Annotated in this window: 46 protein-coding genes and 1 pseudogene; 18 read left to right on the top strand and 29 right to left on the bottom strand. The window is 68.4% G+C overall.

Annotated features, from left to right (window positions below):
• Positions 1-190: 190 nt before the first annotated feature.
• The 5 genes from ACFYML_RS18615 to ACFYML_RS18595 form a co-directional block, all read right to left on the bottom strand.
• Positions 191-577, bottom strand: a complete 387-nt coding sequence (locus ACFYML_RS18615) for a hypothetical protein (protein WP_071098609.1) — start codon at positions 575-577, stop codon at positions 191-193.
• Complete coding sequence (locus ACFYML_RS18610; RefSeq protein WP_387421775.1) at positions 574-759, bottom strand: hypothetical protein; 186 nt, start codon at positions 757-759, stop codon at positions 574-576. The genes ACFYML_RS18615 and ACFYML_RS18610 overlap by 4 nt, the downstream gene beginning before the upstream one ends.
• A gap of 333 nt (positions 760-1,092) precedes the next feature.
• Entirely contained in the window at positions 1,093-1,665 is a 573-nt protein-coding gene (locus ACFYML_RS18605) for an SRPBCC family protein (RefSeq protein ID WP_387421774.1), read from the bottom strand.
• Positions 1,666-1,713: 48 nt separating this feature from the next.
• On the bottom strand, positions 1,714-2,523 hold the full coding sequence (locus ACFYML_RS18600; protein WP_387421773.1) for a methyltransferase domain-containing protein: 810 nt from the start codon (positions 2,521-2,523) through the stop codon (positions 1,714-1,716).
• Positions 2,520-4,118 (bottom strand): radical SAM protein, encoded by a 1,599-nt coding sequence (locus tag ACFYML_RS18595; RefSeq protein ID WP_387421772.1) that lies wholly within the window; start codon positions 4,116-4,118, stop codon positions 2,520-2,522. The genes ACFYML_RS18600 and ACFYML_RS18595 overlap by 4 nt, the downstream gene beginning before the upstream one ends.
• 290 nt (positions 4,119-4,408) lie before the next feature.
• Here ACFYML_RS18595 and ACFYML_RS18590 point away from each other — a divergent pair, with 290 nt between their 5' ends.
• The gene (locus ACFYML_RS18590; RefSeq protein WP_387421771.1) at positions 4,409-4,879 is read left to right on the top strand and encodes a hypothetical protein; all 471 of its coding nucleotides are present in this window, start codon (positions 4,409-4,411) and stop codon (positions 4,877-4,879) included.
• A gap of 69 nt (positions 4,880-4,948) precedes the next feature.
• Here ACFYML_RS18590 and ACFYML_RS18585 read toward each other — a convergent pair whose 3' ends face one another.
• Positions 4,949-5,287 carry an ArsR/SmtB family transcription factor gene (locus tag ACFYML_RS18585; RefSeq protein ID WP_387421922.1) on the bottom strand — a complete coding sequence of 113 codons (339 nt, stop codon included), beginning with the start codon at positions 5,285-5,287 and terminating at the stop codon, positions 4,949-4,951.
• Positions 5,288-5,441: 154 nt separating this feature from the next.
• On the opposite strand from ACFYML_RS18585, the gene ACFYML_RS18580 reads away from it, so the two are divergent.
• Positions 5,442-7,379, top strand: a complete 1,938-nt coding sequence (locus ACFYML_RS18580) for a heavy metal translocating P-type ATPase (protein WP_387421921.1) — start codon at positions 5,442-5,444, stop codon at positions 7,377-7,379.
• On the top strand, positions 7,376-7,762 hold the full coding sequence (locus ACFYML_RS18575; protein WP_387421770.1) for a (2Fe-2S) ferredoxin domain-containing protein: 387 nt from the start codon (positions 7,376-7,378) through the stop codon (positions 7,760-7,762). Before ACFYML_RS18580 ends, ACFYML_RS18575 begins: the two co-directional genes overlap by 4 nt.
• 122 nt (positions 7,763-7,884) lie before the next feature.
• On the opposite strand, the gene ACFYML_RS18570 is transcribed toward ACFYML_RS18575, so the two are convergent.
• The 4 genes from ACFYML_RS18570 to ACFYML_RS18555 form a co-directional block, all read right to left on the bottom strand.
• Complete coding sequence (locus ACFYML_RS18570; protein WP_387421769.1) at positions 7,885-9,546, bottom strand: multicopper oxidase family protein; 1,662 nt, start codon at positions 9,544-9,546, stop codon at positions 7,885-7,887.
• Positions 9,539-10,021, bottom strand: a complete 483-nt coding sequence (locus ACFYML_RS18565; protein ID WP_387421768.1) for a hypothetical protein — start codon at positions 10,019-10,021, stop codon at positions 9,539-9,541. Before ACFYML_RS18565 ends, ACFYML_RS18570 begins: the two co-directional genes overlap by 8 nt.
• Positions 10,022-10,359: 338 nt before the next feature.
• On the bottom strand, positions 10,360-10,557 hold the full coding sequence (locus ACFYML_RS18560) for a hypothetical protein (RefSeq protein WP_387421767.1): 198 nt from the start codon (positions 10,555-10,557) through the stop codon (positions 10,360-10,362).
• A 44-nt stretch (positions 10,558-10,601) separates the two neighbouring features.
• Entirely contained in the window at positions 10,602-11,033 is a 432-nt protein-coding gene (locus tag ACFYML_RS18555) for a YybH family protein (RefSeq protein ID WP_387421766.1), read from the bottom strand.
• A gap of 72 nt (positions 11,034-11,105) precedes the next feature.
• On the opposite strand from ACFYML_RS18555, the gene ACFYML_RS18550 reads away from it, so the two are divergent.
• On the top strand, positions 11,106-12,023 hold the full coding sequence (locus ACFYML_RS18550; protein WP_387421765.1) for a LysR substrate-binding domain-containing protein: 918 nt from the start codon (positions 11,106-11,108) through the stop codon (positions 12,021-12,023).
• 50 nt (positions 12,024-12,073) lie between these two features.
• Here ACFYML_RS18550 and ACFYML_RS18545 read toward each other — a convergent pair whose 3' ends face one another.
• Positions 12,074-12,703: an LUD domain-containing protein gene (locus tag ACFYML_RS18545; RefSeq protein WP_387421764.1), complete on the bottom strand. Its 630-nt coding sequence runs from the start codon at positions 12,701-12,703 to the stop codon at positions 12,074-12,076.
• A 153-nt stretch (positions 12,704-12,856) separates the two neighbouring features.
• On the opposite strand from ACFYML_RS18545, the gene sigJ reads away from it, so the two are divergent.
• Together sigJ and ACFYML_RS18535 are read left to right on the top strand one after the other, a co-directional pair.
• Positions 12,857-13,810 carry an RNA polymerase sigma factor SigJ gene (sigJ, locus tag ACFYML_RS18540; RefSeq protein ID WP_387421763.1) on the top strand — a complete coding sequence of 318 codons (954 nt, stop codon included), beginning with the start codon at positions 12,857-12,859 and terminating at the stop codon, positions 13,808-13,810.
• Positions 13,811-14,026: 216 nt separating this feature from the next.
• Positions 14,027-16,519 (top strand): glycogen debranching N-terminal domain-containing protein, encoded by a 2,493-nt coding sequence (locus tag ACFYML_RS18535; RefSeq protein WP_387421762.1) that lies wholly within the window; start codon positions 14,027-14,029, stop codon positions 16,517-16,519.
• Between the two features lie 114 nt (positions 16,520-16,633).
• On the opposite strand, the gene ACFYML_RS18530 is transcribed toward ACFYML_RS18535, so the two are convergent.
• Together ACFYML_RS18530 and ACFYML_RS18525 are read right to left on the bottom strand one after the other, a co-directional pair.
• Complete coding sequence (locus ACFYML_RS18530; protein WP_387421761.1) at positions 16,634-17,605, bottom strand: hypothetical protein; 972 nt, start codon at positions 17,603-17,605, stop codon at positions 16,634-16,636.
• 128 nt (positions 17,606-17,733) lie between these two features.
• Positions 17,734-18,231: a SigE family RNA polymerase sigma factor gene (locus ACFYML_RS18525; RefSeq protein ID WP_387421759.1), complete on the bottom strand. Its 498-nt coding sequence runs from the start codon at positions 18,229-18,231 to the stop codon at positions 17,734-17,736.
• A 1,224-nt stretch (positions 18,232-19,455) separates the two neighbouring features.
• Between ACFYML_RS18525 and ACFYML_RS18520 the strand changes: the two genes are divergently transcribed.
• The 3 genes from ACFYML_RS18520 (at position 19,456) to ACFYML_RS18510 (ending at position 24,122) form a co-directional block, all read left to right on the top strand.
• Positions 19,456-22,068: a M14 family zinc carboxypeptidase gene (locus ACFYML_RS18520; protein WP_387421758.1), complete on the top strand. Its 2,613-nt coding sequence runs from the start codon at positions 19,456-19,458 to the stop codon at positions 22,066-22,068.
• A gap of 254 nt (positions 22,069-22,322) precedes the next feature.
• Entirely contained in the window at positions 22,323-23,618 is a 1,296-nt protein-coding gene (locus tag ACFYML_RS18515) for an asparaginase (RefSeq protein WP_387421757.1), read from the top strand.
• Positions 23,619-23,921: 303 nt separating this feature from the next.
• Positions 23,922-24,122, top strand: coding sequence for a hypothetical protein (locus ACFYML_RS18510; RefSeq protein WP_387421756.1), 201 nt, complete (start codon positions 23,922-23,924; stop codon positions 24,120-24,122).
• Positions 24,123-24,148: 26 nt separating this feature from the next.
• On the opposite strand, the gene ACFYML_RS18505 is transcribed toward ACFYML_RS18510, so the two are convergent.
• Positions 24,149-25,285 (bottom strand): RNA-guided endonuclease InsQ/TnpB family protein, encoded by a 1,137-nt coding sequence (locus ACFYML_RS18505; RefSeq protein ID WP_387421755.1) that lies wholly within the window; start codon positions 25,283-25,285, stop codon positions 24,149-24,151.
• Between the two features lie 98 nt (positions 25,286-25,383).
• Here ACFYML_RS18505 and ACFYML_RS18500 point away from each other — a divergent pair, with 98 nt between their 5' ends.
• From ACFYML_RS18500 to ACFYML_RS18490, 3 genes are all read left to right on the top strand, one after another.
• Positions 25,384-25,566 carry a SpoIIE family protein phosphatase gene (locus ACFYML_RS18500; protein ID WP_387421754.1) on the top strand — a complete coding sequence of 61 codons (183 nt, stop codon included), beginning with the start codon at positions 25,384-25,386 and terminating at the stop codon, positions 25,564-25,566.
• Positions 25,567-25,991: 425 nt separating this feature from the next.
• Positions 25,992-27,521, top strand: a complete 1,530-nt coding sequence (locus ACFYML_RS18495; RefSeq protein ID WP_387421753.1) for a ricin-type beta-trefoil lectin domain protein — start codon at positions 25,992-25,994, stop codon at positions 27,519-27,521.
• Between the two features lie 162 nt (positions 27,522-27,683).
• On the top strand, positions 27,684-29,267 hold the full coding sequence (locus ACFYML_RS18490; protein ID WP_387421752.1) for a beta-1,3-glucanase family protein: 1,584 nt from the start codon (positions 27,684-27,686) through the stop codon (positions 29,265-29,267).
• A 372-nt stretch (positions 29,268-29,639) separates the two neighbouring features.
• Here the strand turns inward: ACFYML_RS18490 and ACFYML_RS18485 are convergent, their stop codons facing one another.
• The 7 genes from ACFYML_RS18485 to ACFYML_RS18455 all read right to left on the bottom strand — a co-directional run bounded on the left by ACFYML_RS18485 (position 29,640) and on the right by ACFYML_RS18455 (position 37,218).
• On the bottom strand, positions 29,640-31,934 hold the full coding sequence (locus ACFYML_RS18485) for a TIM barrel protein (protein WP_387421751.1): 2,295 nt from the start codon (positions 31,932-31,934) through the stop codon (positions 29,640-29,642).
• Positions 31,935-32,227: 293 nt separating this feature from the next.
• Positions 32,228-32,845, bottom strand: a complete 618-nt coding sequence (locus tag ACFYML_RS18480) for a lactate utilization protein C (protein WP_387421750.1) — start codon at positions 32,843-32,845, stop codon at positions 32,228-32,230.
• A complete protein-coding gene (locus ACFYML_RS18475) occupies positions 32,842-34,296 on the bottom strand; it encodes a LutB/LldF family L-lactate oxidation iron-sulfur protein (protein WP_387421749.1) in 1,455 nt (484 codons plus the stop codon). The genes ACFYML_RS18480 and ACFYML_RS18475 overlap by 4 nt, the downstream gene beginning before the upstream one ends.
• Entirely contained in the window at positions 34,293-35,027 is a 735-nt protein-coding gene (locus tag ACFYML_RS18470; RefSeq protein WP_387421748.1) for a (Fe-S)-binding protein, read from the bottom strand. The genes ACFYML_RS18475 and ACFYML_RS18470 overlap by 4 nt, the downstream gene beginning before the upstream one ends.
• A gap of 87 nt (positions 35,028-35,114) precedes the next feature.
• Complete coding sequence (locus ACFYML_RS18465; RefSeq protein ID WP_387421747.1) at positions 35,115-35,945, bottom strand: amidohydrolase family protein; 831 nt, start codon at positions 35,943-35,945, stop codon at positions 35,115-35,117.
• The gene (locus ACFYML_RS18460) at positions 35,942-36,910 is read right to left on the bottom strand and encodes an aldo/keto reductase (RefSeq protein WP_387421746.1); all 969 of its coding nucleotides are present in this window, start codon (positions 36,908-36,910) and stop codon (positions 35,942-35,944) included. Before ACFYML_RS18460 ends, ACFYML_RS18465 begins: the two co-directional genes overlap by 4 nt.
• On the bottom strand, positions 36,907-37,218 hold the full coding sequence (locus tag ACFYML_RS18455) for an L-rhamnose mutarotase (protein ID WP_357447099.1): 312 nt from the start codon (positions 37,216-37,218) through the stop codon (positions 36,907-36,909). The genes ACFYML_RS18460 and ACFYML_RS18455 overlap by 4 nt, the downstream gene beginning before the upstream one ends.
• A gap of 326 nt (positions 37,219-37,544) precedes the next feature.
• On the opposite strand from ACFYML_RS18455, the gene ACFYML_RS18450 reads away from it, so the two are divergent.
• Entirely contained in the window at positions 37,545-38,222 is a 678-nt protein-coding gene (locus tag ACFYML_RS18450) for a FadR/GntR family transcriptional regulator (protein WP_387421745.1), read from the top strand.
• Positions 38,223-38,306: 84 nt separating this feature from the next.
• Here ACFYML_RS18450 and ACFYML_RS18445 read toward each other — a convergent pair whose 3' ends face one another.
• From ACFYML_RS18445 to ACFYML_RS18430, 4 genes are all read right to left on the bottom strand, one after another.
• Positions 38,307-39,065 carry an SDR family NAD(P)-dependent oxidoreductase gene (locus tag ACFYML_RS18445; RefSeq protein ID WP_387421744.1) on the bottom strand — a complete coding sequence of 253 codons (759 nt, stop codon included), beginning with the start codon at positions 39,063-39,065 and terminating at the stop codon, positions 38,307-38,309.
• Positions 39,062-40,399, bottom strand: coding sequence for an L-fuconate dehydratase (locus ACFYML_RS18440; RefSeq protein ID WP_387421743.1), 1,338 nt, complete (start codon positions 40,397-40,399; stop codon positions 39,062-39,064). The genes ACFYML_RS18445 and ACFYML_RS18440 overlap by 4 nt, the downstream gene beginning before the upstream one ends.
• A gap of 1 nt (position 40,400) precedes the next feature.
• Complete coding sequence (locus ACFYML_RS18435; protein WP_387421742.1) at positions 40,401-41,252, bottom strand: fumarylacetoacetate hydrolase family protein; 852 nt, start codon at positions 41,250-41,252, stop codon at positions 40,401-40,403.
• A 266-nt stretch (positions 41,253-41,518) separates the two neighbouring features.
• Complete coding sequence (locus tag ACFYML_RS18430; protein ID WP_387421741.1) at positions 41,519-46,027, bottom strand: Ig-like domain-containing protein; 4,509 nt, start codon at positions 46,025-46,027, stop codon at positions 41,519-41,521.
• A 433-nt stretch (positions 46,028-46,460) separates the two neighbouring features.
• Between ACFYML_RS18430 and ACFYML_RS18425 the strand changes: the two genes are divergently transcribed.
• A complete protein-coding gene (locus ACFYML_RS18425) occupies positions 46,461-47,597 on the top strand; it encodes an RNA-guided endonuclease InsQ/TnpB family protein (protein WP_387421740.1) in 1,137 nt (378 codons plus the stop codon).
• A gap of 120 nt (positions 47,598-47,717) precedes the next feature.
• Here the strand turns inward: ACFYML_RS18425 and ACFYML_RS18420 are convergent, their stop codons facing one another.
• Together ACFYML_RS18420 and ACFYML_RS18415 are read right to left on the bottom strand one after the other, a co-directional pair.
• Positions 47,718-49,832 carry an alpha-galactosidase gene (locus tag ACFYML_RS18420; protein ID WP_387421739.1) on the bottom strand — a complete coding sequence of 705 codons (2,115 nt, stop codon included), beginning with the start codon at positions 49,830-49,832 and terminating at the stop codon, positions 47,718-47,720.
• 50 nt (positions 49,833-49,882) lie between these two features.
• On the bottom strand, positions 49,883-50,911 hold the full coding sequence (locus tag ACFYML_RS18415) for a LacI family DNA-binding transcriptional regulator (RefSeq protein ID WP_357447120.1): 1,029 nt from the start codon (positions 50,909-50,911) through the stop codon (positions 49,883-49,885).
• 277 nt (positions 50,912-51,188) lie between these two features.
• On the opposite strand from ACFYML_RS18415, the gene ACFYML_RS18410 reads away from it, so the two are divergent.
• Genes ACFYML_RS18410 through ACFYML_RS18400 form a run of 3 tightly spaced genes read left to right on the top strand, consistent with a single transcriptional unit; the run spans position 51,189 to position 54,263 of the window.
• A complete protein-coding gene (locus ACFYML_RS18410) occupies positions 51,189-52,478 on the top strand; it encodes an ABC transporter substrate-binding protein (RefSeq protein WP_387421738.1) in 1,290 nt (429 codons plus the stop codon).
• Position 52,479: 1 nt separating this feature from the next.
• The gene (locus ACFYML_RS18405; protein ID WP_387421737.1) at positions 52,480-53,439 is read left to right on the top strand and encodes a carbohydrate ABC transporter permease; all 960 of its coding nucleotides are present in this window, start codon (positions 52,480-52,482) and stop codon (positions 53,437-53,439) included.
• A gap of 59 nt (positions 53,440-53,498) precedes the next feature.
• Positions 53,499-54,263, top strand: coding sequence for a carbohydrate ABC transporter permease (locus tag ACFYML_RS18400; protein ID WP_387421736.1), 765 nt, complete (start codon positions 53,499-53,501; stop codon positions 54,261-54,263).
• A gap of 239 nt (positions 54,264-54,502) precedes the next feature.
• Here ACFYML_RS18400 and ACFYML_RS18395 read toward each other — a convergent pair whose 3' ends face one another.
• Entirely contained in the window at positions 54,503-54,820 is a 318-nt protein-coding gene (locus ACFYML_RS18395) for a hypothetical protein (protein ID WP_387421735.1), read from the bottom strand.
• Positions 54,821-54,999: 179 nt separating this feature from the next.
• Positions 55,000-56,460, bottom strand: coding sequence for a hypothetical protein (locus ACFYML_RS18390; RefSeq protein ID WP_387421734.1), 1,461 nt, complete (start codon positions 56,458-56,460; stop codon positions 55,000-55,002).
• A 238-nt stretch (positions 56,461-56,698) separates the two neighbouring features.
• Here ACFYML_RS18390 and ACFYML_RS18385 point away from each other — a divergent pair.
• A pseudogene (locus tag ACFYML_RS18385) lies at positions 56,699-57,573 on the top strand (IS5 family transposase).
• Positions 57,574-57,671: the final 98 nt, after the last annotated feature.

Raw genomic sequence — 57,671 nt, 5'->3', positions numbered from 1 at the left:
GGCACGGCTCTACCCGTACCTGACTGAACGTTGCAATGCAGGGGAAGGTCAAGGCGCGACGACAGGAGGCACCAGATGCGGATCGGGGAACTTGCGTGATGCTGGAGATGGTGAGCCGGCCGCGTTGGCCGGTGCACAGCGGGCCTGGCTCGCCGTCGCGGTGGCGGACCCGCGCCGTGTAGTACCTGGGTCAGATTGGGATGACCGGGCCGCCGCCGGCGATGCCGCCGTACAGGCCGGGCTGGCCGGTCAGCACGCTGCAGCCGAGGTCGATCGCGGCGAGCACTGCGGTGGCGGCGTCGACCCTGCCGACCGTGTCGAGGGTGACGGCGAGGGCCTCCCAGCTGTCCGGCGGCGGCGAGAGGATCTCGGCGATCGGGTGGTTGACGAGCAGCTGCAGGCGGTCCGTGTCGACGACCATCCGGGCGGCTTCGGCCACGCACAGTACCGGCAGCCCGAACACGCAGTTCTCTTCGTCGGCGACCTCGGCGATCACCTCACCGACGTCGATCGACCCTCGGGTGAAGGCGATGATCGCGGAGGCGTCGAGGACGACCCGGACGGCCGGTTCGGTCACGCGGCGCGGGCCGGCAGGCCAAGCTGCTCGCGAGCCTGGGCGTCGAGCTCCGCCGTCCACCGCTCCCGGGCCTCGTCCAAGCGGCGGCGCGCGCGAGCCTTCCCCTCGTCGGAGACGACGATGCCGGCGGCGGCGAGGATCTCCTCGCTGCGGGCGCCGGTGTCGGGGCTCCTGTCGGCCATGCCCGCAGAATACCCCCTGGTAGGCGCGGGAGTCACCAGCACGCCGCCGGCAGTGCTGCCGGGCGCTGGGGCTGCTGGTGCTGGTGCTGGTGCTGGTGCTGGTGGGGCAGTTGAGCGCGCGGGCTGGAAGTGGTCCACGAAGTTGTTTGTCGGGCACGGCCTGGGCAACGACAAGCCTCGCCGCTGCGAACGTCGCGGCAACGCCGCTGCCCCTGACGAGGCACGTCGTGCGATCCGGGCGCCAAGCAGGGGCGGCTGAGCCGCCGCCGCAGCAGCGCAGCCCCGACGTCTAGCGCCAGACGGCTGACGTTTGGCCGCCGAGCCCGTACGGCCCTAGCCCTGACCGTGTTCGTGCCGGCGTTCGGCCTCGGATTTCACGGTGGCCAGCGCGTCGGCGACCGTCGCCTCCCACCGCCGCGCGACCACCGCCGCCCACCCGGCGCCGAGCGCCCAGCCGTCGGTGCCCATCTCGCCGGTGTACTCCAGTCGGGTGTGGCCGCCGTGGTCAGTGATGGAGAAGCGTTCCCGAACGTGCGGCACGGGGCCGCGCACGAGGCGGAAGTCGACGGTGTCGGGGCGGGTGAGGGTAACCGTCTCGACCGTCTGGGTGACCATGCCACGGCCGACGGGCGTGCGGTGGGCGGCCAGGACCATTCCCTCTCCGCGTTCCAGCACCTGGATCTTCTCCCGTTGGGCCCCCGTGGGCCGGCCGAGGTAGGGCTGGGCGATCACGTCGAAGACCAGCTCACGGGGTGCCGCGATGTCGAGCACCTGCGGCCCGAGGGCGCGGGTGCGCCAGCCGATACCCAGCTCGAGGGTGAGCTGGCCGGAGACCAGCGCCCGGTACCCGAGCACGCCTGCGGCCGCGGTGATGGCCGCGATGGTCCAGCCGAGCCGTGCTGCCATGATCGCCTCCGATCTCCTGTTCGGCGCCGGGGAGGTCACCGTTGGCTGTCAATGCGGTTTCACGGCTGTCAGCAGGGCGTAGCCGAGGACATGGTCGGCGATGGCGGCTCGGGCGGCGGCCAGCACCGCCGGGGCGCGGTCGAAGTCCACGCCGAGGGCCTCGGCCCGCGCTCGTGCGGTCATCCGCACGAGAGCCAGGCGGGCCTCGATCTGATCGATCATGGCCACCATCGCGTCGTCGCGGCGTTCGGTATGGGTGATGGTCAGCCCCGCCCCGTTCAGCAGGGCCGCGTACCCGTCGAGAGGGCGGGCGTCGGCGACACAGGCGACCCGCGCCCCCAGCCCGGCGAGCTCGGGTGGGAGCCGTTCGGCATTGACGGTGACGTCGGTGATGCCGAGCCGGCCGCCGGGGCGCAGCACCCGGGCGAACTCGGCGGCGGTGGTGGGTTTGTCGGGGAAGGTGCAGAAGGCGCACTCGCACACCACCGCGTCGACCGACTGGGCGGCGGCGGGTAGCCGTTCGGCGTCGGCTATCTGGAACCCGATGCGGTCGGCGAGGCCGGCGGCCTGTGCGGTGTCGGTGGCGAGGGCGACGTTGGCGTCGGACAGGTCCACGCCGGTGACGTCGACGGCGTACTCGGTGGCGAGCGCGAGAGCGGTGGTCCCCCGGCCGCTGGCGACATCGAGGACGATCTCCCCGGGGCGCAGGTCTAGCCGGTCGGCCAGCCGGCGGGTGAGGGCGAGGCCACCGGGATGGTAGGAGTCGCCGAGCAGCAGGGCCACCACATCGGAGCCGTAGGTGGCGGCGCAGCATGCTTTGGCCTCGGCGGCCGTATGCGGCTGGATCGGGACGCTCATCGGATGCCTCGGCCGACGTTGGTGCGGTCCGGCGCGATGCGGCGTTCGCCGTCGGGGCGATGCCCGGCTCCGGTTCTGGCGATCTTCGAACCGTAGGGCGAGTCGATGAGGATCGGCTGCAGCGGCTGGGCGTTGGGCACCACGTCTGCCACTGTTACGCCGGACATCTGTTCGCGGACCTGTTCGCGGTAGCCGACGGAGTTGTAGGCGCAGAACGGTATCAACCTGCCGTCTGGGGTGATCTCCTCGACGCAGCATTTCATCAGCTGCTTGACGTTGAGGGTGTACGGATCCTGGAAATCCTGGATGACGATCATGAAGGCGCGGTCGGTGAGGTTCGCGACCGCCTCGGGCAGGTTGATGCCGCAGGCGTCGGCGCAGTCCAGAGCCGCGGCGGTCTGAGCGAGGCGGTCGCGCGTGGTGTCGGTGCCCATGAACGCCGACGCCGACCACAACTTCTCGAGGGCCTCGCGTATCGCGTAGTCCGGCACGACCCGGTTGGACACGTAGTCGAGGTAGTCCTCGACGTTGAGCAGCCTCGGGATGGGTACGACGGTGAAGTCCGCCGTGCCGGGGGCGCCTTCGGTGAGCAGGTAGGTGATGGATCGGCAGGTCGGGAAGCAGCACGGCACCGGGAAGAAGTCCTTAGCCTGGAACCAGTCGGGCAGCTGCTGCGCGATGAGGTGGATGATGTCAGAGTTGGTCAGCCGGGTCAGCGGGTCGAAGGTGACGTGCCGGCCGGAGTGGGTGACCGGCTGGAATGAGACGCTGCGCACCGCCGGGTGGGCCAGGCCGTAACTGATGATGGCGCCGAGTTCGTGGTTGTTGAGGCCGCGTTCGACCGCGGCGACGAGGGTGACGGTCAGTCCGACGTCGGCACAGTTGTCCAGGGCCTGCTGCTTGATGGCGCGTAGGTCCCGGCCGCGGATCTCCCGGTGGGTGCGCTCGTCGAACCCGTCGAACTGCAGATAGATGTTGACCGGCCGGCCGGGCCGGTTGCGTTCCCCCAGCGCGGCCACAAATCTCCGGTCGGAGGCGAGGCGGATGCCGTTGGTGTTGAGGTTGACCGCCTTGATCGGGCGAGCCTGGGCGGCGTCGATGAAGTCGAGGATCTGCTTGTGGATCGTGGGCTCGCCGCCGGAGAACATCACCACCTCGGCCTCGCCTTCGCTTTCCACGAAGACATCGAGCATCCGCTCGCACTGCTGCAGGCTGATCGAGTACCCGTCTGGCTGGTGGCCGGAGTCGGCGAAGCAGATCGGGCAGTCCAGGTTGCAGCCGGTGTTGACCTCGATGATGCCCAGGCAGGCGTGCTGCTTGTGCTCCGGACACAGGCCGCAGTCCGAGGGGCAGCCGTCGCGGACCTCGGTCTGGAAGGTCAGCGGGATCGTGCCGGGCTTGTTGAACCGGGCGCTGTCGAGATACATCTGCGCGTCGCCGTACACCAACGCCTCGAACAGGCCATGCTCCGGGCAGCGCTTTCGCAGGTACACCTTGTCGTCGCGGATGTTGACCTGGCCATCGACGACGATCTTGCACACCGGGCAGATCGACTTGGTGTACTCAACGAACACCTCGTCCCGGTCCCGCTTCACCGATGACACGGAAGGAACGGGGACGGGTTCAACAGCGGCCATGACTGCTCCTCGCGGCGTGCCTGCCATTGTCGCCAGCCCACTCTGCCTCTTTGCCGGCCCGTCAACCGGTCACACTGCCATGCCGCGACGGCCGTACGTGCCAAACCAGGCGGACTCACACCGATGAACAGCTGAAGAGCAGCCCGCGCAGCGCGGATGCCGATCACCCTGCAAATGCCGAACCACGTCGGAGGGAAACCGGCAAACCGCCTGACCACCGGTCCACGCCTGGCACTGCGATCAGCGCGGTGGCCACCAGAATGAGGTGGACCAGCGCCTCGATGAACCAGAACTGCGCCCTCCGGCTGGTCGGGCAGTTCGGCGTAGAACCGGCAGAGCTGATCGGTGCCCGGTGCCAGCGGGTCGGTGGCGGCGCGGCGAGGGCGCGTGCCGCCACCAGGTCGGGCTTGCCGTTGGCCTGCCGGGGCAGGTCGGCCGGCAAGTGGGCGCGGACCACGCGGATCGGCAGCCTGGCCGCGTCGGCGGCCGGCCGCCGCAGGGTGGCCGCCGGTCGCGGCCACCGCCACCTCGCGGTCCGCGCCGACGCAGTTCGCCTCGACGCCCGAGCGCCGAAGCTGTTCCTCGATGCCGCACGGGTCGACCCGCAGGCCGAAGAGCTTCATGAACCCGCCGACCGGGCCGACGATCTCGTAGAGGCCGTCCGGCTCGCCGCGCGGCCTCGGCGATTAGGCTGCGGCGGCACCCCGGCCGACCGATGAGTTCGCCCTGGCTCGGACGAGGGTGCGACCGGGAACGGGTGTCCCGACGACCTCCAGGCTCAAGGCCCGTTACGGGGTGATGGCGTGGCTGTGCGGGCCGCCGTGGTCGGGCAGGTTGTGGTCGGTGTGGTCGGCGTGGAAGAGCGCCTCGGCGAGCAGGGCCCGTACGTGGGTGTCGGCGGCGGAGTAGTGCACGAAGGTGCCCTCGCGTCGACCGCGGACGAGGCCAGCCAGGCGGAGTTTGGCGAGGTGTTGGCTGACGGCGGTGGGGGCGGCGCCGACGATTTCGGCGAGGCATGCGACCGATGACTCGCCCTGCAGCAGGGCCCAGAGGATTTTGATGCGGGTGGGGTCGGCGAGCAGCCGGAAGCTCTCGGCGGCGAGATGGACCTGCTCGTCGTCGGGCATCTGAAAGTCCGGCAGCGAGGTATGCACCTGCCAATAGTACTGGAGGCTGCGTAGTCAGCCACCCACCTGACTAGCTATCTGCGTAGCTACGCAGGTAGTGTTCCTCGTCGTGACCGCGACGACGACTTCACCCGGCCCGACCGCCACCGCGCCGATGCCGGCACCCCGGCGGTTGGCCGCCTGGGCGCTGACCGAGGTGCGCTGGGCAGCTCTGGCCACGATGCTGTTCGCCGCCGGCGGGGCGGCGCAGCTGCTGGGCGCGCCCGCGCCGGTGTGGTGGGCGCTGTATCTCGCCTGCTACGCCGCCGGCGGATGGGAGCCGGCCCTGGCGGGGCTGAGGGCGCTGCGCGAACGGACCCTGGACGTCGACCTGCTGATGATCGTGGCCGCGCTCGGCGCGGCGGGAATCGGGCAGGTGTTCGACGGGGCACTGCTGATCGTCATCTTCGCCACCTCCGGCGCGTTGGAGGCGTTCGCCACCGCCCGCACCGCCGACTCCGTCCGGGCACTGCTCGACGTCGCCCCAGAGAAGGCAACGCACCTGGACGCCGACGGCAGCGAGACGGTGGTGGACACCGTCGAACTGTGTGTCGGTGACCTGGTGCGGGTACGCCCAGGTGAGCGGGTCGGCGCCGACGCGGTCGTCGTCGAAGGCGCCAGCGAAGTGGATCAGGCCACCATCACCGGCGAGCCGCTGCCGGTGGCCAAGTCGGTGGGTGACGAGGTGTTCGCCGGCACCCTCAACGGCACCGGCGCCATGGTCGTCCGTGTGCACCGCGAAGCGGGCGAGTCGGTCATCGCCCGCATCGTCGCCCTAGTCGAGCAGGCCTCGGCAACCAAGGCCAAGACACAGCTGTTCATCGAGAAGGTCGAACAGCGGTACTCGATCGCCGTCGTGGCCGCCACCCTGGCGCTGTTCACCGTCCCCCTGGCCTTCGGCGCCGACCTGCGATCGACGCTGTTGCGGGCGATGACGTTCATGATCGTGGCATCGCCGTGCGCGGTGGTCCTCGCGACGATGCCGCCGCTGCTGTCCGCGATCGCCCTTGCCGGTCGTCACGGCGTCCTGGTCAAGTCCGCCGTGGTCATGGAACAACTCGCCGATACCGATCTGGTGGCGTTCGACAAGACCGGCACCCTCACCGAAGGCCACCCCCGCGTCGTCGACACCCGCCCCATCGGCGACGCGCACACCGACGAGGTGCTGCGGCTGGCCGCCGGGGCGGAACACGCCAGCGAACACCCGGTCGGCGCCGCGGTCCTCGCGGCCGCCCGGGACCGCGGGCTGCCGGTCCCGGCAGCGAATGACTTCACGTCCGTGCCCGGGCGGGGCGTGCGGGCCGTGGTCGACGGCCGCCGGGTGGCCGTGGGCGCACCCGCCCTGCTCGACGAACTCACGCCTACCGCCGGTGACACGGCCCTGGCCCAGGCCCGGACGGTGGCCGCTGACGCGCAGGCCGCCGGGCGGACCGCCGTGGTAGTGCTCGTCGACGGGGCGCCCGCCGGGGTGCTCGCCCTCGCCGACCGCATCCGCACTGACGCCGCCGACACCGTGACCGCGCTGACCCGTCTCACCGGGGCCAGGCCGATGCTGCTCACCGGCGACAACCCCGGTGCCGCCGGGCACCTCGCGGCAGAAGCCGGCATCACCGACGTGCACGCCGGGCTGCTGCCCCAGGACAAGGTCGACCGGGTACGCGCCGTACAGGCCGACGGCCGTCGGATTCTGCTGGTCGGCGACGGCGTCAACGACGCCCCCGCCCTCGCCGCCGCGAACCTCGGCGTCGCCATGGGCCGCGGCGGCTCCGACCTTGCCCTGCACAGTGCCGACGCCGTCCTGGTCCGCGACGACCTGCCCACCCTGCCCGCGGCCATCGCCCTGTCCCGACGCGCCCGCCGCCTCGTCAAGGCGAACCTGATCATCGCCGCCACCTTCATCACCGTGCTCGTCGCCTGGGACCTGTTCGGCAACCTCCCCCTCCCCCTGGGTGTGGCCGGGCACGAAGGCTCCACCGTCATCGTCGGCCTCAACGGCCTACGACTGCTCGCCTCCTCCGCCTGGCGACGCGCCCAAACCGAAGGGGCGCCGTGAGCCGCCGCAGTCGCGACGGCGGCGCGACAGCCGGATGCACCGTCACGGTCTGTCGGGGGTGCTGCTGCGGCACCGCCGCCGGGTTCGACCACGCCGGTCAGCTGACCCAACTACGCAAAGCGGTGGCAGACGCCGCGGTGGTACGCGTCAGCGACTGCCTCGACACCTGCGCGCACGCCAACGTCATCGTCGTGCAACCCTCCCCCGCCGGCCGCCGCGCCGGCGGGCGCCCGGTCTGGCTCGGCCTCGTCAACGACACCGACGCCGCCGACGACATCGCCGCCTGGATCCGCGCCGGCGGCCCCGGCCTGGCCGACCCACCCGGCGTGCTCGACCTTTACGCATTCACCCCGCCCCGCCGCATCCGGCAACACCTCACCTGAGACGTATGACAGACCAGAAGTAAGGGCCGGGTGACGGTCAGACGCCGACAAGAAACAGCACTCCGGCGGCGATCAGACCGGTTCAACCGGACCACCGTAACGGCGACGCCTCCGCCAGGGTGTCAGCCGATCTCGAGGTTGGCCATCATCCCCATGTCTTCGTGTTCTGCGTTGTGGCAGTGGAAGAGGTACCGGCCGCGATAGCCGTCGAACCGGGTGATGATCTCCGCCGATTCGCCAGGCCGCAGCGAGATGGTGTCCTTCAGGCCCGCGTCGTGAGCGAGCGCCTGCCGCCCGCCGCGCGAGAGCACTTGGAAGCCGACCAGATGCAGGTGGACGGGGTGGTGGACGTCGGCGATCAGCCGCCACACCTCGATGTCGCCGAGGTGGACCGTCACGTCGGTGCGGGCCGGGTCGAACGGTTGCCCGCCGATCAGCCAGCCGTGGCGGCCGCGCATGCGCCCGGCGCGGAAGGCGAAGTCGCGCACCCGGACCGCGTCCGACCGGCGCCACGCCGGCACATCGCGCGCCAGGACGTGCGGGATGCGGCTGTCGTCGGAGGCCTTGCGGGCGACCTGGAACGCCATCACGTCGTGGGTGCGGCCGGAGCCGAGCCGGTTGAGGATCCTGACGCGGCCGCCGACGGGGACGTCCGCGAAGTCGACGATCACGTCGTAGCGTTCGGCCGGGGCGATCGGCAGGGACCGGTGGGTGATCGGTGCCGCCAGCAGGCCCTGGTCGGCGCCGATCTGGACGAGGTGCAGCCGGCGTCCGTCGTCGGTGACGGCTTCGATCTCGTAGTGCCGGGCGTTGGAGGCGTTCAGGATGCGCAGCCGGTACCGGGCTGCGTCGACCTCGTGCACGGGCCACGGGGCGCCGTTGACCAGGATCACGTCGCCGAGGACTCCGGCGAGGTAGGGCTCGCGGACACCCGGCCGGTCCCGCAGGCTGGGGTCGAGGGCAGGGTATTGGAGGTTGCCGTCACCGTCGAACGCGCGGTCGGCGATCATCAGCGGCACCTCACGTGCGCCGGCGGGTAGGCCGAGCCCGTCTTCGGCGTCGTCGCGCACGAAGTGCAGCCCGGCCAGTCCCCGCCAGATCGCGGGTGCGGTGAAGTCCATCCGGTGGTCGTGGTACCAGAGCATCGTCGGCCGCTGGTCCGTCGGGAACGTGTAGTCCCGGGTCAGCCTCGTCACCACGGCTCGCGGGTCGCGCATCCCGGCCATGTGGTCCATCCCGCTCGTGCCGTCCATAGAGTCCATGCCATCCATCCCGGGCATCTCAGCCATCTGATGCATGTCCGACGTCCCGCCGACGGGCTCTGGCCAGCCTTCGGGCAGGACGAGGTCGGTCGGGTATCCGTCGGAAGTCGGCGTGTTCCGCCCGCCGTGCAGGTGCACGACCGTCGGGACGGGGAGCTCGTTGCGATGCGTCACGGTGATCGGCCGGCCGCGGCGCGCCTCGATCGTCGGCCCCGGGAACGTCCCCTCGTACGTCCACATCGGTGTCCTGACACCGGGGAGGATCTCCACCTTCGTCTCGCGCTGCGTCACCTCATACCGGTCGACGCTGCCGGAGGTGCTGACCGGCTTCAGCACCGGAGGAAGCGGCAACGGTGTGCGGAACGCGGCCGGCAGCGGGATGGCGCTGCGCAACTCGGCGCCGGTGGCCGCCGGGCGGCGGGACAGCGCGGCCGCGGTCGACAGCCCGGTGGCCGCCGTCAGCCCGAGTGTGCCGCCGATTCCCAACAGCCGGCGCCTGGTCATTCCAGGGTTCTCACTCACTGTCGTCCTCCTCGCGCATGGCCGGCGCGGCCAGCCCGATCGATGTGACCGGGGCGGCCGGCCCGATCGGCCGGCTCCACACGGCGATGAACTGCACGACGAGCCCGGCGATGGTCAGCACCCCCAGCGGAAGGTGCAGCCACAGCGCCCCGTCCATCCCGGCGAAGTACTGCACCGTCTCGGCCGCCGCCAAGGCCAGCGTGGACAGGCACGGCCAGGCCTGACGCAGCCGGGCCCAGACCACGATCGCCGCGATCAGCTGCAGGTAACCGAGGGAGGTGACGATGTTGGCGCCGACCTGGTGCCAGCGCAGGCCGTCGAAGTCGCCGCTGAGATAGATGCCGGCGAACACGGGTTGCCCGAAGATCGCCACCACGTGCGCGCTGACTATGCTCCGCAGGACCCGTGCGGCGGGGCTCATCCGGTGCGCGGCGTCGGTGCGGGCCGGGCCGATGTGCTCGGCTGCGGTCGCCATGAGGCGCCCTCCTGATTTCGTTCTCGATTCGTTCGATGGGACCGATCGCGCCCCGGGAGGGGATCCGGGGCGCGATCCGATGGAAGGCCGTCAGACCAGTGCCGGGTCGAAGGCCGCCGCACAGGCGGCCCACTGCTCGTAGGTGAAGGCCGGTCGTCCGGTGATCTCCTCGACCGCGGGTGAGATGTCCGCGACCTTGCCGTCCCGGGGCTGCCGGCCCGGCGACGAGCTGGTCGATGACGGAGGCGAGCATGCCGTGGTAGAGCATCTGCTCCCGGTAGTGCTCCGGGGGGTACCTCCTCGAAGCGCAGCGGTCGCCCGATCGCCTCGGCGATGATCTACGCGCGCTCGATCTGGGTCAGTGACTGCGGCCCGGTGAGCACGGGGGCCTTCCCGACGCGCCGTTCGAGCAGGGCGCGGACGGCGACCGCGGCGATGTCGCGCGGATCGACCGGCGCCATCGCGGCGTTCCCATACACCCCGCGGACGACTGCACCGTTGCCGGTCTGCGGCGCCCAGGCCAGGTCGTTGGTCATGACCGCGCAACCAGGATCATGATGAGAGTTCTCCCGTTTCCGGCTCAGGGCTCAAGGTCGACGACTCCGTTGCCGCTCTGGATGTCCAGCGGCACGGAGACGTGGTCGTGGGTGATGAGCCAGGCGCCGTCGGTCTTCCGGAAGCCGTAGGTAACCCGGACCCACATGCCGTTCGTCGCCGCCCCGTTCTTCAACGTGCCGCTGAGGCGGGCGAAGGCGTATCCGAGCGCGAGGTCGTCGCCGAGCACGAGGCTCAGGTCGCGGACTTCGTACGTCGCGCGCTCGAAGACCAAGAACACGTGCGCCCAGTTCTTGAGCTTCGCCTCGATCCCCAGGTGCTGGAGCGGTGGCTCGATGTCGTAGGACACGACGTCCGCGGCGTAGACCTGTTTCAGGCTCTCGAGATCCTTAGCGCCGATCGCTTCGGCGATGGCATCGATCTGGCGGCGGATCGCATCTTCTCCGTGGTTTCCCATGCCGTCGACACTATGACTTGTGGGTTATTCCGTCTAAGATCAGTATTGCTATGACGTTATGCCCAGGGAGGCATGATGGAGCTGAACTCGCTCCGGCAGTTCCTGGTGGTGGCGCGGCTGGAACACCTGAGCCGGGCAGCCGACGAGCTGCGCGTGGCCCAGCCGTCCCTGAGTCGCACCATCGCCCGTCTGGAGAGCGAACTGGGGATGCCGCTGTTCGACCGGAGCGGACGGCTCCGGCTGAACGACACCGGCAAGCTCTTCCGCGATCACGTCGAACGCGCCCTGGGCGAGCTCGATGCCGGACGACGTGCCGTCTCCGAAGCCACCAGTGAAGGCCTGGGTACCGTGCGACTGGCGTCGGAGACCTTCCTCACCCTCACCGGGCCGCTGGCGGCGTTCAAGCGCGCGCACCCCGCCATCGAGATCGAACTCCACTGGTCGCCGTCGGAGGACATGGGCCGCCGCCTGCGCGCCCAGGACGTCGATCTGTGCATCGCCTCGCAGCCGATCCATGCCGAGGGACTGGAGTCGACGCACCTCTTCGACGAAGCGGTATCGGTGGTCGTGCCGCTCGACCACCCGCTGGCGGCCCGCACGACGGTGACCGTCGACGAACTCGCCGACCAGCCCTTCATCACCGCCCGCAAGGGACATTGGCTACGCCGGCTCCTCGACCGCCTCTTCGCCACCCACGGCCTCACCCCGAAGATCGTCTGCGAAAGCGACGAGCACAGCGCCATCGCCAGCCTGATAAGCGCCGGACTCGGCATCGGCCTGGTCCCCGCCTTCGCCCGCTGCACCGCCCCGCACGCCCCGGTCGCCTGGATCACCGTCGACAGCGCCGACTGCCGACGCACGGTCACCCTCTACTGGGGCACCCACAGCCACCTGTCAGCCGCCGCCCGCGTGATGCGCACCACGATCACCCGCTGGGACTGGACGACCGGCGCGCCGCAAGGCGAACGCCCCTTTCACGTGCCGGGGTGACGAACAGCCCCTACGCTACCTTTCCGCAGCGTAGGGGCCGTTTCTTGCTCTCAGAAGCCGATGGCCTCGCGGATCAGCAGGACGTTGCCGCGCCCGGGTTCGATTTCGGCGTTGAGGATGAGCACGCGGTTGAGGGAGCTGGGCTTCCCGTAGGCCTTCAAGGCGCGCTCGTTCTCCAGCGGGAGGCAGTGCTCCTCGACGCGGCGCAGTGCGGCGGGCAGGTCGGGCACGATCTTCTGCGCCCCGACGACCCAGATCGCGCGGGCGGCGGCGCCGGCGTAGCCGGGCAGCTGGCTTCCACTGGCGGAGCCGGCCACCAGGGAGCCGGTCTCGGTGACCGCGGCGACGCTGCCCACGATGAAGTCGGGGACCGACAGCGCCCGCCAGATCTCATTCCTCTGGGTGGCCCGATCCATGCGCACCCCCCGTGACTTGACCGAGTCGTACCGGCCGCTGATGTTGATGTCGTCATCGATGCCCGACAGGCGAAGCGTCTCGCTGGCCCCGGTGAACACGGCGGCGCCCTCGGGAATCAGCTCTTGGACGCGGGCCCGCGCGGCCGCGGCGTCATCGAGGATCTCGACGACGAAACCGTGTTCCGTCAACGCGGCGGCCACCCGCTCCAGGCGCTGCGCGGGCGCCGGGTCGGTAAAAAGCGATGCCGGAATCGGGGTGGTCATGATGTCTCCTGTTCGCCAGATGATGTGCTGGGGTCTTCATCAGGTCGACAACGCAACCCTCCGGAATGTGAGGCGGCGCGCCCACCTCACGTTTCGGCGCACTGTCTTGTCGGACTGGAGAGGGCAGATTCGACCGAAGGAGCCTGCGGCACCATGACCACCCGAACCGGGCCAGACACCGCTGATTCAGGGCGGGACCGATCCGAGCCGGACCTGGACGTGGTCATGGGCGAGCGGCGGCAGCTGATCAATCTCACCTACCGGCTCCTCGGCTCCCTGGCCGAGGCCGAGGACGCCGTCCAGGAGACCTACGCCCGCTGGTACGCCATGTCCGCGCAGCAGCGAAACGCCATCGAATCACCCGGCGCCTGGCTGACGACGGTCGCCAGCCGCATCTGCCTCAACCTGCTCGGCTCGGCACGGGCCCGGCGGGAGACCTACGTGGGCGAATGGCTCCCCGAGCCACTGCCCGGACCTGCCGAGTGGACGAGCCTGCGGTCGGGCGGCACCGCCGGCGACCCGGCCGACCGGGTGACCCTCGACGAGTCGGTCAGCATGGCCTTCCTCGTCGTGCTCGAATCGATGACCCCGGCCGAGCGCGTCGCTTTCGTCCTGCACGACGTATTCCGCTACCCATTCGCCGAGGTGGCCGAGATCACCGGCCGCACCTCGGCGGCCTGCCGCCAACTGGCCTCCTCAGCCCGCCGCCGCATCCGCGCGGCGCAGGCACCCGCGACCCCGGCGGTTCGGAAGGCCGGCATCGTCAGAACCTTCAAGGCAGCATGGGAAGCCAAGGACATCGACGCCATCATCGGCCTGCTCGACCCCGACGCCACCGCGACCGCCGACGGCGGCGGCCTCGCGCTGGCCTTCCTGGACCCCATCGAAGGCGCCGAGCAGATCGCCCGCGCCTGGATCGAGATCGCCAACCGCACGCAAGGCACCACGACGTTCCTGGAACGCACGGTCAACGGCCAGCCCGGTCTGGTGGCCGAGCAGGAGGGCGTCACCGTAACGGTGTTCGCGTTCGATGTCGCAGACGACCGGATCAAGCACATCTGGGTCATCCGCAACCCGGAGAAACTCCGTCCCTGGACGACGGGCTGACGTGATGCCGGCTCGTGGTGTCTCGGCAACCCGGCAGACAGGAGTGGACATGACCATCGTCAAGACGTACGCCCGGCTCTGGGCGGACGACCTGGACGCCTCGCTGCCGTTGCTTCGGACCTGATCGACGCGTGTGATCGCCGGGAAATCGGGTAGCCCCGGCACGGCCAGCCGTCCGAGGTGTCGGGCCGGCCACGGAGCGGGAGGGCGTGCCTGATGGTGGGGCTGACCGATGAGTTCTTCGACGAATTCACCAGCCGGGCCTCCAGGGCGCTGCGCGCCCACGAATCCGGGACGATCCGACTCGACGCCAGCGCAGACGGCCAGACCGACCACTGGTATCTCACGGTCACGAATGGAACCGTCACGGTCAGCAGGGACAAACGGCCCGCCGACTGCGTCATGCGCGCCGACCCGGAGTTCTTCAAGGCGCTGCTGACCGGGCGGACCAACCTGGCCGCCGCAGTGCTGCGGCGCCGTTACACGTTAGAGGGCGACTCGACGAAACTGTACTTGCTGGAACGGATGCTGCCTGACCCGCCCGGTGCCCGGGACCCCCGGGTCCTGGCTCCCACCGCCGCCGCAGCACCGGAGTATCTGGCCGACCGCTTCCAGCGGCGGACACCCGTGAGGGAGGACAGCAAGAGGAGACGCCACCGGCAGTTCGGCATCCTCGATGGCAACACCTTCGCGGTCAGCGACGGCCACGGCGACATCGTCCCGTCGCCGGACTATCTGACCGGGCTGTACTCGTTCGACACCCGGTTCCTGTCGGTGTGGCGGCTGACCGTTGATGGCGAAGGACTGCATTCGCTCTCGGTGGACAACCTGCAGTACTACCAGGTGCGGTTCTTCCTGGTGCCCGGCGAACCGACGCAATACGTCAATGCCAAGGTGACGGTGATCCGGGACCGCTCGCTGGGCGGGAGCATGCAGGAGCGGGTGACGGTGCTCAACCATGACGCCAAGCCGGTGCGACTACGGGTCCGAATGGACATCGAAAGCGACTTCGCGGACCTCTTCGAAGCCACGAGCGTGCCGGCGAAGCCGGGCCGGACGACGGCCGAGGTCACCGACGGCCAACTGCGCCTGAGGTACGACCGGGAGAAGTTCACCCGTGCGACGATCGTCTCGTCGTCGGCCCCGGCCACCATCGACCAGCGCGGGATGACCTTCGACATCCAGGTGGAGCCGCACGGCGCCTGGGCCACCGACCTGCAGGTGGAGGCCGTGGTGACCGGGGCGCACGGTCGGGACATCCGGGAGAGCCTGCGCAGCTACGCGAACCGGACCCAGAAGCAGATGCGCCAGCAGCTAGACGAGTGGCTCGCGGGGGCACCCCGCCTGCTCGCCGATTCCCGGCCTTTGACGGTGACGTACGAGCGGAGCCTGGTCGACCTGGCGGCCCTGCGCTACCGGACCCTCCTCTTCTGGGAGCCGGTGCCGGTCGCCGGATCGCCGTGGTTCATGACCATGTTCGGCCGGGACAGCATCCTCACCTGCCTGCAGGCGCTGCCGTTCAAGCCGGAGCTGGCCGGCCCGACGCTGCGGGTGCTCGCCACGAACCAGTCCACCAAGCTGGACGACTTCCGGGAACGGGACCCGGGCAAGATCATGCAGGAGATTCGGTACGGGGAGCTGGCGGCCTTCGAGGAGGAACCGTACGCGGTGTACTACGGGGCGGCGGACACCACATCGCTGTTCGTGGTGCTGCTCGACGAGTACGAGCGGTGGTCCGGCGACGTCGAGCTGGTGAAAGGCCTCGAAGAAAACGTTCGGGCGGCGCTCGACTGGGTCGACACCTACGCCGACGTGCTCGGCAACGGCTATGTCTGGTATCAGCGGCGGAACACCCGACACGGGTCACCCAACCAGTGCTGGAAGGTCTCCTGGGACGCGATCTCCTACCGGGACGGCCGGCTGCCGGGCTTTCCCCGGGCCACCTGCGAACTGCAAGGCTACGCCTACGACGCGAAGATTCGGGCGGCTCGGCTGGCGCGGGAGTTCTGGGGCGACCCGGAGTACGCCGACCGGCTGGAACGCGACGCGGCGGAGCTGAAGGAACGGTTCAACCGGGACTTCTGGGTAGCCAACGGGGAATACTACGCGCTGGCCCTCGACGCGGACGGCTCCCAGGTCGACGCGCTCGCCTCGAACATGGGGCACCTGCTGTGGAGCGGGATCGTCGACGACTCGCGGGCGGCGCGGGTAGCCGAACTGCTGATGAGCCCACGGTTGTTCTCCGGCTGGGGGGTGCGAACGCTGGCGACGGACCAAACCCGGTTCAACCCCGTCGGCTACCACGTGGGCACGGTCTGGCCGTTCGACAACTCGTTCATCGCCTGGGGCCTGCGCCGGTACGGCTTCCACGAGGAGGCCGCGCGGATCTCTCGGGCGATGATCGACGCGGCAGAGCACTTCGGGGGCCGACTGCCGGAGGCGTTCGCCGGTTACGACCGCGCCCTGACCAAGGACCCGGTGCAGTATCCCACTGCGTGCAGCCCGCAGGCCTGGTCCGCGGGGGCACCCCTGTTGCTGCTGCGCACCATGCTCGGACTGCAACCGCTCGGGGAGCACCTGATGATCGATCCCGCAATGCCAGAAGGGCTGGGCCGCATTGAGTTGATGGATATCCCCGGCCGGTGGGGGCGGATCGACGCCCTGGGGCGCAGCCGTGCCGGCGCCGACAAGCAGCGATCGGTCACCTGAGTTGGCCGGCGGTCGGCCCGGACTGGAATCTTGTGGGAATGACGACGGAGGCCGGCCCGAACGGGACGGCCTCCGTGAACGGAGATCCGGATCCGAGTAGCGGGCGACCGTGGGTCAGCCCCGCGCTGACGGGTCCTGGAACTCCGAGCGCAGCTCGGCCAGCCACGGCCCGGTGGCGTGCTGGGCGGTGACGGTGACGGTGACGGTGTCACCGTCCTTGACGGATTCGAGTTGGGGCAGGCAGCTGCCCTTGTCCGTCCGTTTCACCTGGCAGGAGACGTTCGGACCGTTACCGGAGTAGTCATAGACCTCTCCGCCGAGCACAGGCATACCGTTGACCGAGACCTGGTACATGCCGGGCGTCTGGGGCACCACGGTGAAGTCGAAACCCCGGTGCCAGGTCAGCCTGGTGGTGACCGGCTTGTTCGGATCAGCCGGGTCGCTGCGCATCACCTTGGTGCCGGGCTCGTCGGCCATGCCGTCGGGTTTCGGCGGCGCCAGCTTGGCCGGGCGGGGCGGCAGGGGGTACTGCGTGAACGGCACCTTCTCGGCCACCGCGACGTACATGGTGCCCTCGGTGGGAATCGTCGGCAGGTGACCGTTGCGCTGTGCGCCGCTCACCGTGTAGGTGACCGTGACCGTGTCGCCGACGCTCGCTCCCGGCGGCGCCGTCGGGCCCGACGGCGAGCCGTGACCACGGCGCGGGCCGTAGGGGGAAGGGTCGTTGTGCAGCTCCGAGTTGCAGCCGGTGGTGTAGCCGGCGTCGCTGCCGTTGATCGCCAACTTGAGGTCGAGCGACGTGTCCTTCGGCAGGCCGGGGCAGTAGGTCAGGAACGCCACGTCCGTCGCGTTGACGGCCCAGGTGAATTCCACCTTCTTCGAGCTCACGGGCGCCTTGCCGAAGGCGACGACGTGGTAGCCGCGAACGTATTCGGTAAAGGGTCCGACCTTGCGGCCCGCCACCGGCTTCGGGGCAGCCGGCGTGCTGGCCGACGAAGTCGCCGATCCGGCGGCGACCTTCGGGGGCTGGGCCAGTTCGCCACCGGGAATGGTGACGTAGGTCGCCAGGGCTGCTATCAGCGCCATGGCGCCCGCTCCCCCGGCCGCGGCTCGCTGGCGGCGACGCACGGCGATCCTGCGCCGGACCTCTGCCAGGCGGTCGCCCGACGGTACGGCGTGGGCCGAGCGCTGGTCCATGAGTTCCCTGAGGTCGATCATCGGTGCGCTGCCTCCAACATCAGCGACTCATCCAGTCGCAGCTTGGCCAGTGCCTTCGTGGCCTGACTCTTGACGGTGCCCACCGAGATGCCCATCGCCTCTGCGATCTGTGCCTCCGTCATGTCCTCGAAGTAGCGCAGCACCAGCACCGTCCGCTGGCGTCGGGGCAGTTTGCCGATCGCCTGCCACACCTGGTCCCGCTGGTCCACGTGCGACAGTTCGTCGGCCGTCGGTCGTTCCGGAAGCTGTGACGTCGGCTGTTCGACCTGGCGCCACCTGCGCCGCCACCAGGAGGCGTAGACGTTGACCAGGATTCTTCGTACGTACGGCTCCGGGTCGGCGTCGATCCGCCCCCAGGCGCCCCACGCGCGTACCAGCGCCGTCTGCAGCAGGTCCTCCGCGTGCGCCCAGTCATGCGTGAGCAGATAGGCGGTACGCAGAAGCCGAGCTGATCGGGCCGTCACGAACTCCGCGAACGTGTCGCTGGGTGCCACCGGCTCTCCTTCTTAGTGGGTCGCCGGGTACTACCCGAGGGCCGATCCAGAAGGTTGCCCCCGCCGGGCGGATTTCCCGAGGACGCGCCACCGAACGACCGCCTGTCGATGCTACGACTCCGGGTGATGCCCCCAATGCCAAACGAGCTGCCCGACATGGTCCCAGGCCACCACGGCCAGGAACTCCTCCGGGGTGTCCTCGTCGAAGGGCCAGTCAGGCGGCATGATAAGCGATAGGCAGGCCGGACCGGTCTACGGCTTCCAGCCGGGTGGACCGCATCGGTTACCACCATCCAAACAGCAGCGGAATTCGGATTGGCACGCTCGGACGGCCATGGGCGCCCCCGCTCATCGGCTACGTCGGGAGGCGAGTCAGCCCGGAGAACTGCCACCGAACGTAACGAGCGCTTCGCGGCTAGATCTGTGCATCGGCCACAGCCAGGCCGGAACTGACGAGGCGCTTCAAGAGCAATCTGGGTGGCAGTGACGCTGGGCGGACCCGGCCCGCCCGGGTTACGTTGGCCGCGTCCCAGACCGGTCTGGTCCCGCCGTGGCGGCTTGGAACAGCGCAGCTGTTGACCTGTAGTGGGCGGCCAGCTCCGCCGGGCCGCTGACTTCGAACGGCAGCTCGATGCCGCACCACCGCCAGCGGCGATCCTTCCAAGCGTTCAGGTTCGGCACAGCCACCTCGCCCTCGCCACGGTCCACGTAGGAAGGGCCCCGGACCACGCCCGTTTGCTCCTGGTTAACCCGATTTGGCAGCTCCCGTTGACGACCACGCCGGTGTCATCAACAGGGCGCCGCGCACCCGCTGGGCCCGCCACGTGAAGCTGGCCGACTTGGCCCGCAACAGCTGGGCGGGGAGGGGTCGCGAAGCGGCCACCGGCGGGCGGCGCGCTGCTCGCCCTGCACGGTCCAGAGGCCGTCGTGGCGGGCCTGCTGCACGACGCCGTTGAGGGTCAGCCGCGTCACTCACGCCCAGATGCACGCCGCCGTTCGTCCGGCGAGCGGGCGGCCCGAACGGCGAACCTCAAGTAATGCTCAAAAAGTTGACCTGGCCTTACACATTCTGATATTTCTATACATGAAAGGGGGTTAAAATATTCGGTTCTCGCAGTGATTGACCCTGCCCGGAATTCGACACTCGTCGGAACTCCGAAAGAATCACCCTTGTCCGGGATTCGACACTCGTTCAGCACGGCGACAAGCACAAGGAGAATGTCCATGCGTACCTGGAAGAGGAGAGGTCTGCTACCCGCAGCTCTCCTTGCATTGGCCCTGCCCTTAAGCACCAGTCTCGTTCTGAATTCGACCGCCCTCGCGGCCCCGCGCATCACCACACCCGAGCAGTTCTTCGGCTTCCCACTCGGCACCGAAGGCAAGCTCGCCCGCTGGGACGACCTGGTCAAGTACTACAAGCTCGTCGCGGACAAATCCCAGAAGGTGCTTTACCAGGAGATCGGCAAGACGGCGACAGGACAGCCCTTCCCGCTCCTCACGGTCAGTTCGCCGGACAACCTCAAGAAACTCGACCGGATCAAGGAGAGCAACCAGCGACTGGCCGATCCGCGCGGCCTGACCGAGGCGGAGGCCAAGAAACTCGCCGCGCAGAGCAAGTCCATCTTCCTGCTGGAAGCCGCGATCCACTCAACCGAGGTGGGCACCGCACAGGCCATTCCGAACATTCTCCACCGGCTCGCCGACGAGAAGTCGACCACCGTTTCGGAAATCCTCGACAACGTGGTACTGCTCATCATTCCGGCACAAAGCCCAGACGGCACAAAATGGGTGGGCGACTACTTCAACAAAACCGCGGGAACGAACTACGCTCGCACCTATCCCGACCTCTACCAGAAATACACCGGGCACGACGACAACCGCGACTGGTTCATGATCACGCAGCCCGAGACGCAGATCAGCGTCGCCCTGCAGAACGAATGGAAGCCGCAGGTCGTCCAGAACCTGCACCAGATGGGCAACAGCCGGGGCCGGATCTTCATCCCGCCGTACCTGTCGCCGAACGACCCGAACATCGACCCCATCACCGTCCAGCAGACCAACTCCCTCGGCATGGAGATTTCACGGAGCCTGACCGCCGAGGGCAAGAAGGGCGTGCAGTGGGGCTCGACCTACGACTACTGGACGCCGTCGCGCCAGTACATGACCTACCACGGCGCACCGCGCATCCTCGTCGAGGCGGCGAGCGCACAGGACCTCGCCTACACCTACAAGAGCAGCAACGGTGGCCCGATCGGTCCGCAAGAGCCCGACACCAACTTCATCGAGCCGTACGACCAGTCCACCTGGACGCTGGCGCAAATCGTGGACTACCTCGACACGGCGGTCTTCGGCGCGCTGAGCAACGTCGCCAAGTACAAGACTGAGTGGCTCTACAACTTCTACCGCACCCAGCGCAACGCGGTGGACCCGAGCGCCGACAAGCCGTTCGCCTACGTGGTTCCGGCCCGTCAGCGGGATCCATTCGCCACGTACGAGCTGCTGAACACCCTGCAGACCGGCGATGTCGAGATCGAGCAGGCCACCTCCGCCTTCACAGCCAACGGCAAGCGGTACGAGGCCGGTTCCTGGGTCATCCGTTACGCACAGCCCTACGGCCGGTTCGCCAAGACCTTGCTGGAGGTGCAGCGCTACCCGGACCTGCGGGAGTACCCGGGCGGCCCGCCGCAGAGCCCGTACGACGTGACGGCGCAGACCCTGCCGATGCTCCTGGGCGTCCACGTCGACACCGTCGCGAAGCCCTTCACCGCCTCGACCACCCAGGTCAAGAAGGTGCAGCCAGCCAATCCGGCGTTCCCCGGCGACCCGGGAGGCAACGGCGCCTACCTGGTCAGCCCGGAGTCCTACGGCACGGCGATGATGATCGCCGCGCTGCAAAAGGCCGGTGCGGGAACCTTCCGTGCCAGCACTGAGTTCTCGGCCGGCGGACGTACCTACGCCCCGGGCACACTGATCGTCGAGCCGAGCAAGGCGGCGCAGACCGCCCTGCAGGATGTCTCCCGGAAGACCGGCATCCCTGTCTTCAGCGTCGGGCAGGCGCCGCAGGTGGCGGCGGAGCAGCTCAAGGACAACACCCGGGTCGGCCTCTTCCGGGGCATCAACAACATCCCGGGCGGCTGGATGAAGTGGCTCTTCGAGCAGTATGGCATCGGCTTCACCGAGGTCGTCGCCGCCGACTTCGCCGGCGACCTCAACGCGAAGTTCGACACGATCGTGCTGCCGGCGGGGATCAGCCGGACTGACATCGTCTCGGGCCTGAACCGGGACCGCTACCCGGCCGAGTGGTCCTGGGCGTACGGGGTTGGCGAGGCTGGCTGGGCCGAGCTGCGCAAGTTCGTCGAGGACGGCGGGACGCTGCTGGCGATCGGTGACTCGGTGGCGACCGCGCGCCAGCTAGCCTCGCTGCCGATCACTCCGGCGCTTCCCTCCGACGAGCACCAGTTCTTCTCGCCCGGCAGCATCCTCAGCCAGCGGTTCGACACCTCAGACCCGGTGGCCTGGGGAATGCGTCCGGACACGCCGGTGTGGTTCGGCGAGGGCGATCAGGCGTACAACGTCACCGGCGGCGACGTGGTCTCCTCGTTCCCCAAGTCCGGTGAGCAGTTGCAGAGCGGCTGGCTCATCGGCGGGGAGCACCTCAACGGCAAGGCCAACATCGTCAAACACCAGGTGGGCGAGGGTCTGATCGTGACGTTCGGTAGCGAGCCGACGTTCCGTACGTGGTCTCGTGACCCGAGCAAGCTGCTGTTCAACGCGATCTACCACGGCCCGTCCACCGCAGTGGACGCGGCGGCACTGCCGGGGGCACTCCGCGGCTAGCCGCGGCGTCGAACCAAGGCTCCGAACACCGAGGGGGTCGCGTCCCGCCGGACACGGCCTCCTCGCCGCCGAATGTCACTGCTGCCCGAATTCTTGGCGACTCGGGCCAATCTCCGACGGCGTGTACGCAGTTCAGAGTGGCATTCACCACTGCGTCCAACAGTATCGAGAAATGCCGGTGTAACGCCGACGAAAGCAGCGGCCCGCAAGATCCGAGGCACTTCCCCCCGCCCCCGACCTTTACGGAGGTTGCCTTGTCCCTCGACCAACGCCGGCTTCTGCCAGCCCGACGGATTGCCACCCTGACCGCCCCGGTCTTCACCGCCGCGCTGGCGGCAGCGGCCGTACTCGCCATCACATCGAGCGGCGCCGACGAGCCGGACGGCCCGCCTTCCGGCGCCGCCACCGGCGGTGTCATCGCCGCCACAGAAATCCAGAGCGTCGCCTACCAGACAGCGGTCGCCGAGGCCAAGACAAAGAAGCCCAAGGTGACCGTGATCGGCACCGGCGGCACGATCGCCGGCGTCGCCACCTCCCGGAGCAGCTTCACCAACTACCGAGCCGGCCAGATTCCGATCGACCGGATGGTCGCCCAACTCCAACCCGAGATCGGCGAGGTCGCCGAGGTGTCCACCGTGCAGTTCGGCAACAAGGGTTCCGGCGGCTACACCATCGCCGAGCTCCACGCCCTCACCCTCGCCGTGGAGCAGGCGCTGCAAACCTCCGACGCGGTGGTGGTCACCAGCGGGACGGACACCATGGAGGAGTTCGCGTACTGGCTGGACCTGACCGTGCAGAACCGTAAGCCGGTGGTGATGACGGGGGCGATGCGCCCGTGGGCGGCCGGCACGGTTGACGGGCCGCAGGTGATCGGCGCGGACGGCCCCGCGAACCTCTACAACTCGATCGTCCTGGCCGCCAGCCAGTCCACGTACTGCTACGGCACCGTGCTGATGCTCAACGACGAGTTCCACACGGCGCGGGACGTGACCAAGTCCAGCACCACCCGGATGGACACCTTCCAGACCCGTGAGCTGGGCGTACTCGGCTGGATCGACGGCTCGGAGATCAAGGTCGGCCGGGCGCCGTCCCGGGTCGCCGACTGCGATCAGAAGAACCGCTGGCTGACCCCGTTCAAGCTGAGCGACGTCAAGGTGGAGTCGCTGCCCCGGGTCGAGGTGGTCTACAACTACCAGCAGGCCGGCGGTGAGGCGATCACCGCGTTCGCCGACGCAGGGGTCAAGGGCATCGTGACCGCGGGTACGGGAGCCGGCGGCATCTCCTCTGCCCAGTCCGCCGCCCGGTCCGGGGCGATCGCCAAGGGCGTCTTCTTCGTCAGCACCAGCCGGGTCGGCTCCGGCTCGATCAGTGGCGGCAGCAGCACCGCCCCGATCTTCGACGGCGACGACCTGCTGCCGCAGAAGGCCCGACTGCTGCTAATGCTGAGCCTGGCGACCGCCCCCGGGGACGCGGTGAAGGTCCGCCAGCTGGTCGAATCGCTCGGCAACCCGGAGTGGAACACCGCTCCCCCCGGCAATCCGCAGAACTGACGGTCGGGGGCGGGCACAGCGCGGTGCCGGCCCCCATCTTGCGGCCGGCATCCACTGCACCGCGACGTAGCCCCGACCTGCGGTGCGGACAGGGCGGCTCAGAGCCGGTGATCCCACGGTGGCAGGCAGCCCGAGAAACGGGCACATCAGCCACACACTGCAACACGCCATCCAGCTGTCACCAGCGCCACACCGACATCCGCGGCTTACGGGTCGCCGTGCGGTGCCACAGCGGTCGACCCCACGCTGCACATCGGCGGGGACTGGTACCTGGCGCTGCCGCTGGACAACGGAAATCTGCTGATGACCGTCGGCGACGTCGGTCATGAACTCGACGCCGTCGAGACCATGATCGGGCTTCGCTACCCAGCGGAGGCGTACGCCGCCAAGGAACACCCACCAGCCTTGACATCTCCCGGCCCTGAAGGGGCCGGGATTCCCACGGTTGCCCGTGAGGTTTCCTGTTTCATTGCCGACTGCCTTTCCGGGAGGATTTTCCCTTGAGGTCTTACGTCAGCTCCGCAGGCGTTTTACCTCTCCGCCAGCCCGGCGGCGAGGATGTTCTTAGCGGCGTTGATGTCCCGGTCGTGCTCGACCCCGCAGCCCGGGCACGTCCAGGAGCGCACGTTGAGGGCGAGTGTGGTGTTGATCCGCCCGCACCCGGAGCAGGTTTTGGACGAGGGCAGCCACCGGTCGACGGGGATTACCTCACGCCCATACCAGGTGGCTTTGTACTCCAGCATGCTGCGGAACTGGCCCCAGCCTGCGTCGGAGATGACGCGGGCCAGGCGGCGGTTGCGGAGCATGTTGCGCACGCTGAGGTCTTCGATCACGACCGTTTGGGTCTCACGGACGAGTCGGGTGGTCAGCTTGTGCAGGTTGTCGCGCCGCCGGTCGGCGATACGGGCGTGGATGCGGGCCACGGTGAGCCGGGCCTTGGCCCGGTTGTTGGAGCCCTTCTGTTTGCGGGCCAGGTTCCGCTGCGCCTTGGCGAGCTTGCGCCGGTCGGCCTGCCCGTAACGCGGGTTGGCCACCTTTCCGTGCTCGTCGCTGATTCCGGGGATCGGGTGGGACAGGGTGAGCAGGCTGGTGATGCCCGCGTCCACACCGACCTCCGCCGCGACCGGCAGCAGTGGCTTCACCGTCGGGTCCTCGACCAGCAGGGATACGAACCAGCGACCGGCAGCGTCCCGAGACACGGTGACCGTGGAGGGTTCCGCCCCTTCGGGCAGGGGCCGCGACCACACGATGTCCAGCGGGGCGTTCATCTTCGCCAGGGTGAGCTGACCGTCACGCCACCGGAACGCGGAACGCGTGTACTCCGCCGACGCCCGCGACCTGCGCTTGGACTTGAACCTCGGATACCGGGACCGCTTGTCCCAGAACGCCACAAACCCCGCCTGCAGATGCCGCAGCGTCTGCTGCAACGGCACCGACGACACCTCATTCAGGAACGCCAACTCCTGCGTGCGTTTCCACTCGGTCAGCCAGGCCGAGGACTGCACATAGGTGGTGCGATGCCGATCCACTGCCCACGCCCGGGTCCGCGCCTCCAACGCCCGGTTGTACACCAGACGCACACACCCGAACGTCCGGGACAACTGCCCGGCCTGTTCAGGAGACGGGTAGAAGCGGTACTTGTACGCCCGCTTCACCACATCCCCCACGCCTCACATTTTACCGTCCATGTAAGACACTCATCGCAAGGGAGGGGGCGGCGTTTCCTCCCGGCCGTAAACCGCCGGGTTTCCACGCCGCAAATCCGATGATCCTGTCTCGACTCAACACACTGCTGCGCCGCACCGGCAATGCCACAACCGCCACCGCCGTCATCGCCACATACCAGCCAAGCAGCAGCCTCCTCGTCTGGGCGAACGCCGGGCATCCGCCGCCGCTGCTCGCCGTGGGTCAACGTGTGGAGCGCCTCCCCAACCCCGGGGCCCACTAGTGGGACTGTTCGCGGCACCGCAGTTCGCACAGCACTCCCAACAACTGTTGCCCGGAACCGAGTGGGACAGCCGAGGGATGCGTTTTCTGGTGACAACACAGAGGTCCCCTACGCCGGCAAGGACACGGTGGAGGCGACGCGCGGCCCGGGGGGTCTTCGACCACCCTTCTACCTGATCCGCGGCCTGGCGGCGGGTGGCGACTGGCCGGTCCCGCCCGACGCGTCGGCGCGGTTCCCGTCCCGCATGCTCGTGGACTACGTCCGCGTCTGCCAGTGACCGGCAGCGGGCCGGGCGGGCCGGCCCGGCACACCCGACACCGACTTGACAAGAAAGTTAACTAATAGGCAGTCTTCTATGAGAGAGCGCTCTCTTCCCCCGTCTCACGCCGGCCCCGCACCCGTCGGGCCCGGCTGGAAGGAGATCGATGAACAAGCTCCTCGGGCTGCTCGTCACCGGGGTCCTCGCCGCCGGCCTGGCCGCCCCACCCACCGCCGCGGTGGCGCAACCACCGCGAACCGCCAGCGCCGCCGACGCGACCGGTCTCGCCCCCGGCATGGCCGAGGCCATGCGCCGGGATCTCGGGCTCACCGACCGTGAGGTGGTCGCCCGGCTCCGGGTCGAGGCCGGGGCGGCGGTGATCGACCGGCGGCTGCGGGCCCGGCTGGGCGCGCGGTACGCCGGTGCCTGGCTGACCGACGGCCGTCGGCTGACCGTGGCGGTCACCGACCCGGCGGCGGCCACCGCCGTCCGCGCCGAAGGCGCCGAGCCCCGGCTGGTCACCCACAGCCTGACCACACTCGCCGCCGCGCGGGCCACCCTCGACCGGTACGCGGCGCGCCAACGGCCGGCCGCCGTGCGTGGCTGGTACGCCGACACCGTCGGCAACTCCGTCGTCGTGCTGGTTCAGCCGGGCCACACGGCGGCGGCCGCGTCCTTCGTGGCGGCCAGCGGAGCACCCCGCACCCTGGTCCGCTACGTGACCGAGGCGGACGTGCCCCGACCCGTGTACGACATCCGCGGCGGCGACCAGTTCGTGATCAACGGAAACGTGCTCTGCTCGGTGGGCTTCGCCGTAGCGGGCGGATTCGTCACCGCCGGGCACTGCGGCGGCACCGGCAGTTCCACCCTCGGCTACAACAACGTGGCCCAGGGCACCTTCGCCGGCTCGTCTTTTCCCGGCAACGACTACGCCTGGGTACGCACGAACAGCAACTGGACCCCGCGCCCGTGGGTCAACAACTACGCAGGCGGCAACGCGCCGGTGGCCGGCTCGCGGGACGCGGTGATCGGCAGCTCGGTGTGTCGCTCGGGCCGGACCACGGGCTGGAGGTGCGGCACGATCCTCGGCCGGGACGAGACCGTCAACTACGCCCAGGGCGCGGTCTACGGGCTGACCCGCAGCAACGCCTGCGCCGAGCCGGGCGACTCCGGCGGCTCCTGGCTCTCCGGCGACCAGGCCCAGGGCGTCACCTCCGGCGGCACCGGCAACTGCACGACCGGCGGCACCATGTGGTTCCAGCCGGTCAACGAGATCCTCGGCGTCTACGGGCTGTCGCTGACCACGACCGGCGGCGGGGCGCGGATCATCAGCAACTGGAACAACAGGTGCATCGACGTGCCGTTCTCCAACTTCTCCGACGGCGTGCCGTTGCAGACCTGGACCTGCAACGGCACCCTGGCGCAGAGCTGGACGTTCACCGGCGGCACGCTGCGTACCCAGAACAACCTGTGCATGGACGTCGCCTGGGGCTCGCGGGACAACGGCGCGGTCATCCAGATCGCCACCTGCAGCGGCAACCCGGCCCAGCAGTTCGTCCTCTCCGCCGCCGGTGATCTGGTCAATCCGCAGGCCAACAAGTGCGTCGACATCAAGGACTGGAACAACTCCGACGGTGCCCGCCTGCAGCTCTGGGACTGCGCGGGCACGGCCAACCAGAAGTGGCGCACCGGCTGACACCGGGTCGCGGACCGGGCGCGGCGGCGATCGCCGCCGGTCCGGCCGCGATCGTGCCCGCCGGCCTCCGCAGGCGAGCGGAACCCTCCGCCATCTGCCGCAACCCGAGTCGATCACTCCGAGACCGCTCTGTCCCGTCCCCGTTTCCCCGAGGTGGTATTCATGAGTCTCCGAAGAAAGCTGCTAGCCGTCGCGTCCGCCCTGCTCGCCGGCCTCGCCGGCACCGTCGCCGCCACCCCGGCACGCGCGGTCGGTCCGACGCTGCTGCCCGTCACCGTCACCAACACCACCGGCCGCGCGGACCCGGTCTACCTGTACGTCATCGGCACCCAGCTGGCCACCGGCCGGCTCGGCTACGTCACCTCCGGCGGCACGTTCGTGCCATGGACCGGCGGCCAGATTCCGCCGTCGCCGGCACCCGACGCCTCGATCCCGGGTCCCGGCAACGGCGGCAGCGCCACCATTCAGTTCCCACGGGGCTTCTCCGGGCGGGTCTACTTCGCCCTCGGGCAGAAGCTGAAGTTCTTCCTCACCCCGGACGGGCTGGTGCAGCCCGCCCCGTGGGCCGCCGGCGACGCCAACCGGGACATCCTCTTCGACTGGAGCGAGTTCACCTACAACGATGCCGGGCTGTGGCTGAACAGCTCCCAGGTGGACATGTTCGCGGTGCCGCATGCGGTTACCGTGACCGGCGCCAACGGCGCCACCAAGCGGACCGGCGACCCGGTGGCCAACGGACGCAACGCCGTCATCGACGGGATCCGCGCCCAGCCGGGCTGGGCCAACACCGTGTACACCCGGTCGGACGGGACCGTGCTCCGCGTCCTGGCCCCCGGCAAGGCCGCCGGCGCCGGCCTACTCAACGCCACCTACCTCGACTCCTATATCGCCGCCGCGTGGAACGCATACACCACGAAGACCCTGACCGTGGTGCCCTTCGCCGACCAGCCGAGCATCCGGTACTACGGGCGGACCTCGGGTAGCACCATGACCTTCACCAACGGCAGCGGTCAGGTCGTCGCCTCCTTCAACCGGCCATCCTCGGCGAGCGTCTGGGGCTGCGACGGCGACCTGCCCGCGCCGAACGACCAGGTGGTCGGGCCGATCTCGCGTACGCTCTGCGCCGCGCTGAACCGGGGCACGCTCGGCACGATCGACACCCAGCCCAGCAGCAACGCCGCCGACTTCTACCGCAGCAACCCGACCAACCAGTACGCCCGGCTGATCCACGCCAACATGGCCGACGGCAAGGCGTACGCGTTCGCCTTCGACGACGTCGGCGGCTTCGAGTCCCTGGTCCACGACGGCGACCCCCGCGCGGCCGGGCTGATCCTGAGCCCGTTCGCCGGCGGCAGCCCCGGCGCCGGGGTTGCCGTGGTGAGCAACTGGAACAACAAGTGCATCGACGTGCCGAGTTCGAACTTCGTCGACCGCGCCCAGCTGCAGATGTGGCCCTGCAACGGCACCAACGCGCAGAAGTGGACGTTCACCGGCACGGCCCTGCAGAGCCAGAACAACAAGTGCATGGACGTCGACGCCGGGTCCACCGCCAACGGCGCGGTCGTCCAGCTCTACACCTGCAACGGCACCGGCGCCCAGCAGTTCACCCTCAACGCGGCCGGGGACTTGGTCAACCTCCAGGCCAACAAGTGTGTCGACATCAAGGACTGGAACGGCAGCGACGGCGCGAAGCTCCAGATCTGGGACTGCGCGGGCACGGCCAACCAGAAGTGGCACAAGGTCTGACACCCCGACGGCCACCACCGCCGGCGGCCGGCCGGGTCCGGTAGGGACCCGGCCGGCGGCGCAGGTGTTCAGCAGCGGGGCACGTTTGGGACGTAGCCGGTGTTTCCGGTGTAGACGTAGGCGTCGGACACGTAGCGGTTGGGGCCGATCCGGTTCCAGATGCTGCTCGTGCCGTACGTCCCGGTCACCCTGGTGCCGACCGCCTGGCAGTAGATCGAGACGGTACCTTGACACCGAGCCAGATCTTGCCGACCCGGGCGGCCCTGCGCTCCGCTGGCGTGTCATTGGCGCGCCAGAAGGCCGACGCCTGCCGGATCGCAGTCCTTCCCCGTGCCACGGATCGAGCGACATGGAGAAGGACCGCGTCTTGGGTTACTTCGTCCACGCCTCGATACGTGCTTGAGCGGCACCCTTCAGGTCATCCCTGGCCGTCGCCGAGACCTGGCTGTCCATGTCGGGATTGTCAAGATGTTGCAGGAAGTTCCGCAGTTGCTTGGCCGCTTGGTCTTTCGAGCCCTTGGCCAGATGATGACTCGCACTGCTCAGGGTGTTTGACAGTTGGGGCACCAGCGGACCACGGACCTCCCCCGCTGACACATAGAAGTCCAGCATCTGGTAAACGGCGGCTGTGCCGTTGCCACCGTCAGTTCGAGTAATCTCGATCGAGCGATAAACGGACTCCATGATGGACGGCCCTACCGGCCCGAGCACCCTGATTTGTCCACGGTCCCCGATGATGCCATCGAACTTGTACTGGTACCTTCCCTCCGGCGATTTATCTCCGACGAGGGTGGCGCTAAGGGATCCAATGACCTCACCGTCAGGGGCGTACAGGCGGATCTTGGCGTCTGGGTCGGCTACATCCGTAAATGCCGTTCCCGACAACCTGCCGTCGACGTACGTGAGGTCAGTGAATCCCGAGACCTCGCTCCGATCCTTCGTGTACTTCAACGAGGCTTTCACGGCATCGAGGAACCCGCTGACCTGCTCGTAAGGGGGTTCCGGAAGATCACGCGGGTATCCCGGCTCATCCCGGGCCCACAGCAACTCCAAGGGAATGTAGCCGCGGTAGTCGCTGTATCGCACGTCCGTGAACAGCTTGTTCAGATCCATCGTGGTATCCGTCTCAGCTCCCCCCGGCCGCTTCTTCACCTGGAAGTTGTTTGAGTACGGAAGGACCTCGGCAACGTCGGCGTACCAGTCATAATTTAGGCCGGTTGTGTAGCGGAACGGCCGGAAATAGCCGGTGTCATTCACGATGCCAATGTTGTCGTGGTCGACCCACTTCAGGAGTTGAATGGTCTGGCCTGCCGTCGCGGTCATATCCCCATGGTTCTGGAGACCGATCTGGACCCCCTTAGCAGCGCCGTACTCCGCCAACTGTCGCAGCGCAGGGACGACGCGCTCTCGGGTGACGGTCTCCCACCCGAGCCGGTTGATGTCTGTCGGCACCGGTCCAGAGAAAACGCGGATGACCGGAGCGCCCATCTCGGCCGCGACGTCGATCCAGTACTTGCCCCGTTCGACATCGAGCGCGCGCCGGTCAGCGCTAGGGTTGGCGAAGTCGTTCTGGTAACCAGTGCCGCTGATCTCGATGCCCAACTCCTTGGTCAGGTCCCGGATCTGTCGGGCGAATGCCTTGATCTCACCGTCCGGCAACGTTGGCATCGTGGTGTTGCTGTACCCAGGAATGTAGTAGGCCGTGACGTCGACCGCATCGAATCCTGCCTCGGCCGCCCACCGAATCGCCGCCAGCGTGTCGAGCTGCGGTGTGTCCTGTCGGTTGTTCAACCACGCGTTGATGTTGACATTGAAGCTGTAGAGGTTGAGGCTGACCTTGTAGTCGCCTCTGAAGTATTCACGATCGCGGTACCTGACGCTATCGGATCCGCCAATCCGACCGCAGTACTGGGCGCAGAGTTCCGGAGTGTTGGGCGGAGCGGGATCCTCAGGATTGCCGGTACCGTCATCACCGATCACCCTGATCCTGAACTGCTGGAAGAAGATGTGGTTCCGATAGACTTCGAGCGCCGATTCCACCGGGACGTAGATGGTCAAGCCGGTCACATAAAGGAACCAGTTCCCCTGACCCAAAAGTACGGGCGGTTCCTCACCAAGTGTCAGCGACGACATCGACACAGCGTTGTAGAAGGCCCGGTTGTCGATCGACCTCAACTGTGGCAGGTACGCGCTCTTTAGCGCCGCATTGTTGTTGAACGCGAGCCCGTTCAGTATTGTCACATTCGGCATCTCGACGGTGACGAGCGTGGCAACATCGTAGAACGCCCTCGACCCGATCACGGTGGTGTTGTCCAGCCTCACATGCCTGAGCGAGGTGTTGCCGCTGAACGCGCTCGTCGGCACCTGGGAGCCAACGAAGTCCGCCGTCCCACCGACCGTGAGATCGGTGAGCCCCGTGAGACTCTGGTTGATGAATCGGCTGTCGGTGCTGTTCAGTCCGCCGCCGTTGATTACCAGGCCATAAACATCGGCGTAGGCGACGCCAGCCGCGTCGATCGCGGCCTGCAGCCCGCCGCCAGCGTCCGAGACGCTCAGCGTCAACGTGCCCGTTTCGGCGACCGGCTCGGCTTGAGCGATGGCCGGAACAGCCAGGGACAGCAAGCCTGCGGCGGCCAAGCAGGTGAGAACTTTCCTGAGGCGTTTCATCGCGTCCTACCTCCGTGAAAGCGCTTTCCGGCGCCGGGTCGACCCAAGGTATCCCAGAACCTCATGGCCGTCTAGACGACCGCCGACCTGGTCTGCCTGGGCGTGAGCAGGCCTGGTGCGCCAGATGTCCCCACCGGTCAACCCACCGGCACTCCCGAAGAAGTCGTCGACTGCACCGGTTGCGGGCAACAGGTCCAGGAACCGGGTGAGCACCCGTCGCCCGCCACATTGCCGCGGAGATCACCGGCCGGTCGGCGTCTCGGATGGGGATGCAGTCGAGCGCTCGGTAGCGTCTATCTGGTGATCAGGACGATGAGGGTCCGTGGACCGTGGACGCCCTCGACGCGGTTGAGCTCGATGTCGCTCGTCGCAGACGGCCCGCTGATCCAGGTGAGCGGCCGGGTACCGTCCAGTCGAGCGATGGCCTCGGGCACGGTGCCGACGATCGCCGTCGCGGGCACGACGCATACATGCACGTCCGGGACCAGGGTCAAGGCACGTCTTCCCTGCGCAGGCCCGGCGTCAAGCACGATGGTGCCGGTCTCGGCGATCGCCACCGCGCAGCCCGTCAGGACGCCGCCGCAGCCGTCCAGATCCTCGACGGACAGCGCGGGTGCGTCGGGCAGGATCCGGGCGGTCGTCTCGGACAGCCACTCCGGCGGCAGGTCCGGTGGCACTGCGAGGATGTCGACTCCCGCCTCGCGCAGCTCCGCCGCCACGACACCGGCCACCGCTGAGCGCTCCACGATCCGGACCGTCGCCCGGTAGTCGTCGGCCCGCTCGGCGAACAACTCCACGACGTCCACGCCCTCGGCTGACGTCGAGTAGCCCCGGGGCACCTCGACCTCGGTGTCGGGCACTCCGGCAAGGGCGGCCCGTACCCGCGCCAGGATTTCGTCCCGTGCGTTCACCGCCGTCCCCCATCCTGGTTGCTCAGCCACCACGAACGGAAGGACCGCTGTGGGGGTACGGGGATGTCGCGCGCGCGGGTCCAGCCGGACAGCGGGCCGGGCAGCCTGCCGATCCGACCAGAACGACCGGCGAGCGCGCCGGCCAGAGTGCCGGCGAACCCTCCGAGCCGCTGGATGGCGGCGAGCCTGCGAGGGCTGGCGAACATCCAGGACGCGGCACGCATCACCGCGCGCTCCGCCGATGGCCGGCGGCGCTTGGCGTCGACGACCTTGGCCCGCAGGTGTACGAGCGCGGCAGGGATGTCGATCCGCACCGGGCACGCCTCGTAGCAGGCCCCGCAGAGCGACGACGCGTACGGCAGGCTGCCCGCGACCGGGTCGCCCCGCACGCCGCGTAGCTGGGGGGTGAGGACCGCCCCGATCGGACCTGGGTACGGCGATCCGTAGGCGTGCCCACCGGTGCGCTCGTAGACCGGGCATACGTTCAGGCAGGCCGAACAGCGGATGCACCGCAGCGCCTGCCGGCCGATGTCATCGGCGAGCACGCTGGTACGGCCGTTGTCCAGGAGGACCACGTGGAACTCCCGGGGGCCGTCGCTCGGGTGCACACCCCGCCATGTCGACGTGTACGGGTTCATCCGCTCGCCGGTGGACGACCTCGGCAGCAGTTGCAGCATCACCTCCAGGTCGGCCCAGGTCGGCACCAGCTTCTCGATACCGACCACGCTGATCAGGACCTCGGGCAGCGTGAGGCACATCCGCCCGTTGCCCTCAGACTCCACCACCACCAGCGTTCCCGAATCGGCGACTGCGAAGTTCGCCCCGGACACGGCCACCTTCGCGGAGAGGAACTTGCGCCGCAGGTGTTTCCGCGCTGCGGCGGCGAGAGCGACCGGCTCATCGGTCAGGTCGGCCGGAGCGTCCGGCATCTCGCGAAGGAAGATATCCCTGATCTGTTCCCGGTTCCGATGGATTGCCGGCACCAGGATGTGCGACGGCAGGTCGTCGCCCAACTGCACGATCAGCTCCGCGAGGTCGGTCTCGTAGGCGGCGATACCGGCCGCAGTGAGCGCGGCGTTCAGCTCGATCTCCTGGGTCACCATGGACTTGACCTTGATCACCTCGTCGGTGCCGGCGGCGCGTACCAGGTCGACGACGATCCGGTTGGCCTCCGCCGCGTCCCGCGCCCAGTGCACGACTCCCCCGGCGGCGGTGACGTGCTCCTCGAACCGCAGCAGGTAGCTGTCCAGGTTCCGCAGCGTCCGGTCCTTGATCGCCGCCCCGGCGACGCGGAGCTGCTCCCAGTCCGCCCGCTCCGCGACGACGGCCTCCCGCTTGGCGCGGATGGTCCCGGTCGCCGTGCGCAGGTTGGCACGCAGTTGACGGTCGGCCAACGCGTCGCGGGCCGCGACCGGGAAGGCCGGCATGCCCATCCACACGGCTCCGCTCATGAATCGTCTCCTTCCGCGAGGATCTCGGCGTAGTGCATGACCCGCACGTCGGAGCGGGCGCGTGACAGGAGTCCGCCAATGTGCAGCAGGCAGGAGTTGTCGGCCGCGGTGAGCACCTCGGCTCCCGTCGCGAGCACCTGGCTGAGCTTGTCCAAGCCCATCGCGACCGAGACATCCGAGTTCTTCAGCGCGAACGTGCCGCCGAATCCGCAGCATTCCCGCGCACCGCCGAGTTCCACCAGTTCGATCCCGCGTACGGCCTTGAGCAGTGCCAATGGCCGGTCGCCGAGGCCGAGCGCGCGCAGCCCGTGGCAGGTCGGGTGATAGGTGACCCGGTGCGCGAACCGAGCGCCGACGTCGGTCACACCGAGCACGTCGACGAGGAGTTCACTGAACTCGTACACGGTGGGCGTCACCTGCGCCACGGCGTCCAAGAGGCCCCGGTCGCCGGAGACCTCGGCGACCCGCCGGTAGGACTCTCGCACCATGGCCACGCAGGAGGCCGACGGGGAGACGACCACGTCGGTGTCGGCGAAGACGTCGACGAACTTGCGCGCCAGCGGCACGGCCTCGCGTTGGTAACCGGTGTTGAAGTGCAGCTGACCGCAGCACGTCTGGGCGGCGGGGAAGATCACCTCGTGGCCGAGCCGTTGGAGGACGCGCAGCACGGCCCGTCCGGTGTCAGGGAACATGGTGTCGTTCACGCAGGTGATGAACAGGGCGATCCGCATGGTCGGCCCCTTCCGGAGCGGGTGGCGAGAGGTCGGGTGCTGCGGTAGCGCCACTGAAGGCCGTTCATGGCCGCGAACCGAGCGCGTTCACGGCAGGGCGTAGACCCGGCGCGCGGTGCCGCCCAGGACAGCCGCCCGCTCGATCGCGGTGCAGCCGGCCAGCAGCTCATCGGTGAGCGCGAGCACGTCCCGGTAGCAGCCTGCCAGTTCACACACCGGCCAGTCCGATCCGAACATCACCCGGTCGGCGCCGAAGGCGGACAGCACGTGTTCGGCGTACGGCCGGATTCGCGTGGCGTCCCAGTCGTCCCAGACCGCCTCGGTGATCAGCCCGGACAGCTTGCAGACGACGCCCTCGCATCGGGCCATCGCCACTATCCAGGACGCCCACGGCTCCCACTCCCCCGACCCGATGGCCGGCTTGCCCGCGTGGTCGATCACGAACCGGACGTCGTCGCACCGCCGGACGGTGGCGAGGGCGGCAGCCCGTTGCGGGGCGCGCACGAGGATGTCGTACGCCAGCCCGCGCGCGCCGAGGTCGGCGAGTCCTCTGGTCACCTCGTCGCGCAGCAGCCAGTCCGGGTCCGGCTCGTCCTCCACCTGATGACGCACCCCGACGAGTGGACCAGCACGCAGGCGGTCAAGCTCGACGTCGACATCGGGACGGGTCAGGTCGACCCAGCCGACGACGCCCGCGACCAGGCCCGCGCTCGCCTCCGCGGTGGCGAGGAACTCCTCGGTCTCGGTCACCGACGACACGGTCTGCACGAGCACGGTCGCACCGACCCGGTCACCGGCCGCGACGCGCAGGTCCGCCAGGGTGTACGCGCGCCGGATCGGGGCGAGGGCATCGCCCGCCATCCACGGGTACGTCCGTACTGCGGGATCCCACAGGTGGTGGTGAGCGTCAACGATCACGGGTGGATCAACCCCTCGGCGACAAGGTCGTCCCACAACCCGTCGGGCACGCGCGTGGCGGCGAGTTCCGCGTTGTTGGTGACCTGCTCGATGGTCTTCATGCCGACGACCACCGATGCGACGGCCGGATGTCGCGCTACGAAGGCCATCGCCGCCTGCGGCAGCGCCACCCCGTGCGCGCGGCACATCTTGGCGATCCGGACGGCCCTGGCGTACACCGCGTCCGGCACCGGGCGGTAGTCGTACATCCTGCCTGGCTCAGCGGTGGCGAGCACACCGCTGTTGAAGACACCAGCGGCGAGGACGGACACCCCGCGTTCCCGGCAGCGTGGCAGCAGCCGCTCCCCCGCCGACTGGTCCAGCAGCGTGTACCTCCCGGCGAGCATGACGGTGTCGATGTCGGTTTCGACGACGAACCGTTCCAACATCTGCCACTGGTTCATGCCTGCGCCGATCGCGCCCACAACGCCCTGATCGCGCAGCTCGTGCAACACCGGGTACGCCTCGTCGACGGCCTGCCGCCAGTGGTCGTCGGGATCGTGGAGCAGCACGACGTCGATCCGGTCGAGTCCTAGGCGGCCGAGACTGGACTCCATCGACCGGCGTACCCCGTCTCCGCTGAAGTCCCACCGCCGGACGTGGTCGGCCGGCACGTCGAAGCCGCCGGCGTCGTCGCGTAGGTGCGCGGTTTCCGGCGAAGGCACCAGCACCCGGCCGACTTTCGTGGAGACAGTGAACTCGTCGCGCGGGCGGCCGGCGAGCGCGGCTCCCAGCCTGCGCTCGGACAGGCCGAGACCGTAGTGCGGCGCGGTGTCGTAGTAGCGGATCCCCGCCTCCCACGCGGCCTCGACCGCGCGGTACGCCGTCTCGTCGTCCAAGGCCCGGTACAGGTTGCCGATCCCGGCGGCGCCGAACCCGAGCTGGCTCACCCGTACGCGTGACCCGCCGAGTCGCGTGACCTTCACGCCAACTCCCACACCTTCGCGATGCCGCGATCGTTTCCCGAGTAGTCGTCGGTGATCTCCAGCAGCTCGGCCATCCTGGCCTGCCACGCCACGTTGACCGGGTGCTCAGCCAGGGCCCGCCGCATCGCCTGGTAGTCGGCGACCTCGACCAGATGGAACAGGTCCTGACCGTCTCGCCAGATCCGCCAGCTGTGTACCCCGGCCACGCGCAACGCGGCTTCCAGCGGGGGCGGGATCACCGCGTGCACCCGGTCGTACTCCGCCTCACGGCCCGGTTTGAGCCTCGTGTGCAGGGCGATGGTCTCCACGTGTTCTCCTCATTGCCTGGGCCTGCGACGGCTGCCTACGCAAGGGAAGTCAGTCCTGGGCCTTGCCGCTGGTGGGCATGGCCGGGACGAGCGCGACGATGATGACCAGTCCGTTGACCGCCTGGATCTGATCGATAAACGCAACGAAAGCCTAGACATCTGATGTCTATCTCGTCAATCCTGAGACGTCGCGGGCTTGGCCCGGCGAGGGCGACCACACGTGAAGGCCGCTGGCCAAACGCTGGCCGCCGTGGCGAAGGAATCCCGCTGTCTAAACACCGTATGATGCAGGCTCATCCGATGTTTCGGCAGGAGGTTCGCCACTTATGTCGCTGACAGACGTCGCGATCAACAAGATCAAGCAAATGATCACGGGCGGCGAACTGCGACCCGGCGACCGGTTGCCACGCGAGGCCGATCTCGCCGAGCGCCTCGGGCTGTCCCGCAGCTCGCTGCGGGAGGCCGTACGAGCGCTGTCGCTGATCCATGTGCTCGACGTGCGCCAGGGCGACGGCACGTACGTCACAAGCCTCGAGCCGTCGCTGCTCCTGGACGCGATGGCTTTCGTCGTCGACTTTCACCGCGACGACACGGTGCTGCAGTTCTTCGAGGTACGGCGCATCCTCGAACCTGCGGCAGCGGCAATGGCCGCGTCGGCGATGAGCGACGAGGACATCGCCGGACTGCGCGAGCTTCTTGACCAAATCGGACCGACGCCGACGGTTGAGGAGCTCGTGGCCAACGACGTCGAGTTCCACCGCCGAATTGCCGCGGGATCCGGCAACCAGGTGCTGTGCTCGCTGATCGAGGGGCTGTCCGGACCAACCCAGCGGGCACGGATCTGGCGAGGTCTGACCCAGAAGAACGCGGTCGCCCGCACCGTCGACGAACACCGGCTCATCTGCGATGCCATCGCCAGCCGCCAGCCGGAGATCGCCCACGCGTGGGCCACGGTCCACGTCGCAGCCGTCGAGCAGTGGCTGCGTCAGGCGCTGGCGGAGTAGGACGTGTCGGGCCGATCTGTCACACGTCCGCGGGCGTCCGGGGTTCCAGGGGTGGTGTGCGCGTCGATCGGCACGGCCAGTTCCTCAGGTGACCGGGCGCAGGCGCATTCCCTGCATGCCCCCGTCGACGGCGAGCGCCACGCCGGTGGTGGCGCCGGCGCGCGGGCTCGCGAGGTAGCAGATGGCGGCGGCCACCTCGTCCGCCGACACCAGCCGTCCCGAGGGCTGCCGCGCCTGTAGCGCGGCGCGTTCCGCGTCGGGGTCCTCGGCGGCGGCGAGCAGCCGCTGCACCCACGGCGTGTCCACGGTGCCTGGATTGACGCAGTTGACGCGGATGCCCTCGCGAAGGTGGTCGGCGGCCATGGCCAGGGTCAGCGACAGAACCGCCCCTTTGGACGCGCTGTACAGGGCCCGATCGGGCAGTCCGGCGGTCGCGGCGATCGAGCAGGTGTTGACGATGGCCGCGGCCGACGACCGGCGCAACCAGGGCAGCGCGGCGCGGGTGGTCCGCACCAGGCCGAGGACGTTCACGTCGAACACCCGCCGCCACTGGTCGAGGTCGTTGCCCTCGACCGTGCCCTGGGCCCCAATGCCGGCGTTGTTGACGAGGATGTCGATGCCACCCAGGGCGGTGGCCGCCGCCTCGACGGCGGAGGCGACGACCGTGTCGCTGCTGACGTCGCACCGAATCGGTACGACGTTCGCGTCACCGACCGACGGTTCGAGGTCGAGGCAGGCGACCCGGGCACCCCGGGCGGCGAGCATCCGTGCCGCCGCGAGGCCGATGCCCGAGCCCGCGCCCGTGACGGCAGCCGTCAGGCCGTCGAATTCCCTGTCGCTCATGCTCCGCCCACCGTTTCCTCGTCAAGCGTCCGTTCGGTCGCCCACACCGGCCCGTCCGGGAAGAGATGAGCCGTTAGGGATGCCTCGTGCATCTGTGCCGAGAAGCCGGGAGTTGTGGGGGCGGCGTAGCACCCCTTGGTCACGACCACCGGATCGACGAAGTGTTCGTGCAGGTGGTCGACATACTCGATGACCCGGTCGTCGAGTGACCCGCTGACCGCCACGTAGTCGAACATCGACAGGTGCTGCACGAGCTCGCAAAGCCCGACGCCGCCGGCGTGCGGGCAGACGGGCACCCCGAACTTCGCGGCCAGCAGCAGGATGGCGACGTTCTCGTTGAGGCCGGCCACCCGGGCGGCGTCGAGTTGGAGGATGTCGATCGCCTCGGCCTGCAGTAGTTGCTTGAACACGATCCGGTTGGGCACGTGCTCGCCGGTCGCCACCTTGATGGGGGCGACCGCCCTGCGGATGGCGGCGTGCCCGAGGATGTCGTCCGGGCTGGTGGGTTCCTCGACCCACCAGGGGTCGCCGGGCGCCAGGGCTCGCACCCAGTCGATCGCGGCCGGGACGTCCCACCGCTGGTTGGCGTCGACGGCGATCCGCACGCCCGGGCCGACGGCCTCGCGGGCGATGCGAAACCGCCGTACGTCCTCCGCGAGGTTCGCGCCGACCTTGAGCTTGATCTGGCTGAAGCCGTCCGCCACCGCCTCCCGTGCGAGGCGGGTCAGCTTGGCGTCGTCGTACCCGAGCCAGCCCGGGGAGGTCGTGTACGCGGGGTAGCCCTGCTCGCGCAGCCGGGCCTCGCGCTCGGCCTTGCCGGGCTCGGCCTTACGCAGGATCTCCAACGCCTCATCGGGCGTAAGCGCGTCGGTCAGGTAGCGGAAGTCCACCAGTTCGACGATCTCCGCCGGGCTCATGTCGGCGAGGAGCTTCCAGACCGGCTTGCCGGCGGCCTTGGCCTTGAGGTCCCACATCGCGTTGATCACGGCGGAGATCGCCATGTGCATGACGCCCTTCTCCGGGCCGAGCCAGCGCAGCTGCGAATCGTGGACAAGGCGGCGCCACAGGCCACCCATGTTCGCGAGGGTGTACTCGAGCGGCAGCCCGACGACGAGCGGTTCGAGCGCCCGGATCGCCGCTACTTGGACGTCGTTGCCGCGACCGATGGTGAAGGCGAAGCCGTGCCCCTCCAGGCCGTCGGGCGCGTCGGTACGGATCACGACGTACGCGGCTGAGTAGTCGGGGTCGGGGTTCATGGCGTCCGAGCCGTCCAGCTCGTGCGAGGTCGGAAAGCGTACGTCGTACGTGGCGAGCGAGGTGATGCGGTGCGCCATGTCAGGCCTGCCCCATCGCCTGGCGCTGCCGGCCCAGGCCGGAGATCTCAAGCTCGACGACGTCGCCCGGGCGCAGGTACGGCTTGGGATCGGGGTGGCCGAGGGCAACACCGGCGGGTGTACCGGTGTTGATGATGTCACCCGGTTCGAGCACCATGAACTGGCTCAGGTAGTGGATGATCTCGCCGACCTGGAAGATCATGTCCTTGGTCGAGCCGTTCTGCCGGATGTTCCCGTTGACCCACAGTCGGAGGTCGAGCGCCTGTGGATCCGGCACCTCGTCCGCAGTCACCAGCCAAGGCCCGAGCGGGTTGAACGTCTCGCAGTTCTTGCCCTTGTCCCAGGTGCCGCCGCGCTCAAGTTGGAACTCACGCTCGGACACGTCGTGCGACACGGCGTAGCCGCCCACGCAGGCCAGCCCGTCCTCGGCCGTGTCGAGATAGCGGGCGGTGCGTCCGATGACGACGCCGAGTTCGATCTCGTAGTCCGTCTTGGTGCTCCCTCGTGGAATCAGGACCGTGTCGTTCGGCCCGATCACGGTGTACGGCGTCTTGAGGAAGACCACCGGCTCGGACGGCGGCGCCGCGTCGCTCTCCTCGGCGTGGGCGCGATAGTTCAGGCCGATGCAGACAACCTTGCCAGGGCGCGCGAGGGGGGCGCCGATCCGCATGCCATCGCCGTCGAGGCTCGGCAGGTCACCGGAAGCAATCGCTGCAGAGGCCAGCGTCAACCCGTCAGCGAGGAACACGCCGTCGATGTCCGCCGTGATCGGAGAGAGGTCGAGCAGCCGCCCGTCCTCAGTCATGACTGCCGGACTTTCCTCGCCGCGCGGGCCGACACGCAACAACTTCACGCTAATCTCCGAACACTTAGCTAGTGGGTACGCCCACCCGATGCCCAGCGCGACCGGGCAAGTCATCTGATGTCTGCGGGATGCTTTGACATTAGCAGGCGGGCATGATGGCCCGCCAGTGGAGGATTTCCCGTAGAGTAGCGCCTCCCAGCCAGCCCAACACGAGGATAGATCGGATGGCTGGTCGCTCCTCGCGCCGCGGTTCCACGCCGCCGGCGGCATGCGGAAGCGGCACTTCCCGGGGAAGTGCCGCTTCGGCATTGCCGTCAGCTCGCCGGGGTCGTGGTCACCGTGACCTGGCGGTCGTTGGCCGCGTACAGCTCGATCGAGGCCACGTTCGCGTGCGAGGTGCTCGTGCCCAGCCAGCGGTAGTACCGGTAGGGCGTACTGCTGTTGAGCGCCTTCACGTACCAGGACGACGAGTTCGCCGTGGTCGGGCTGTCGTTGATCGTGACAAGGTCGACGAACCCGTCAGTCGGCGACGTGTTCGAGCCCTGGAGCTTCGCCCCCGCGATCCGGGCCGCGTTCGTGCCCGAGCGCGGCAGGAACCGGAGCACGTTGACGGCCGTCGGGCTGCCGAAGTCCCAGCCCACGTACGGCGTCGTCGAGCTGTGGTCGTAGAACGTCGCCGGGTTGTCGTCGAAGGCGTTCGGCGGCGGGTACGAACCCGAACTCGTCGAACCGAACGCGGTGCCGTTGCCGTTGCCGTTCCGGCTCAGGTTGAGCAGCGGTGGCGGTACGTCGGTGAAGGTCACCGTGACCACCACGTCCGCGGCACCCGAGGCCTTCGCCGTCACCTGGTAGGTGCCGTCGCCCATCACCCACAGCAGGCCACCGCTCGGATCGATGGTCGCGCCCGGCGCGGCCGACTCGTCGGCCGGAGTCACCGTCCACGTCCGCCCGGTCCCGGCGAGCAGCTGGACCAGGTGACCGTTGCGCACCGTCACCGCACCCACGCCGGACAGGTCGACCGTTGGCAGGTCTCCGACGGCCGTGGCGGCCATTGCCAACGCCAGTGCGGCAAAGGCCGCGTCGACGTCCGGCTGGGTCGCCTTCGGGTCGTCGTTGACCTTCTGGGCTTCGGCCAGCGCCGCCTGCAGATTGCTCCACGCCTGCGGCGTCGCGAAGTCGTCCGCGGTCAGCTGCGACGCGGTGGTGATCGCCGAGGCCAGATCGGTCTTGTCCGCCAGGGTCCGGTCCGGCAGGGTGACCGCGAGGGCTGGGTCGATCGCCTTGATGGCCTCGTTCAGTGCGAGGGCCGCGAAGTACGCGGTGTCCTTGCTGATGTTCACCGCCGAATAGCCGGAGTAACGCGCCTTCACGCCCAGGGCGTTGATGTGCGCGATCTGGAAGCGTTCCTGCAGTCCTTCCCAGTTCGGGCTGGTCGAGACCCGCTTGAAGCCGCCACCGCTGGTGCGGTCGCCCGCGTACGCCGAGATCTGCTTCGCCGCGGCGAGCACCGAGGCCAGCCCGTTGTATCCGCTGGAGTCCGCTCCCGGTGCGGTCACCGTCACGCTGGTCGTGACCGGTGGCAGGCTCGGGTTGCCCATGCTGGTGCCGGTGATCGTCGCCGTGCCCGCACCGCGCGCGATCACCAGCCCGTTCTTGTCGACCATCGCCACGTTCTGGTCGCTCGACCGCCAGGCGATCCGCCGGTCGTAGGCGTTGGCCGGGGACACCGAAGCCGTGAGCTGCAGCCGGTTCGTGCCCGTCACCTTGCCGGTGCTGGCACTGGTGGCCGCCGGGCCGTAGATCGTCGCGTCCGACGGGCTGAGCAGCTGCAGCCCCGTCAGGACCGTGGACACGTCGGCGACCTGGACCTTGATCGTCTGGGTCACCCCGTCCTCGGACAATCCGCCTTGTTCGATGCTGCGGGCCGTGATCGTCACGTTCGCGACCTTGCCGCCGCCGGTGCCGACCGCCTGGATGGTCGCCGTCTTCCCGGACCCGGTCACCTTCACGACCTGGTTGTTCGAGGACTTCCACTCCACCGTGTCGCCGGGGATGCCGCCCTCGAGCGTGGCCGTGACGGTGTCGGTGCCCGCCGGGGCGTTGCGCTTCGTGCTGTCGTACACCAACGTCGTCGAGTACTTGGACAGCGAGATGCCGCTGACGGTGTGGGCCCGGTCGGTGGTGTCGACCATGACCATGTACCGCCGGCCCTGCTTGGCGTTGAACACGAGCTTGCCGCTGTGCACGTCGTACTCGACGCGCTCACCCAGCGTCTTGTCGGCGTTGACCACCTGGATGACCGGGCGACCGGTGGCCCACGGGTTGACCAGCGAGATCTTCCCGTCCCGCTTGCTAGTCAGGTCCACATAGGACACCGAGCCCGTGGACGCGTCGTACGCGCTCGACACCTCGACGTTGCCCTTGGCGCCCAGCCGCTCGTAGCTCAGCGACTGGGTCCGGTCCCAGTTCGGGAACACCGACAGGGTCGTCGGGACATCCGGCGTGGTGCTGCTCTGCAGCAGCATCGAGTTGACGCCCTCCATCGCGCCGACAGTCTCGACCGCGCCACCGCTGCCGTAGTAGGTCAGGTTGCTGGTGCGCAGCTTGGCCTTCAGGGCGGCCTTGAACTTAGCCAGCAGGTCCGCGGCCGGCCAGCCCGCCCGCGCCGCGATCGGGTACACCTTGGGGAAGCCGTTGTTCTGGCTGCTCCAGCCGGCGAACCCGGTGGCGGCCCAGGAGTTCATGTACTCCAAGGTGTTCCGGACCTTGCCGAGCAGTTCCGGGTCGCCGTCGAGCTGCTGCACGTTCTCGAAGGGGAACACCACGCCCTCGAGCTCGACCGGCTGGTCGCCCGGCTCGATCATGTCGACGTGCGCCTGGTTCGGCGACTGGTAATCCGTGGCCAGCAGCGTCGGGACGAAGTTGTCGTTGCTGTTCGCGGAGAAGATGCCCTTGGGCAGCATGGCTTCCGGGAACGCCGTGTGGTCTGCCAGGTCCTTCCAGCGCGCGACGGTGGCTGGGGCCTCGCCCATCGCCGTGGCGTGTGCGGACAGGAACTTCGACAGGAACTTGATCGCACCCATGTCGAGGTCGGGATTGATGTCGGCGGCGTCGCCCTCGTGGATCGACGAACCGATCACCGAGTAGTGGTACTGGCCGTTCCCGTCGTCCTGCTTCAGTACGTAGGAGCTGTAGAACGTGAGCAGCTGCTTCAGGTGCGGATAGAGCACCGTGCGCAGGTACTGGTCGTCCAGCGTGTATTCGTAGTAGGAGACCATGTTGATCGCGGCGAAGTAGCCGTTCGACTTCTGGTCCGTGGACGATGCGTTGAACCCGTACACCGGCACGGACGCCTTCGGGCTCAGTGCCGGCTGGGCGCTCGCCATCAGGTGGAACGGGGACAGCGTCCGGACGTGCACCGCGCCGTCATGTCCCTGTGCGGCGGCGTTGTTCTGCTGCCATGGCAGGTCGTAGGCGATGACCCGGTTGAACGGCACTTCGGTTTCGATGCGGTTGATTGAGCCCGACGCGTAGTACTGGGCCTGCTGGTTGTAGTTGAGGAAGTACCGGCCGCCCCAGCCGACGTTGTCCGCGAGAACCCACTCGCCGTACATCGAGCCCGGCAGGTTCTGCGGGTTCACCTTCCCGTTCGCGCTCGTCGGCCGGTTCGAGCTGCCGAGCACGTACAGCGACCCGTAGTAGTACTGGGCCACCTCGGGATCGGGGAACTGGACGTAGCTGCGGAGCCAGTAGTTCTTCCACCAGGCCTGGTGCTCGGCCTTGAGCTGGTCGATGGTGCTCTGCGACGCGTACCCGCGGACCCCGTCCACGGCGTCCTGCTGCACGTCCGCGACGCTCTTGATCGCGTTGTAGTCACCGCTGCTGCTGGTCAGGTAGGTGACCAGGGACGCGGTCGCGCCCGGCGCGACGGTGAAGTTCCCGGACTCGCCCAGCGAGTTGTAGTACTTGCCCTTGTTGCTGTCGTAGTAGTCGTTCGCTTCGATTTCCTGGCGGGGGTTCACGAGCGCGGCACCGACGAGGGTCGTCGCGGTCGCCATCCGGCTGCGGTAGCCGCTCGTGTTGGTGGTGCTGTCCCGCGTCGTCCAGAGGACGGGACTGGACGACGAGGAGTCAACTCCCCCGGTGTACGGGTAGGTCTTCTGCGCATCGGTCAGGTCGGTCGCGCTCGCGCTCGCGTACGCCATCGCCGGGACCCACTGCTTGGTCCGCAGCGTCACCGGCCCGGTGCCGCTGTTGCGGATCTCGGTGACGAAGACGTTCGTGGTGTCGGCGGTCCAGGAGGTCAGCTGGATCGGAGCATCGGCACCTTGGTCGTCCTTGAGCTCCAGGCTCGTGGTGACCTCGGCGTTGAGGATGTCCTGCTTCATCTTGAACGCGCTCGCCGCGTTGGTGCCCGCCCCGGTCGTCGGCCAGATGTCCAGCCCGCCGCCGGAGAGAATGCCCTGGTTGTCCTTGACCGCGTTGCCTTGGGCGTGCAGCGTGCCCCAGAAGTCGTTCTTGCCGAAGTAGAACTGCTGGGAGGTGGTGGACACCCCCGCCGCGACGGCGCCGATGTCGCCGTTGCCCATCAACTGCCCCGTTGTGTAGCTGCCCTTGTTGACGTCGCTGATCTTGAGCGGGGACGTCACCGAGCCGGCGATGCCGGGCAGGATCTGCTGGAGCTTGGCCCAGTCGTCCTGGCCGAGATGGTCGAGCACCACCTGCGGCACCTTGAAATTGCCGGCCGCGCCGTGCGCGGGAACGGCCGTGGGGGCGACCACCATCGCGAGCGTGGACACCACCCCGATTACATAACGTCTCACATCAGCTCCTTGGCCATCCGAACTCCCTGAGCGGCGACCACGGACGTCAGGCCCCGGGGCCTCCAAGCCGAGAGTATGCAGAGAACATCGGATGTCTGTCAATGACAAGAACCGCCGGCCCCGCAAAGAGGATGCCAGACACGGCAAATGATCCGATGTATGTGCGTGCCGTACTCACCACCCTGATCAGGCTCCTCTCCCGGGCGCTGAAGCTGCCCCGGCTGGTCACCCCGGCCACGGTCATGCGCTGGCATCGACGGCTGGTCGCCCGCCAGTGGGCCTTCCCGAACCAACCGGGACGCCCACCTTTCGCGTGGATGCGTGGCTTGGTGTTCATCGGATTTGCGGCGTGGAAACCCGGCCGTTTACGGCCGGGAGGAAACGCCGCCCCTCCCTTGCGATGAGCGTCTTACATGGACGGTAAATGTGAGGCGTGGGGGATGTGGTGAAGCGGGCGTACAAGTACCGCTTCTATCCATCTCCTGAACAGGCCGAACAGTTGAACCGCACGTTCGGGTGCGTGCGTTTGGTCTACAACCGGGCGCTCGAGGCGCGCACCCGGGCGTGGGCAGTGGATCGTCAGCGCACCACCTACGTGCAGTCGTCGGCGTGGCTGACCGAGTGGAAACGCACCGAGGAGCTGACGTTCCTGAACGAGGTGTCGTCGGTGCCGTTGCAGCAGACGCTGCGGCATCTGCAGGCGGGGTTCGTGGCGTTCTGGGACAAGCGGTCCCGGTATCCGAGGTTCAAGTCCAAGCGCAAGTCCCGGGCGTCGGCCGAATACACCCGCTCCGCGTTCCGCTGGCGTGACGGCCGGCTCACGCTGGCCAAGATGACCGCCCCGCTGGACATCGTGTGGTCCCGACCGTTGCCCGAAGGGGCGGAACCCTCCACGGTCACCGTGTCCCGGGACGCTGCCGGGCGCTGGTTCGTATCCATCCTGATCGAGGACCCGACCGTGAAGACGCTGCCGCCGGTCGCGGCCGTGGTCGGTGTGGACGCAGGCATCACCAGCCTGCTCACCCTGTCCCACCCGATCCCCGGAATCAGCGACGAGCACGGCAAGGTCGCCAACCCGCGGTACGGGCAGACCGACCGGCGCAAGCTGGCCCAGGCGCAGCAGAACCTGGCCCGCAAACAGAAGGGCTCCAACAACCGGGCCAAAGCCCGGCTCAGAGTGGCCCGTATCCATGCCCGTATCGCCGATCGGCGGCGGGATCATCTGCACAAGCTGACCACTCGACTCGTCCGTGAGACCCAAACGGTCGCGATCGAAGACCTCAGCGTGCGTAACATGCTCCGCAACCGCCGCCTGGCCCGCGTCATCTCCGACGCAGGCTGGGGCCAGTTCCGCAGCATGCTGGAGTACAAAGCCCAGTGGTACGGGCGCCAGGTGATCCCCGTCGACCGGTGGCTGCCCACGTCCAAAACCTGCTCCGCGTGCGGGCGGATCAACACCACCCTCGCACTCAACGACCGCTCCTGGACGTGCCCCGGCTGCAAGGCCGAGCACGACCGGGACATCAACGCTGCCAAGAACATCCTCGCCGCCGGGCTGGCGGAGAGGTAAAACGCCTGCGGAGCTGACAGAAGACCTCAAGGAAATCCTCCCGGACAGGCAGTCGGCAATGAAACAGGAAACCTCACGGGCAACCGCGGGAATCCCGGCCCCTTCAGGGCCGGGAGGATGTCAATCCGCTCTGAGCTCCAGGACCACAGCCTGGGCCGGATCGAGCAAAGGCGCGGCCAGCCCGACGGTGGACAACGCAGATCCGGGAAGGCGGATCGATCCCCGTGCGACCCAGGGAACGGGACGTGCGGGGAAACCAGTGGGCACGCCGATCTCCGGGCAAATCCTGACGGTATAGCGGAAGTCCGGATTCAGGCCCGGGAATCGGAGGCGGGCCGGGACGGAATCGGTCGAAGTGGTCAGCTGGACCAGGCTGAACACGGCGTGCCGTCGGTCGGCCGCGACGACGCCGTGCAGCCAGACGCTCGGATCCGGGTGGTCGGCGTGGACGGTCCGTCCGGTGTGCAGCAGGGGCCTGAGTCGCTTGTGCAGACGGACCCAGGCGGCCAGCTCGTCGAGTTCGGCGTCGGTGCAGGCGGTGAGATCCCATTCAATGCCTACGTGCCCGAACAACGCGGTCGCCAGCCGGAAGGCGAGTTCGGTGGTGCGTCCTGTGGTGTGGGCCGTGGCCGCGCCGACGTGGCAGCCGACCAGTTCGGGCGGTAGCAGCAGTCCGGTCCAGCGCTGGATCGCCTGCCGTTCCAGCGGGTCGATGGTGTCGGAGGCCCACACTCGGTCGGTGCGCTCAAGGATGCCGTAGTCGATCCGCGCGCCGCCGGAGGAGCACGACTCGATTTCCAGCCTGGGATGCCGGTCCCGGAGCTCGTCCAGGAGCCGGTACACGGCGAGGGTCTGCGCATGAACGCCAGCGGTCCCGGCGTGGACCGCCTCCAACAGATCGCGGTTGTGATCCCACTTCAAGTAGTCGAGTTCGTATTCGTCAACCAGCGCGTCCAAGCAGGCCAGGATGTGGGCGTACGCCTCGGGCCTGGCCAGGTCGAGCACCTGCTGCGAGCGGTGCGGAAGGGCGGCGCGGCCAGGCGCCGACAGGAGCCAGTCCGGATGGGCTCGAGCGAGGTCGGAGTCGTGGTTCACCATTTCCGGCTCGACCCAAAGCCCCACCTGCATGCCCAAGGCCTTGGCTTGCTTCACCAGCGGGTGCAGCCCTTCAGGCCACACCGACCGGTCGACGGTCCAGTCGCCGAGGCCGGCCGTGTCGTCGCGGCGCCCGGCGAACCAGCCGTCGTCCAGGACGAGCCGTTCCACCCCGACGCGGGCCGCGCGCTCGGTGAGCTCGCTGAGCTTGTCAAGCTGGTGGTCGAAGTAGACCGCCTCCCAGGTGTTGAGCATCACCGGCCTGGGTGTGCGGGGATGACTCGGCCGGTCGCGCAGGTGCTGGTGCAGGCGGTCGGCGAGCCCGTCGAGCCCTTCGCCCGACCAGGCGAAGTAGATCCACGGGCTCTGATAAGACTCGCCGTGGGCCAACCTGATCTCGCCTGCGGCGAGCAGCTCCCCGGCACCGAGGACCGGTCCGTGCTCGGGTAGCCGTTCGGTGTAGTGAACGTGGTCGCCGCTCCATCCGGCGTGCACCGCCCAAACTTCGCCGTGGCCGAACCCGAAGCCGGACTCACCGGCCACCATGAGGCCGGTAGCGTCGTGGCCGGTGCGGCCGCGGCGGGACTCGCGGGCGGCCAGTCCGTGTCGCAGAGGACCGCGCTGGGGAGCACGTTCCCGAGACCAGCGCCCGCTGAAGTCGAGCACTTCGGTCGCTTGGTTCCCGGCCGGGAGCAGACAGGCTACGGATCCAAGCGCGAACACCTCCGGGCCGTCGTTGACCACCTCATGGCGGATTCGCACGACGCCGGATCTGTCCATCCGGACCTCGGTGCGGACCGATACGGCGGCCTCCGCGTCGCGCGCCTCGATCCGTACGCCGCCGCCTTCGTCGTCGGTCTCGACGGTGACCGGCCGTACCAGCTCTAGGCGCAGATGCGGGAAGCGACCGTCCCGGTGTCCTGCGATACCTGGCCGCCCGACCCAGCCGTCGGACTGCTGAGGTATCAGCCGCAGCAGCACCGGAACCTCGACGGACGCCACCGGGGGCGATGGCAAGCTGCCGAGGACCAGCTCGTCGAAGCTGTCCACGGCCCCTGGGTCGGCGCCCCAATGCAGGACGCGGGGTACCCGGTGGCCGGTGATGTCCAGGATCAGCGCTGTGCCTGCGGCGGTCAGCACGACGACGTCGGGGCTCTGTCGCGAGGTGTCGCCACCGCTCCCTACGGCCGTCATGGGCGCGGGGCGGCGGTCGAGTGGCGGACGACTACCTCGGTGGGCAGCACGATCGGCGGCGGCGTCGCGCCCTGCATGATGTCCAGCAGCGCCGTGACGGCCGCGGAGCCCATGGCCTGGGTGTCCTGCCGCACCGTGGTCAGCGGCGGCAGGATGTACGCGGACAGGTCGATGTCGTCGAACCCGGTGACCGATACGTCATCGGGCACGCGCAGGCCGTGCTCGTTCAACGCGCGCAGGATGCCGATCGCCATCATGTCGCTCTCGGCGACGACCGCCGTGAAGTCCCGCCGGGTCGCCAACAGATCGAGTGCGGCGCGGTAGGCGCCCTCCGTGGACCAGTCCGACTTGCGGGCGAGACCTGGGTCTTCGGGGACGCCGGCCGCAGCGAGCGCCGCGCGGATCCCGGCCAGCCGATCGCGGCCGGCGGGGTCGGTCTCGGTGCCGGTGATCCGGGCGATCCGGCGGTGGCCCAGCCCCAGCAGGTGCTCGGTGACCTGTCGGGCCCCGTCAGCGTTGTCCGATGCCACCGAGGTGGCGCGCAGCCCCGTGCCGACCGCGTCGACGAAGACCGTCGGCAGCCGGGACTCGACCAATGCCTGGATCCGTACGTCGCCCGGCGGGCAGGCGACCATGATGGTGCCGGCCACCCGCCGGGAGCGCAGCAGCCGGACATAGCTGTCGCTGGCCGCACTGGTCGGGCGCGAGGGCACGAGCAGGTCGTAGCCGGCTTCGGCGGTCGCCGCCTCAATGTGGTGCAGGACGTTGAGGTAGAAGTGGTACTGCGGCCGGGTCAGCTCGGACAGCGTCCAGATGTCGTTGGCGAAGAAGCCCAGAGCGATCACCTTCGAGCGGGCGCCGGACAGGCTCTGCGCCGCCACGTCCGGCTGGTACCCGAGGCTTGCTGCGGCAGCCTCCACGCGGATCCGGGTGGCGTCCCTGACCTTCGCCGTGCCTGAGAGGACGCGCGAAACCGTCGCCCGCGAGACTCCCGCGAGGCGTGCCACCTCTTCGCTCGTGGCCATCGCCCACCTTCCGATTCGGCTCGTCAACCGCCGCCCTGGCAGACGCGGCGAGCGCGCGTTCCGTCGTGCTTGAACGCGCGTACATCAGATCGGACGTCAGTATCAGGCCGTCGAATGAAGCCCGTCAACAGTCGCGGACTGTTACCTCTTCAACCCGTTGACGCCGCAGTACGTGCGGCGTAACGTCCCCGTCGCTCAGCAATGTACGCGCGTTCACGGCGGGCCCCGCCCCCATCCCGGCCCGTCCCACCACCCTCGGCGCTTGGAAGGACACCCCATGACATCGCTGACAAGACGACAGGCGCTCTCTGTCGCGGCAACGCTCATCGCCGGCGCTGCGCTGCAAGGCTGCAGCACCACCAGCACAGACAACGGATCGGGGACGAAGGCCATCACGTTCCTGACCTTCGAGACGCCCAACCTCACCCCTGCCTACTGGGACGCCGCGATCAAGCGCGTCACCGACAAGAACCCGGACATCAAGGTGACCAAGCTCGTGGCGCCCACTGCCGACGGGCGCACCGACTACGCCAAGCAACTGCTGCAGTCCGGGCAGTTCCCGGACGTCATGATCGCGGTCTCGCCGGCCGGGTTCGCCGAGGCGGGCAACCTCTACGCATGGCAGCCCGAGGAACTGAAGGATTTCGTCTACCCGACCGCCAACCCGATCAAGGGCAAGTACTTCCAGCTTCCGGCCAACACCCAGACAATCCCGCCGGTCTACTACAACAAGAAGATGTTTGCCGACGCCGGCATCACCGCGCCGCCGACGAACTGGAGCGAGCTACTCGACGCCTGCGTGAAGCTGAAGGCGTCCGGTGTCACACCGTTCGTGGCGGGTGGCGGCAAGGACACCTTCGCCTCGTCGATGATCCTGTCCGGAATCGTCAGTGTCGACGTCTACGGCAAGACCCCGGACTGGCTGACCCAGCGCCGGGCCGACAAGGTGAAGTTCAGCGACCCGGACTTCACCGCGGCCCTGGCCAAGTTCGCGGAGCTGGCGCAGAAGGGCTACATCGCGAAGTCCGACGTGTCCCGCGACTACGCCGCGACCGAGCAGGCGTTCCTGGACGGCAAGGGCGCGATGTACCCGATGGGCAACTGGTTTGCCGCCAACGCCGATGCCAAGCACCCGTTCGACATCGGCGTCTTCAACTTCCCGACCGCCGACGGGCGCCTGGTCGTCCCGGCCTATACCGGTGGCGGCATGATCGTGAGCGCGAAGGCGCAGAACCTTGACGCCGCCAAGCGCTTCGCGCTGGCCTTCCAGCTCGACAAGGCCCAGCTGGACGCCTCGGTGAAGGCCGACGGTCTGATCCCGGCCATCAAGGGCTACACACCGCCGGCCGACACGGGCGCCGTCTACAAGGCGGGCTACGACCTCTACCAGCAGGCCGTCTCGCAGAACGCGGTCGTGCACGCCTTCCGGTGGGAGACCGCTGACGATGGCCTGCTCCCGGGCATGGCCAACAAGGTCGACGCGGCGGCACAGGACCTGATCACCGGCCGGAAGACCGCCGCAGAGGCGGCCACGTACCTCGACACCGAATGGGCCAAGGCGAGCTGAGGTGGTCCAGCACACGGAGATACCGACCGGCCCGCCGGCCGCCCGCAAGCAGGTGGGAGGCCCGGCGACCCGGCACCGACGCGGAGCGGTCTGGGAAAAGCTCGCGCACTTCGCGGTCTTCGGCGCCCCCGGTGTCCTGGTGTACGCCTGCTTCGTGCTGGCACCGATCGCGATGAGCTTTGCATACAGCCTGACCAACGCGAACCCGTTCAACCCGCCGCGGCGCTACGTCGGACTGCGCAACTACTGGATGCTGCTGGACGACGAGCAATTCCACACGGCGCTGCGGGTCACCACGATCCTGACGCTGATTGTGGTGATCGTTCCTAACGTACTGGGGCTGCTGGTCGCGCTGCTGTTGGACAAGCCCGGCCGGTTCTACAACGCGATGCGTAGCGTGTTCTTCACGCCGATGATCCTCAGCTCGGTCGTCGTCAGCGTCATCTGGACTCGCCTCCTCGACACCGACGGGCTGGTGAACCAGGCGTTGCGGGCGCTCGGCGTCCACCAACCGCCCGCCTGGTTGTCGGATCCCGACTACGCGCTGTACTCGGTAGCGTCGATCATCTCCTGGCAGATGCTCGGCTTCTGCGTCGTGGTGTACCTGGCGGGGCTGCAGGGCGTACCGGTGGAATTGCAGGAAGCGTCCTCCATCGACGGTGCCGGGCCGGTACGCCGGTTCCGGGCGGTGACCTGGCCGCTGCTCGCACCCGCGCTGACGATCAACACCGTCGTCCTGCTGATCTCGGCATTCAAGACCTACGACTACATCAAGGTGATCACCAACGGCGGCCCGGGTGCCGGTACCACCGCGACCATCGCGTTCGACGTGTTGCAGACCGGCTTCGACGCGAACCACGTCGGCTACGCCTCCGCGATGGCCGTCGCCATGCTCGTGATCGTCGGCGTCACAACGGCGGTCGCCCTCTGGATCCTGCGAAGAAGGGAGATCGACCTGTGAAAGACCGAATCCCCTGGATACGCCCGGCGACCGCACTCACCCTCACCGCGCTGTTCTTCGTGCCGCTGTACCTTGTCCTGACGAACGTGTTCAAGCGCGGCGACCGGATCTCCGGCTCCCCGGCGTCACTGCCCTGGCCGCCGACGGTGGACAACATCAAGGCCGTGCTGACCCGACCGGACCACCTGTTCTGGGTCAGCCTCACCAACAGCGTCATCGTCACGACCGTCTCCGTGGTCGTCCTTATCGTGCTGTCGGCGATGCTGGGCCATTACCTCGCCCGCAGCCGCAGCCGGTGGGCGAGGGCGCTGACCCTGGTTCTGCTCGCCGGGCTGATGATCCCGCCGCAGGTGATCCTCATCCCCATCACCGATGTTCTGCGAGCCGGCCACCTGATGGCCACGGTGCAGGGGCTGGTGCTGTTCAACGTCGGCTACTACCTACCTTTCGGCATGTTCGTCTTCGCCGGCTTCATCCGCGGCATACCCATCGAACTCGAGGAGGCCGCAAAGGTCGACGGGGCGCGCCGCGCCCAGGTGTTCTGGCGCGTGGTGTTCCCACTGCTGCGGCCAGCCAGCGCCAGCGTGATGATCTTCCTGGGAGTGTGGATCTGGAACGACTTCATCGACCCGTTGATCATCCTTGGCCCCGGGCGAGGCACGACCGTGACGACCGGTGTCTACCGCTCAATCGGCCAATACCAGTCCGACTTCGGCTCGGTCTTCGCGCTGATGTTCCTGGCGACGCTCCCGGTACTCGCGTTCTATCTCGCGCTTCAGAAGCACTTTGTCAAAGGGCTCACCGGCGGCGCCACCAAGGGCTAGGGCGTCGGGTAGGCGGCGGGTCAGACTCCGCGCCGCCTACCCGACGGGCCTCGCCGAACTGGGCCACGTGTGCCCCGCGGCCAACATCTCGACCGACCCACGGGCTCGTTAGACGACACGTGGAGGGACGACCATGGCGTCAAGGATCCGACGCGGTTTCGCCAACCCATCATGCGAGGCTCGGTCGGGGCGGCGTCGGGGCGCGAGACGTCGCGCCACGACCGCGATCCGCTGGCGGACTATCGGGGCCGGGTCTCCGTCAACTCGAGCAGGAGCTGTTCCTCGTGTGATGGCCTGCGACCGGTGCTGGCCAGTCCGCTGATGGTGGCCGCCCGGACCGCGGCTTCGTCGTCTCGCGCCCGCGTTGCCAGCTGCGGCGTCACGCTGGAGTCCGAGTCGACCGCTTTCGGGAGCGCGTTGGCGGCCTGGACCCGCAATTGCGGGTCCTCGTCGGCAGCCAACGCCAGCAGCGCGTCGACCGCCACCGGCCCGCCGGCCGAGTCGAGGGCGTCGCTGGCCGCTCGCGGACGTGCCGGTCGGGGTCTTGGAGAACGCACCGCACTGCTGCGGCCAACTCGGTGATCAGCTTGGCTGGCCTGCGGTGCAGGATCCCGGTGAAGATGCGATGCGACAAGGCCGTGCGGGCCCATCCTGACGACACATCAAGATCGCCCCGCACGGCCGCTTCCATGACCGAACCGGAGCCGCTCAGCTTTCGCGCGCCAAGTCGTAACGACTACACGGCTGCAATGGCACGCTGGAGGTCAAGGAGGTCACTCCCCTGGCCAAGGTCCGTGCCGAAGCCGAGGCTCTCGGATTCGATGTCTCCGGTGAATGATCCGTGAGCAGACGGTTTGTCGAGCCCACCCGAACCAGGGCTGGTGAGGCCGGTAATCCCTGCGGTGAGGGAGGCTGGTGCTACGTCGGAGACCTCCATGCCCAAGTTTTTGTCGTTGGTGACACGGATGCCCCAGTGGACGATGCGGCATCCGAAGTAGGGCCCAGCGTCGCCTGCGCCTCCGACGCCCGCATCCTTGTTGGTGACGGTGATGTCGGTGCGGAGGTTCTCGAAGGGTAGTTGTCGATGCGTATCGAAGAGGCCTGTCTCCATGAGACCCCGTCGGTATACGTTGCCGCTCGAAAGCCCCTCGAGGTTGAGGCCGTGAAGGACGCTGCCGCGCACCGCAGGGACGGTGAAGTCCTCCAGGTGGAAGTCCTCGATCAGGTTGTCATGAGCGAGGATCCGGCATGCGACGAAGTGGTGGAGTGAGCGGCCACCGGCGGAGATCCCGGACATGGTGCAGGACTTGGCACCCGTCAGTCCGAAGGCCACATCGGCATTGAGGACGTGGACGTCCTTGGCCCAACAGTCGTAGACCGCTTGGAAACATACCCCGTTCGAGCCGGGGTGCAGATTGTGGGCCGTCTGCGGGATGAGCTTGTTCTCGATCGTCAGCCCTTCCACCCCGCTGTCATGGATGGTCGGCCCGAGTTCGCGCAGCCGAGCGGGCGTCTCTCGGTGGATGGAAATCCTCAGGGGCTGCTCGATCCGCACTGACCGGGGAGAAAGGATCTCGATGACCTTGACCGGCCACCGCCAGGCCTGGAGATCTTCGAAGGCAGTCGGTGTCGCGATGCGAGCACCGTACCTGGCCCAATCGTACGTGTTCGCTCCGCCGATGTTGCCAGCCATCTCCTTGAGCAGCCTGTAGTTCGATGGGTTATCTACCTCGAGAGCCACCATTTCACCAGCCGTGAGATCGGCGGTGGAGTCGACGAAAAGGACGTCGGCGCCGCGGGTCGCCGGCGCGACTGCGGCCAGGGTAGAACCCCACAGGAAGCACTCGCTGAGTTCGGCCGCGAAGTCGTTGGCGAACGACTTGGCCAGCCGCTCGCGGGCGATGAAGAAAATTTGGCCGCCCGTCCATGACCAGTTGTTGCCACCCCCGTCGAGAGACTCACGCAGGGGACGCGAGAAGTACAGGATGGTCTTTCCCTTGCCTGCCCCTCTCAGGACCACGTTGGAGTCGCTGACGAACAGGGGCCGGTCGAGAACGTATCGCCCGGGCTCCAGCTTGAGAACGCCCCCACCGGCCGCACCGAGTCGGTCCAGCGCTGTCTGAAGAGCGCTACTGACGTCGACACCTGTGTCGGGGCGGATGCCCAAGCTCTGGGCAGGCGTGACGCTGTCGACCACCGGCGAGGGCTGGATGGCTCCGCGCCGGTATCCCACCCGTCGCCAGTCCCCGAGGTTGTGGTAGCTCGACGGCGCCTCCGACCACGCGTCTAAGAGCCTGGTAAATAAGGGTTTCAGGCCGTCGGGGGTGCGCCGTGAGGATCGACTGCGGCGGTGGTGTCAGCGTGGTGGCGTGACATGAGGAAGGGCCTCCGGTACGAGCAAAGGCGACTAAACCAGCACGACCGAAGGCCCAACCCTGTCTGTATACCTTGTCGCCGGTGTTGCCGCATCCACCACCCAGGCCTCCCTCGATGCTCACCTGCCCACCGGCCGGCCGCGGCACTACCCGTCCGACACCAGCGACGCCGAGTGGGCTGTGCTCGCCCCGCACGTCCCGGCCGGCACCGGACGTGGCCGGCCGATCATCTACCCCCGCCGCGACATCGTGGACGCGATCCGCTACCTCGACCGCACCGGCTGCCAGTGGGACGCGCTACCGGCCGACTTCCCCCACCACAAGCTGGTCTACCACTACTTCAAGACCTGGACCGCCGACGGAACGCTGCACCGCATGCACAACAGCCTGCGGGAACAGGTCCGCGCCCAGGTCGAGGACCGCGACCGGCAGCCGACGGCCGCGCTGGTCGACTCCCAGTCGGTACGCGGCGCGGAAACCGTCGGGCGGGCCAGCCGCGGCTACGACGCGGGGAAGAAGGTCAACGGCCGTAAACGACACATCGCCGTGGACACCTGCGGCCTGCTCCTCGCGATCCTGATCACCGGCGCCAACACCCAGGACCGCAACGGCGCCCGCCCTCTCCTTCAGGCGTTACACGCCTGCTTTCCCAGCATCCGCATGGTCTGGGCCGACAGCGGCTACGCCGGCAAGCTCGTCGACTGGCCGCCACCCACCTCGCCCTGACCGTGCGGATCGTCGCCAAACTCGCCGGGCAGACCACCTTCGTGGTCCTGCACCGCAGATGGGCGGTCGAACGCACCTTCTCGTGGATCAACCGGTGCCGACGCACCGTCCGCGACTACGAACGGCTCCTTGAACACCACACCGCGATGGTCCAATGGGCCATGATCATCGTCATGGCCCGACGCCTCGCCCGACACCAACACACCTGAACCCCTTATTTACCAGGCTCTAAGCTTGTTCTTTAACCCTGACGTCTCGGCGGCCGTGATGGTCCTTTGTGGATTCGGCGTGTCGTGGAGACGGAAGC

Source organism: Micromonospora sp. NPDC007230, assembly GCF_042869115.1.
Classification (GTDB): domain Bacteria; phylum Actinomycetota; class Actinomycetes; order Mycobacteriales; family Micromonosporaceae; genus Micromonospora.
This window is presented reverse-complemented; position numbering and strand designations above follow the sequence as displayed.

Coding starts and splice junctions, on each gene's coding strand:
- ACFYML_RS18610 (WP_387421775.1), bottom strand. CDS start 759: ATGGCCGACAGGAGCCCCGACACCGGCGCCCGCAGCGAGGAGATCCTC.
- ACFYML_RS18605 (WP_387421774.1), bottom strand. CDS start 1,665: ATGGCAGCACGGCTCGGCTGGACCATCGCGGCCATCACCGCGGCCGCA.
- ACFYML_RS18600 (WP_387421773.1), bottom strand. CDS start 2,523: ATGAGCGTCCCGATCCAGCCGCATACGGCCGCCGAGGCCAAAGCATGC.
- ACFYML_RS18585 (WP_387421922.1), bottom strand. CDS start 5,287: ATGCCCGACGACGAGCAGGTCCATCTCGCCGCCGAGAGCTTCCGGCTG.
- ACFYML_RS18580 (WP_387421921.1), top strand. CDS start 5,442: ATGCCGGCACCCCGGCGGTTGGCCGCCTGGGCGCTGACCGAGGTGCGC.
- ACFYML_RS18565 (WP_387421768.1), bottom strand. CDS start 10,021: ATGGCGACCGCAGCCGAGCACATCGGCCCGGCCCGCACCGACGCCGCG.
- ACFYML_RS18560 (WP_387421767.1), bottom strand. CDS start 10,557: ATGACCAACGACCTGGCCTGGGCGCCGCAGACCGGCAACGGTGCAGTC.
- ACFYML_RS18555 (WP_387421766.1), bottom strand. CDS start 11,033: ATGGGAAACCACGGAGAAGATGCGATCCGCCGCCAGATCGATGCCATC.
- ACFYML_RS18550 (WP_387421765.1), top strand. CDS start 11,106: ATGATGGAGCTGAACTCGCTCCGGCAGTTCCTGGTGGTGGCGCGGCTG.
- ACFYML_RS18545 (WP_387421764.1), bottom strand. CDS start 12,703: ATGACCACCCCGATTCCGGCATCGCTTTTTACCGACCCGGCGCCCGCG.
- sigJ (WP_387421763.1), top strand. CDS start 12,857: ATGACCACCCGAACCGGGCCAGACACCGCTGATTCAGGGCGGGACCGA.
- ACFYML_RS18535 (WP_387421762.1), top strand. CDS start 14,027: ATGGTGGGGCTGACCGATGAGTTCTTCGACGAATTCACCAGCCGGGCC.
- ACFYML_RS18530 (WP_387421761.1), bottom strand. CDS start 17,605: ATGGCGCTGATAGCAGCCCTGGCGACCTACGTCACCATTCCCGGTGGC.
- ACFYML_RS18520 (WP_387421758.1), top strand. CDS start 19,456: ATGCGTACCTGGAAGAGGAGAGGTCTGCTACCCGCAGCTCTCCTTGCA.
- ACFYML_RS18510 (WP_387421756.1), top strand. CDS start 23,922: ATGACCGTCGGCGACGTCGGTCATGAACTCGACGCCGTCGAGACCATG.
- ACFYML_RS18500 (WP_387421754.1), top strand. CDS start 25,384: ATGATCCTGTCTCGACTCAACACACTGCTGCGCCGCACCGGCAATGCC.
- ACFYML_RS18495 (WP_387421753.1), top strand. CDS start 25,992: ATGAACAAGCTCCTCGGGCTGCTCGTCACCGGGGTCCTCGCCGCCGGC.
- ACFYML_RS18490 (WP_387421752.1), top strand. CDS start 27,684: ATGAGTCTCCGAAGAAAGCTGCTAGCCGTCGCGTCCGCCCTGCTCGCC.
- ACFYML_RS18485 (WP_387421751.1), bottom strand. CDS start 31,934: ATGAAACGCCTCAGGAAAGTTCTCACCTGCTTGGCCGCCGCAGGCTTG.
- ACFYML_RS18475 (WP_387421749.1), bottom strand. CDS start 34,296: ATGAGCGGAGCCGTGTGGATGGGCATGCCGGCCTTCCCGGTCGCGGCC.
- ACFYML_RS18470 (WP_387421748.1), bottom strand. CDS start 35,027: ATGCGGATCGCCCTGTTCATCACCTGCGTGAACGACACCATGTTCCCT.
- ACFYML_RS18450 (WP_387421745.1), top strand. CDS start 37,545: ATGTCGCTGACAGACGTCGCGATCAACAAGATCAAGCAAATGATCACG.
- ACFYML_RS18445 (WP_387421744.1), bottom strand. CDS start 39,065: ATGAGCGACAGGGAATTCGACGGCCTGACGGCTGCCGTCACGGGCGCG.
- ACFYML_RS18440 (WP_387421743.1), bottom strand. CDS start 40,399: ATGGCGCACCGCATCACCTCGCTCGCCACGTACGACGTACGCTTTCCG.
- ACFYML_RS18415 (WP_357447120.1), bottom strand. CDS start 50,911: ATGGCCACGAGCGAAGAGGTGGCACGCCTCGCGGGAGTCTCGCGGGCG.
- ACFYML_RS18410 (WP_387421738.1), top strand. CDS start 51,189: ATGACATCGCTGACAAGACGACAGGCGCTCTCTGTCGCGGCAACGCTC.